The 57,469-nt window shown below is 64.5% G+C and carries 44 protein-coding genes, 4 tRNA genes and 4 pseudogenes (1 of these 52 cut by a window edge); 18 read left to right on the top strand and 34 right to left on the bottom strand.

Annotated features, from left to right (window positions below; all coding sequences use genetic code 11):
* The 6 genes from tig to ACK1VC_RS12200 form a co-directional block, all read right to left on the bottom strand.
* Window positions 1–465 carry the start of a trigger factor gene (tig, locus tag ACK1VC_RS12225; protein ID WP_016485884.1) on the bottom strand. The gene continues 849 nt to the left of window position 1, outside the view, so 465 of the gene's 1,314 nt are visible here — the first part of the coding sequence; the start codon lies at window positions 463–465; its stop codon lies off the left edge, out of view.
* Window positions 466–713: 248 nt separating this feature from the next.
* Window positions 714–1,013, bottom strand: a complete 300-nt coding sequence (locus tag ACK1VC_RS12220; protein ID WP_016485883.1) for a DUF6388 family protein — start codon at window positions 1,011–1,013, stop codon at window positions 714–716.
* A gap of 211 nt (window positions 1,014–1,224) precedes the next feature.
* A tRNA-His gene (locus ACK1VC_RS12215) sits at window positions 1,225–1,300 on the bottom strand.
* 44 nt (window positions 1,301–1,344) lie between these two features.
* Window positions 1,345–1,429: transfer RNA gene (locus ACK1VC_RS12210), tRNA-Leu, on the bottom strand.
* 52 nt (window positions 1,430–1,481) lie between these two features.
* Window positions 1,482–1,557, bottom strand: a tRNA-His gene (locus ACK1VC_RS12205).
* A 42-nt stretch (window positions 1,558–1,599) separates the two neighbouring features.
* Window positions 1,600–1,676: transfer RNA gene (locus tag ACK1VC_RS12200), tRNA-Arg, on the bottom strand.
* 270 nt (window positions 1,677–1,946) lie between these two features.
* Here ACK1VC_RS12200 and folD point away from each other — a divergent pair.
* Window positions 1,947–2,801, top strand: a complete 855-nt coding sequence (gene folD, locus ACK1VC_RS12195; protein ID WP_016485882.1) for a bifunctional methylenetetrahydrofolate dehydrogenase/methenyltetrahydrofolate cyclohydrolase FolD — start codon at window positions 1,947–1,949, stop codon at window positions 2,799–2,801.
* 114 nt (window positions 2,802–2,915) lie between these two features.
* On the opposite strand, the gene ACK1VC_RS12190 is transcribed toward folD, so the two are convergent.
* From ACK1VC_RS12190 to ACK1VC_RS12180, 3 genes and pseudogenes are all read right to left on the bottom strand, one after another.
* A complete protein-coding gene (locus ACK1VC_RS12190; protein ID WP_449117964.1) occupies window positions 2,916–4,604 on the bottom strand; it encodes a putative bifunctional diguanylate cyclase/phosphodiesterase in 1,689 nt (562 codons plus the stop codon).
* Between the two features lie 13 nt (window positions 4,605–4,617).
* A pseudogene (locus tag ACK1VC_RS12185) lies at window positions 4,618–5,103 on the bottom strand (methyl-accepting chemotaxis protein); the annotation flags it as partial.
* Between the two features lie 798 nt (window positions 5,104–5,901).
* Window positions 5,902–6,183: pseudogene (locus tag ACK1VC_RS12180) on the bottom strand (PAS domain-containing protein); the annotation flags it as partial.
* A gap of 458 nt (window positions 6,184–6,641) precedes the next feature.
* Here ACK1VC_RS12180 and ACK1VC_RS12175 point away from each other — a divergent pair.
* The 4 genes from ACK1VC_RS12175 to ACK1VC_RS12160 all read left to right on the top strand — a co-directional run bounded on the left by ACK1VC_RS12175 (window position 6,642) and on the right by ACK1VC_RS12160 (window position 10,573).
* Window positions 6,642–7,955: a C4-dicarboxylate transporter DctA gene (locus tag ACK1VC_RS12175; RefSeq protein WP_016485879.1), complete on the top strand. Its 1,314-nt coding sequence runs from the start codon at window positions 6,642–6,644 to the stop codon at window positions 7,953–7,955.
* A gap of 44 nt (window positions 7,956–7,999) precedes the next feature.
* A complete protein-coding gene (locus ACK1VC_RS12170) occupies window positions 8,000–8,704 on the top strand; it encodes a FadR/GntR family transcriptional regulator (protein ID WP_016485878.1) in 705 nt (234 codons plus the stop codon).
* Between the two features lie 16 nt (window positions 8,705–8,720).
* Window positions 8,721–9,389, top strand: a complete 669-nt coding sequence (locus ACK1VC_RS12165) for a GntR family transcriptional regulator (protein ID WP_016485877.1) — start codon at window positions 8,721–8,723, stop codon at window positions 9,387–9,389.
* Window positions 9,390–9,511: 122 nt separating this feature from the next.
* A complete protein-coding gene (locus tag ACK1VC_RS12160) occupies window positions 9,512–10,573 on the top strand; it encodes a hypothetical protein (protein WP_060518990.1) in 1,062 nt (353 codons plus the stop codon).
* A 15-nt stretch (window positions 10,574–10,588) separates the two neighbouring features.
* Here the strand turns inward: ACK1VC_RS12160 and ACK1VC_RS12155 are convergent, their stop codons facing one another.
* Window positions 10,589–11,017, bottom strand: coding sequence for a PACE efflux transporter (locus ACK1VC_RS12155; RefSeq protein ID WP_016485875.1), 429 nt, complete (start codon window positions 11,015–11,017; stop codon window positions 10,589–10,591).
* Window positions 11,018–11,117: 100 nt separating this feature from the next.
* Between ACK1VC_RS12155 and ACK1VC_RS12150 the strand changes: the two genes are divergently transcribed.
* From ACK1VC_RS12150 to ACK1VC_RS12140, 3 genes and pseudogenes are all read left to right on the top strand, one after another.
* Window positions 11,118–11,996 carry a LysR family transcriptional regulator gene (locus tag ACK1VC_RS12150; protein ID WP_016485874.1) on the top strand — a complete coding sequence of 293 codons (879 nt, stop codon included), beginning with the start codon at window positions 11,118–11,120 and terminating at the stop codon, window positions 11,994–11,996.
* Between the two features lie 97 nt (window positions 11,997–12,093).
* Window positions 12,094–13,170, top strand: a pseudogene (mcpA, locus tag ACK1VC_RS12145) (methyl-accepting chemotaxis protein McpA); the annotation flags it as partial.
* A 114-nt stretch (window positions 13,171–13,284) separates the two neighbouring features.
* Complete coding sequence (locus ACK1VC_RS12140; RefSeq protein WP_449117968.1) at window positions 13,285–14,025, top strand: methyl-accepting chemotaxis protein; 741 nt, start codon at window positions 13,285–13,287, stop codon at window positions 14,023–14,025.
* Between the two features lie 84 nt (window positions 14,026–14,109).
* Here the strand turns inward: ACK1VC_RS12140 and ACK1VC_RS12135 are convergent, their stop codons facing one another.
* Window positions 14,110–14,487 (bottom strand): RidA family protein, encoded by a 378-nt coding sequence (locus tag ACK1VC_RS12135; RefSeq protein WP_016485872.1) that lies wholly within the window; start codon window positions 14,485–14,487, stop codon window positions 14,110–14,112.
* Window positions 14,488–14,784: 297 nt separating this feature from the next.
* Between ACK1VC_RS12135 and ACK1VC_RS12130 the strand changes: the two genes are divergently transcribed.
* Window positions 14,785–15,570 (top strand): sulfite exporter TauE/SafE family protein, encoded by a 786-nt coding sequence (locus tag ACK1VC_RS12130; RefSeq protein ID WP_016485871.1) that lies wholly within the window; start codon window positions 14,785–14,787, stop codon window positions 15,568–15,570.
* Window positions 15,571–15,573: 3 nt separating this feature from the next.
* On the opposite strand, the gene ACK1VC_RS12125 is transcribed toward ACK1VC_RS12130, so the two are convergent.
* From ACK1VC_RS12125 to ACK1VC_RS12105, 5 genes are all read right to left on the bottom strand, one after another.
* Window positions 15,574–16,113, bottom strand: a complete 540-nt coding sequence (locus tag ACK1VC_RS12125; RefSeq protein WP_016485870.1) for a histidine phosphatase family protein — start codon at window positions 16,111–16,113, stop codon at window positions 15,574–15,576.
* Between the two features lie 111 nt (window positions 16,114–16,224).
* Entirely contained in the window at window positions 16,225–16,563 is a 339-nt protein-coding gene (locus ACK1VC_RS12120) for a DUF3325 domain-containing protein (RefSeq protein ID WP_016485869.1), read from the bottom strand.
* Window positions 16,560–18,080 carry a PepSY-associated TM helix domain-containing protein gene (locus ACK1VC_RS12115; protein ID WP_191087464.1) on the bottom strand — a complete coding sequence of 507 codons (1,521 nt, stop codon included), beginning with the start codon at window positions 18,078–18,080 and terminating at the stop codon, window positions 16,560–16,562. The genes ACK1VC_RS12120 and ACK1VC_RS12115 overlap by 4 nt, the downstream gene beginning before the upstream one ends.
* The gene (locus ACK1VC_RS12110; protein ID WP_060518994.1) at window positions 18,077–18,364 is read right to left on the bottom strand and encodes a hypothetical protein; all 288 of its coding nucleotides are present in this window, start codon (window positions 18,362–18,364) and stop codon (window positions 18,077–18,079) included. The genes ACK1VC_RS12115 and ACK1VC_RS12110 overlap by 4 nt, the downstream gene beginning before the upstream one ends.
* A 157-nt stretch (window positions 18,365–18,521) precedes the next feature.
* Complete coding sequence (locus ACK1VC_RS12105; protein WP_191087463.1) at window positions 18,522–20,762, bottom strand: TonB-dependent siderophore receptor; 2,241 nt, start codon at window positions 20,760–20,762, stop codon at window positions 18,522–18,524.
* A gap of 289 nt (window positions 20,763–21,051) precedes the next feature.
* On the opposite strand from ACK1VC_RS12105, the gene ACK1VC_RS12100 reads away from it, so the two are divergent.
* Entirely contained in the window at window positions 21,052–22,335 is a 1,284-nt protein-coding gene (locus tag ACK1VC_RS12100; protein WP_016485865.1) for an arsenic transporter, read from the top strand.
* A 72-nt stretch (window positions 22,336–22,407) separates the two neighbouring features.
* Here ACK1VC_RS12100 and ACK1VC_RS12095 read toward each other — a convergent pair whose 3' ends face one another.
* The 7 genes from ACK1VC_RS12095 to ACK1VC_RS12065 all read right to left on the bottom strand — a co-directional run bounded on the left by ACK1VC_RS12095 (window position 22,408) and on the right by ACK1VC_RS12065 (window position 32,834).
* A complete protein-coding gene (locus tag ACK1VC_RS12095) occupies window positions 22,408–23,484 on the bottom strand; it encodes a BKACE family enzyme (protein ID WP_016485864.1) in 1,077 nt (358 codons plus the stop codon).
* Between the two features lie 62 nt (window positions 23,485–23,546).
* The gene (locus ACK1VC_RS12090) at window positions 23,547–25,187 is read right to left on the bottom strand and encodes a fatty acid--CoA ligase (protein WP_060518998.1); all 1,641 of its coding nucleotides are present in this window, start codon (window positions 25,185–25,187) and stop codon (window positions 23,547–23,549) included.
* 43 nt (window positions 25,188–25,230) lie between these two features.
* Entirely contained in the window at window positions 25,231–27,756 is a 2,526-nt protein-coding gene (locus ACK1VC_RS12085) for an efflux RND transporter permease subunit (protein ID WP_449117963.1), read from the bottom strand.
* Between the two features lie 30 nt (window positions 27,757–27,786).
* Window positions 27,787–28,863, bottom strand: coding sequence for a WD40/YVTN/BNR-like repeat-containing protein (locus ACK1VC_RS12080; protein ID WP_060519002.1), 1,077 nt, complete (start codon window positions 28,861–28,863; stop codon window positions 27,787–27,789).
* A gap of 64 nt (window positions 28,864–28,927) precedes the next feature.
* Window positions 28,928–30,286: a DUF1329 domain-containing protein gene (locus ACK1VC_RS12075; protein WP_070086481.1), complete on the bottom strand. Its 1,359-nt coding sequence runs from the start codon at window positions 30,284–30,286 to the stop codon at window positions 28,928–28,930.
* Window positions 30,287–30,319: 33 nt separating this feature from the next.
* On the bottom strand, window positions 30,320–32,185 hold the full coding sequence (locus tag ACK1VC_RS12070; RefSeq protein ID WP_191087461.1) for a DUF1302 domain-containing protein: 1,866 nt from the start codon (window positions 32,183–32,185) through the stop codon (window positions 30,320–30,322).
* 82 nt (window positions 32,186–32,267) lie between these two features.
* Window positions 32,268–32,834 (bottom strand): RBBP9/YdeN family alpha/beta hydrolase, encoded by a 567-nt coding sequence (locus ACK1VC_RS12065; RefSeq protein WP_449117962.1) that lies wholly within the window; start codon window positions 32,832–32,834, stop codon window positions 32,268–32,270.
* A 244-nt stretch (window positions 32,835–33,078) separates the two neighbouring features.
* On the opposite strand from ACK1VC_RS12065, the gene ACK1VC_RS12060 reads away from it, so the two are divergent.
* On the top strand, window positions 33,079–34,134 hold the full coding sequence (locus tag ACK1VC_RS12060; RefSeq protein ID WP_016485857.1) for an AraC family transcriptional regulator: 1,056 nt from the start codon (window positions 33,079–33,081) through the stop codon (window positions 34,132–34,134).
* A gap of 18 nt (window positions 34,135–34,152) precedes the next feature.
* Here ACK1VC_RS12060 and ACK1VC_RS12055 read toward each other — a convergent pair whose 3' ends face one another.
* The 10 genes and pseudogenes from ACK1VC_RS12055 to ACK1VC_RS12010 form a co-directional block, all read right to left on the bottom strand.
* Entirely contained in the window at window positions 34,153–35,163 is a 1,011-nt protein-coding gene (locus ACK1VC_RS12055) for a YeiH family protein (protein WP_016485856.1), read from the bottom strand.
* Window positions 35,160–35,822, bottom strand: coding sequence for a DsbA family oxidoreductase (locus ACK1VC_RS12050; RefSeq protein ID WP_016485855.1), 663 nt, complete (start codon window positions 35,820–35,822; stop codon window positions 35,160–35,162). Before ACK1VC_RS12050 ends, ACK1VC_RS12055 begins: the two co-directional genes overlap by 4 nt.
* Window positions 35,819–37,154: pseudogene (locus ACK1VC_RS12045) on the bottom strand (MFS transporter). The gene ACK1VC_RS12050 and the pseudogene ACK1VC_RS12045 overlap by 4 nt, the downstream one beginning before the upstream one ends.
* 97 nt (window positions 37,155–37,251) lie before the next feature.
* A complete protein-coding gene (locus tag ACK1VC_RS12040) occupies window positions 37,252–38,100 on the bottom strand; it encodes a TauD/TfdA dioxygenase family protein (protein ID WP_023049159.1) in 849 nt (282 codons plus the stop codon).
* 13 nt (window positions 38,101–38,113) lie between these two features.
* Window positions 38,114–39,094: a quinone oxidoreductase family protein gene (locus ACK1VC_RS12035; protein WP_016485852.1), complete on the bottom strand. Its 981-nt coding sequence runs from the start codon at window positions 39,092–39,094 to the stop codon at window positions 38,114–38,116.
* 157 nt (window positions 39,095–39,251) lie between these two features.
* Complete coding sequence (locus ACK1VC_RS12030; protein WP_191087459.1) at window positions 39,252–40,034, bottom strand: SDR family NAD(P)-dependent oxidoreductase; 783 nt, start codon at window positions 40,032–40,034, stop codon at window positions 39,252–39,254.
* On the bottom strand, window positions 40,031–41,209 hold the full coding sequence (locus ACK1VC_RS12025) for an acyl-CoA dehydrogenase family protein (protein ID WP_191087458.1): 1,179 nt from the start codon (window positions 41,207–41,209) through the stop codon (window positions 40,031–40,033). The genes ACK1VC_RS12030 and ACK1VC_RS12025 overlap by 4 nt, the downstream gene beginning before the upstream one ends.
* A gap of 29 nt (window positions 41,210–41,238) precedes the next feature.
* Window positions 41,239–41,958 (bottom strand): histidine phosphatase family protein, encoded by a 720-nt coding sequence (locus ACK1VC_RS12020; protein ID WP_016485849.1) that lies wholly within the window; start codon window positions 41,956–41,958, stop codon window positions 41,239–41,241.
* The gene (locus ACK1VC_RS12015; protein WP_016485848.1) at window positions 41,951–42,313 is read right to left on the bottom strand and encodes a DUF6285 domain-containing protein; all 363 of its coding nucleotides are present in this window, start codon (window positions 42,311–42,313) and stop codon (window positions 41,951–41,953) included. Before ACK1VC_RS12015 ends, ACK1VC_RS12020 begins: the two co-directional genes overlap by 8 nt.
* Entirely contained in the window at window positions 42,310–43,359 is a 1,050-nt protein-coding gene (locus ACK1VC_RS12010) for a phosphotransferase family protein (protein ID WP_060519016.1), read from the bottom strand. The genes ACK1VC_RS12015 and ACK1VC_RS12010 overlap by 4 nt, the downstream gene beginning before the upstream one ends.
* A gap of 275 nt (window positions 43,360–43,634) precedes the next feature.
* On the opposite strand from ACK1VC_RS12010, the gene ACK1VC_RS12005 reads away from it, so the two are divergent.
* The 7 genes from ACK1VC_RS12005 to ACK1VC_RS11975 all read left to right on the top strand — a co-directional run bounded on the left by ACK1VC_RS12005 (window position 43,635) and on the right by ACK1VC_RS11975 (window position 55,423).
* Window positions 43,635–46,292 carry a LuxR C-terminal-related transcriptional regulator gene (locus ACK1VC_RS12005; RefSeq protein WP_449117961.1) on the top strand — a complete coding sequence of 886 codons (2,658 nt, stop codon included), beginning with the start codon at window positions 43,635–43,637 and terminating at the stop codon, window positions 46,290–46,292.
* A 111-nt stretch (window positions 46,293–46,403) separates the two neighbouring features.
* Window positions 46,404–48,191 carry an acyl-CoA dehydrogenase C-terminal domain-containing protein gene (locus tag ACK1VC_RS12000; protein ID WP_449117960.1) on the top strand — a complete coding sequence of 596 codons (1,788 nt, stop codon included), beginning with the start codon at window positions 46,404–46,406 and terminating at the stop codon, window positions 48,189–48,191.
* A gap of 172 nt (window positions 48,192–48,363) precedes the next feature.
* The gene (locus tag ACK1VC_RS11995) at window positions 48,364–50,466 is read left to right on the top strand and encodes a 3-hydroxyacyl-CoA dehydrogenase NAD-binding domain-containing protein (protein ID WP_191087456.1); all 2,103 of its coding nucleotides are present in this window, start codon (window positions 48,364–48,366) and stop codon (window positions 50,464–50,466) included.
* A 34-nt stretch (window positions 50,467–50,500) separates the two neighbouring features.
* Window positions 50,501–51,685 carry an acetyl-CoA C-acyltransferase gene (locus tag ACK1VC_RS11990; RefSeq protein ID WP_096425855.1) on the top strand — a complete coding sequence of 395 codons (1,185 nt, stop codon included), beginning with the start codon at window positions 50,501–50,503 and terminating at the stop codon, window positions 51,683–51,685.
* A gap of 15 nt (window positions 51,686–51,700) precedes the next feature.
* Window positions 51,701–52,474: an SDR family NAD(P)-dependent oxidoreductase gene (locus ACK1VC_RS11985; RefSeq protein WP_191087455.1), complete on the top strand. Its 774-nt coding sequence runs from the start codon at window positions 51,701–51,703 to the stop codon at window positions 52,472–52,474.
* A gap of 30 nt (window positions 52,475–52,504) precedes the next feature.
* On the top strand, window positions 52,505–54,145 hold the full coding sequence (gene prpR, locus ACK1VC_RS11980) for a propionate catabolism operon regulatory protein PrpR (protein ID WP_016485842.1): 1,641 nt from the start codon (window positions 52,505–52,507) through the stop codon (window positions 54,143–54,145).
* 75 nt (window positions 54,146–54,220) lie between these two features.
* Entirely contained in the window at window positions 54,221–55,423 is a 1,203-nt protein-coding gene (locus ACK1VC_RS11975) for an MFS transporter (protein WP_016485841.1), read from the top strand.
* A 10-nt stretch (window positions 55,424–55,433) separates the two neighbouring features.
* Here ACK1VC_RS11975 and ACK1VC_RS11970 read toward each other — a convergent pair whose 3' ends face one another.
* Entirely contained in the window at window positions 55,434–57,242 is a 1,809-nt protein-coding gene (locus ACK1VC_RS11970) for an ABC transporter ATP-binding protein/permease (protein WP_016485840.1), read from the bottom strand.
* Between the last annotated feature and the right edge of the window lie 227 nt (window positions 57,243–57,469).

Below are 57,469 nucleotides of genomic sequence, written 5' to 3'. Positions count from 1 at the left end.
CTCGACAGCCTCGAAACGGGTGTTCTGCTTGCGCAGCACTTCCAGCATGTTGTCCAGGTCGGCGTCAGCCACTTCGGCGCTCAGGCGCTCGACGCTGATCGACTCGAGGCCGGCAACGGTGAACTCAGGGAACACTTCGAAGATGGCGACGAATTCCAGGTCCTTGCCCTTTTCGAAGGACTTCGGCTCTACAGCAGGGGCGCCGGCCGGGTTCAGCTTCTGCTCGACGATGGCTTCGTAGAAGGATGCCTGGACCAGGTCACCGAAAGCCTCTTGACGGGCGTCAGCTTCGAAACGCTGACGGATCACGTTCATCGGCACTTTACCAGGACGGAAGCCCGCAATCTTGGCGCGCTTGGCAGTCTGCTGCAGACGCTTGTTGACTTCGTTCTCGACGCGCTCGGCCGGAACGGCGATGGTCATGCGGCGCTCGAGAGCGGAAGTGTTTTCAACAGAAACTTGCATGGATATTCCTCGTTGCACAGACGTTAGCCGGCGTTAGCCCGACTCCAGAATCAAGGGCAAGCATTCTAGTGAGTCGCGCAGCAGAAGTCACCCCACTCGGGACGACGGGAAACCACGCCGGTCGATTAACTTTCATGGCCCGCACGGCATACCGCCAGGCCTGCTTCCAATAGGGGCCGCACGGCGCCCGTAGCGCCCTGTAGCCGAAATACCTTGTCAAACAACTGCCAGTGGCGAAATCGCTGCCTTTATTCAGGTTCGATTTCGTTGAACTGGCAATATTCTTCCCACTCCATCCCCAGCGCCTCGGCCACCTCGCGGTGCGTCTCCAGGCGCATGGCCTGCAGCTGCTCCGGGGTTTCGGCAATCAATTGCAGCGCCAATTCCCAGGGCTGAACGCCCTGCTCCTCGGCCGCGTCCTCGAACGCCCACTCGATTTGCTGGGCCTGCTCGCGCGCATCCAGCTCGCGGATCTCCTCGAGCAACTGCGGGTTGGCCTCTGCGAAGCGCTGTAGCGCCAGGGCCTGACGGGATTCTTTTGCGATCATTCGGCTGTTCCTCTGCCGGCCAAAAGACCGGTGTTTCAACCGGCTGAAATCTAACAGCTTTTATTGGGATGCCACTAGAGGATTGCAAGGGGGGCGGATGTGAATTGGCGGTGAGGGCGTTCGCCACGACATTTTCAGCGCATGGAAGGCACGCACAGCGCCAAAACAAAAAGGCGCCCGATCTCACGATCAAGGCGCCTTTTCTGAAATATGGGGTGGACGATGGGAATCGAACCCACGACAACTGGAATCACAATCCAGCGCTCTACCAACTGAGCTACGCCCACCATATTGCGGTCTTGCGATGTTGCGGTACAGCTTTACAGAAGCATGGTGCGGACGAAGAGACTCGAACTCTTACAGCTTGCGCCGCTGGAACCTAAATCCAGTGTGTCTACCAATTTCACCACGTCCGCGTAACGCTTAAAACAAAGGCGCCAGAAGCTATCGAGGCGCCTTTGAAGAATATGGGGTGGACGATGGGAATCGAACCCACGACAACTGGAATCACAATCCAGCGCTCTACCAACTGAGCTACGCCCACCATATTGCATTACAACTTTACTTGCTTGCCCAAGCTGCCTAATGGCGCACCCGGCAGGACTCGAACCTGCGACCATCCGCTTAGAAGGCGGATGCTCTATCCAGCTGAGCTACGGGCGCTTAAGCTTGAAGCCTAACCGAACAAGTCATTAACAGGTAACTGCTAAACCACTCATTCTGCCCGACTTAGCCAACCAGTGCTAGGCTGTGCCCGACAAGTGCGGCGAATCTTATAGGCGACCCCGAAAGTCGTCAACACCTTTTTCAAAAAATTTTAAATTATTTAAGGGGTTAGGGGATTTGCCCGACCACCCGCCTTTGCCCTTGGCGCGTGTCGTGCGAGAATACGCGTTCTTTATTGTTTCCTTCTCGATGGTTAATCACGCGTCTATGACTGCACACCTAATCGATGGCAAGGCGATCGCCGCCAGCCTGCGCAAGCAGATCGCTCAACGTGTCGTGGAGCGTCGCCAGCAAGGCCTGCGTACGCCGGGCCTGGCAGTGATCCTGGTCGGCACCGACCCCGCCTCGCAAGTCTATGTCTCGCACAAGCGCAAGGACTGCGAAGAGGTCGGTTTCATTTCGCAGGCATTCGACCTGCCCAGCGACACTTCGCAGCAGGCCCTGACCGAGCTGATCGATCGCCTCAACGACGACCCGGCCGTAGATGGCATCCTGCTGCAACTGCCGCTGCCGGAGCACCTGGACGCCTCGCTGCTGCTCGAGCGCATTCGCCCGGACAAGGACGTGGACGGCTTCCACCCGTACAACGTAGGCCGCCTGGCCCAACGCATCCCGCTGCTGCGCCCATGCACACCGAAAGGCATCATGACCCTGCTGGAAAGCACTGGTCAGGACCTGTACGGCATGGATGCGGTCATCGTCGGCGCCTCCAACATCGTGGGTCGCCCGATGGCCATGGAGCTGCTGCTGGCCGGCTGCACCGTGACCGTCTGCCACCGCTTCACCAAGGACCTGGCCGGCCATGTCGGGCGTGCCGACCTGGTGGTTGTGGCTGCCGGCAAGCCGGGCCTGGTCAAGGGGGAGTGGGTCAAGGAAGGCGCCATCGTCATTGACGTGGGCATCAACCGCCAGGAAGACGGCAAGCTGGTGGGCGACGTGGTCTACGAGACCGCCCTGCCGCGCGCTGGCTGGATCACCCCGGTGCCGGGTGGCGTCGGGCCGATGACCCGGGCCTGCCTGCTGGAAAACACGCTGTATGCGGCGGAAGAGCTGCATAAGTAACAGTACGTGATGTGAAAACGGCACCTCTGGCAGGTGCCGTTTTTTTGCCCATAAGCAATGCGCTGGCAGCACGCTGGCAGGCCTGAGTCTTTACCACCCTCCGCGGGTGGCCGCTCAGGGCTGGCGCCACTGCACCGGCTGCCGGTAGGCCTGCGCCCAGGCTTGCACTTCGCCGGCCGGCATCGGCCTGGCAATGCAATAACCTTGCGCCAGCTCGCAGCCCAGGCCCATCAGCACCCTGCCGTGCTCCACACTCTCCAGCCCTTCGGCTACCACCTCGCGACCGAAGGCTCGCGCCAGGCCGATGACGGCGGCGGTCAGCGCAAGGTCGTCCTGGTCGTGCAGGATGTCGCGCACGAACGACTGATCGATCTTGATCGTCTGGGTGGGCAAGCGTTTCAGGTAACTCAACGACGAATAGCCGGTGCCGAAATCGTCCAGCGAAAAGCGCACGCCCAGTGCACGACAGGCATCCAGGCAGCGGCTGACGTGCTGCAGGTTGTCGATGGCCACTGACTCGACGATTTCCAGGTCAAGCCGGGACGGGTTCACCTCCGGGTACTCTGCCAACAGCTGCTGCAGCCGCTCGGTAAAGTCACTGCGCTGTAAATGCCGCGCCGCAATATTCACACTCAATGACCAAGGCTGCCCCTGCCGCCCCCAGGCCTGCAACTGACTCAGCGCCTGGCCGATCACCCACTCGCCGATTTCAACGATCAGGTCGGTCTGCTCAACCCAAGGCAAAAAGTCGCCGGGCGGCACCACGCCCCGGCCAGGCCGCTGCCAGCGCAGCAAGCCCTCGAAGCCCAGCACCTGACCACTGCGCAGGTTCACCTTGGGCTGGTAATACAGGCACAGCTCGCGGTCGGTCAGTGCCCGTCGCACCCGCGCCACCGTCTGGTGGGTAGCCTTGAGCTCCTGCTCCTGCGATACGTCGAACAGGTGATAGCGGTTGCGCCCGCGCTGCTTGGCCAGATACATGGCCTGGTCGGCGTGGCGTACCAGCGTATCGGCATCTTCGTCATCCTGCGGGTACAGGGTCACGCCAATACTGGCGCTAAGCGACAGCGTGTGTTCACGTACCACACAGGGCGCCGCCAATGCCCGCAACACCCGCCTCAGGGCTGCATGCAGCTGGCGCTCATCATCAACATGGCGCAGGATCAGCACAAACTCGTCACCCGACAACCGGGCCACGGCATCACCCCCTCGCAGGATACCCTTCAAGCGCTGCGCCACTTCTACCAGCAGCAGGTCGCCCACGGCATGCCCGTAACCGTCGTTGACCGCCTTGAAGCCATCCAGGTCGAGCATGCACACCGCCAGCGAGATGTCTTCGCGGCGTGAGTAGGCCAAGGCCTGGTTCAGCAGGTCGGAGAGGTAGGCACGGTTGGGCAGGCCCGTCAGCACATCGTGACCCACCCGCCACTGCAAGGTATGCAGCAACTGGCGCTTCTCGGTGACGTCAAAGCGGATCGACCCATACTTGCGCACCTGGCCAGTCAGCGGATCGACCAGTGGCACCATGGTGCTGTCGACCCAATACAGCGAACCGTCCCTGGACCGGTTGCAGATCTCCCCCTTCCACACCCGCCCGGCGGCGAGGGCGCGCCACATGCCGACAAAGAACGCCGGCTCGTGCAGGCCGGAGTTGAGGATGCGGTGGTTGGCGCCCAGCAACTCCTCGCGGCTGTAGCCCGAGATGCTGCAGAACTGCTGGTTGACGTAGGTGATGTTCCCACGCAGGTCGGTTTCGGAAAAGATCGCGGCCGCATCTACGGCCGCGCGATAGTTATCATCCATAAAGCATCCTGCCTTAGCGGTTGAAGCGCTCCACCAGGGCGCGCAATCCGGCGCACACCTGTTCCAGTTCGGCGCCGCGCGAGGCGGCGGCGTTGGCGCTGTGAGCGCTATGCTGGGCAATTCCGGCTACGCCGTTGATCTGCCGCGAAACGTCTTCTGCCACCGCCGACTGCTGCTGCGAGGCGGTCGCCATCTGCTGGCTCATGTCACTGATACGCTGCACCGCGTCACGAATGCCATGCAATGCCTGCCGGGCTTCCTGGACCTGAGCAACACCTTGCTCGGCGCCAATGATGCCTTGGCTGGCAATGGCCACGGCCTCCTCGGCGCCAGTGCGCAAGGTGTCGATGATGGCCTGGATGTGCAGTGTTGACTGGCGAGTCTTGTCAGCCAGTGCACGTACCTCGTCGGCAACCACGGCGAAACCACGGCCTTGTTCGCCTGCACGCGCAGCTTCAATGGCTGCGTTGAGGGCCAGCAGGTTGGTCTGTTCGGCAATACCGCGGATCATCCCGGCAGCTTCGGCGATGGCACCGGTCTGACCGGCCAGGTGGCTGACCGCCTGGTTGATCTGGGTTACGGTGCTGGCCAAGGTGCGAATCGCCGCGCCACTGGCATCGGCCACCTGGCTACCCTGTTCGGCCAACTGGTGCGCAGTGCGGGCTTCGGCAGCAGTCAAGTGCACGTGGTTGGCCACTTCACCGATGGAGGCCGCCATCTGGTTCATCGCTGTGGCACTCAGATCGGTTTCTGCGCGCTGCTTCAGCGACGCCGCCTCAGTGCTGCGTGACAACTGCCCGGCATCGTGGGCCGCCACGGCCATTTGCCCGGCCAGGTCGCTCAACCGCGTCAACGCGGTTTTCAGGCGCGCTTCTTCGCTGATCAGCATCAGTTGCAGTTGCCCGGCAGCGCCAGGCAGGTCGCTGTAGGTCAAGGCCGCGACCGGGTCGGCGAACGTACCTTCGGCACCCTCGACCACCTGTTGCATCCGGCGTCCGATGGCGTTGTGCGCCCACAGCCCGTAGGCCAGGAACAACCCCACGGTCAGCCCCTGCCCCACCAGGCCAGGCCACAGCTGGTTGGCGCCCAGCGCCAGCAGCCCACCGGCCAGTGGCAAGGCCAAGGCCTGCACCAGCATGCTCAGCCGGCGCGGTACCGACAGTGCCGCCTGGCCGGCACGCATCCGCGCATACAGGGCCTCGGCGCGTGCCACCTGCTCACGCGTGGGGCACACCCTTACCGACTCATAGCCCACCACCCGCCCACCTTCGAGGATCGGCGTGACATAGGCGTTGACCCAGTAGTAGTCGCCGTTGCGGCAGCGATTCTTGACGATACCCATCCAGCTCTTGCCAGCCTTCAGGTAGCGCCACATCAGTTCGTACACCGCCGGCGGCATGTCCGGGTGGCGCACCAGGTTGTGCGGGCTGCCGATCAGTTCAGCGTCGCTGTAGCCGCTGATGGCGGCGAATTCGGGGTTGCAATAGGTGATCAGGCTGGCGGTATCGGTAGCGGAAATGAGCCGCTGATCAGAGGGAAAACGTTGCTCGACCGGGGTTACCGGCAAGTTGAGACGCACAGTGAGACTCCATTCATGGGGGGTGCCAGGCGGCTGCTACCGAGCGTTTTGCGGGATAAATAATCCCGCAAACACCTGCTTGGTGACTGCCCAGTCAGGCGCGGATTCTACGAGCCCCAACACATAAAGCAAATAAACCTTACGGATCATGGCGTTATCTATTATTCAAGGCTCTCGGCTGGGCTTGGCAAGCTGATTGCAAAGCCCTTGAGGCGCTGGTCAAGCCCTGCACAATTTCGTACGCGCCACCTGCATGGCGCGCACCGAACTAGAGCCTGGCAAGCCAGAGTGCCCCATAACTGGTCAGACCGGTAAGGCCAAAAACCCTTGCAATGTCGGATTTTTCGCGCTTTTATGGCTTCGCGCTGAACAAACCGGTAAGACCACAATAATTAAGTCCTGCGCTCTTTCGCCCCGTGCGGCTACCGAAGCAAGGACACCGATCAGAGACTCCCCCCATGCTCAAATGGTGCTCGCGTTCGATATTCCTGCAAGTCGTGCTCGGCCTTGCCCTCGGCATCGCCTGCGGTCTCAGTTTTCCCGACCTTTCCCTGCAACTCAAACCCCTCGGCGACGGGTTCATCAAGCTGATCAAGATGCTCATCGGCCTGATCGTGTTCTGTGTGGTGGTGAGCGGCATCTCGGGCGCGGGCGACCTGAAAAAGGTCGGACGCATCGGCCTGAAGTCGGTGATCTACTTTGAAGTGCTGACCACTCTGGCGCTGGTGATCGGTCTGGTGTTCGCTTTCAGCAGTGGCATCGGCAGCGGTGCCAACATCCACCTGGACCAGTTATCCAGCGCCGATGCCAATGGCCTGGCCGAGCGCGGCCAGCACATCCATGGCGCCACGGCGTTCTTCATGGACCTGATCCCCACCTCCGTGGTAGGTGCCTTCGCCGACAACAACATTCTTCAGGTACTGCTGTTCTCGGTGCTGTTCGGTAGTGCACTGAACCTGGTAGGTGACTCGGCCGCCGGTATCTCGCGGCTGATCAACGAGCTGAGCCATGTGATCTTCCGCATCATGGGCATGATCGTACGCCTGGCCCCCATCGGCGTATTCGGCGCCATCGCCTTTACCACCAGCAAGTACGGCCTGGAATCGCTGCAACACCTGGGCGGCTTGGTGGCATTGTTCTACCTGACCTGCGCCGGCTTCGTGCTGATTGTGCTGGGTACGGTGATGCGCCTGTCGGGGCTGAAACTGCTGCCGTTGATCAAGTACCTGCGAGAGGAGCTGACCATCGTCCTTGGTACCGCGTCTTCCGACGCTGTGCTGCCCCAGATCATGCGCAAGCTGGAGCACCTGGGCATTGGCAGTTCCACGGTCGGCCTGGTGATCCCGACCGGCTACTCGTTCAACCTCGACGGTTTCTCCATCTACCTGACCTTGGCCATCGTGTTCATCGCCAACGCGACCGGCACGCCGCTGGAAATGACCGACCTGCTGACCATCCTGCTGGTGTCGCTGGTGACTTCCAAGGGGGCTCATGGCATCCCAGGCTCGGCACTGGTGATCCTCGCCGCCACCCTGACTGCCGTGCCGGCAATCCCGGTGGTAGGCCTGGTGCTGGTGCTGGCGGTGGACTGGTTCATGGGCATCGGCCGGGCGCTGACCAACCTGATTGGCAACTGCGTGGCCACCGTGGCCATCGCCCGCTGGGAAAAGGATATTGACCTGGAACGCGCGCAGAACGTGCTCGACGGCAAGCTCGGCTTTACCCCAACCCCGCGCAAACAGCCCAATACGCACCATCAACAGGAATTTTGACCGAAAGTGGCCGGCGATGACGCCGGCCCTTGCAGGAGCGAACCGTGATCAGCTCATCGACCGTCGTCAACTCAGTGGTGGAAAAACTGCGCCAGGCCCTGGCCCGGGGCCAATGGCGCACCGGCGACATGCTGCCGGGCCAGCGCGAGCTGGCCGAACAGCTGGGCATCAGCCGGCCCAGCCTGCGCGAAGCGGTGACCGTACTGGAAACCTTGGGCCTGGTGCGCTCGCTGCCGGGCAAGGGCGTCCTGGTGCTGGATGCCGACGCCGTCACTCAGGAACAGGGCATGGACACCGGTGCTGCGGCCAGCCTGGCCGATGTGCTGGAGCTGCGCTACACCCTCGAGCCTTTCATCGTCGGGCTGGTGGCGCAGTCGGCCAATAGCCAGGACGTCGGCCAGTTGCGCCTCACCTTGATGGACATGCGTGAAGCGCTGGAGGCCGATGACAGCGAAGCCGGGGTAAAAGCCTACATCGCTTTCCATGAGGCGCTGTTCACCCTGACCACCAACCCGATCTTCCAGAGCGTGGTGCAACAGACCGGTAATGCCTTGAAGCAAAGTGCCGACATGCTGCGCAATTCGCCCGAACACCTGGCAGCACGGCTCAAGGAAAACGAAGCCGTGGTACGCGCCATTCGCGAACGCAACAGTGCCCAGGCCAGCGCCCAAATGCGCCAGCACATTCTGGCCGAAGGCCAACGCATGGGCATCCCGCTGAACATCCCGGACGAACACCCGCGCCCATGACCCCAGGAGAGCGACCATGAATGCCGCCCCCCACCTGCCAGCCCTGCTGGCTGCTGGCGAAACCCGTCTGTCGGCCGAGCAAATCTACCCTCGGCTGTTCGACGCCATTCTCGAACAGCGCCTGCCACCGGGCGCCCTGTTGCCCGAGCAGGCGCTGGGCCATGCCTTTGGCGTCAGCCGCACCGTGATACGCCGTGTGCTTGGGCGCCTGTCCGACCAGCAGGTGGTGGTGCAGCGGCCCAGCCACACCGCGCACCTGGCGGCGCCCGACCCGGACCAGGCGCGCCAGGTACTCAGTGCCAGACGCCTGGCCGAAACCACGCTGATCACCTTGGCCGCCCAACGCGCTCGGCCGGCGCAGGTGCGCCAGCTGCGGCAACTGGTGGAACGCGAACGCCAGCACCATGAAAGCGGCGAACGGTGCGCGGCAATCCGCCTAGGCGGCGAGTTTCACCTCAAACTGGCGCAGGTGGCAGCCAATGCGCCACTGGCGCGGTTTCTCAACGGCCTGGTTCCAATGACCTCGCTAATCATTGCCCGCTACGAATCGCCGTGCTGCGACCACTGCGCCTGGCAAGAACATGCGGCGATCATCGATGCCGTGGAGCAAGGCGATGCCGAGGCGGCGCTTGGGCTGATGCACAAGCACCTGGACCGCCTGGAACAAAAGCTCGACCTGAACTAGCCGCTCATGCTGACGCGGTCCCTGTAGGACCGCGATGACCGGGCGATGGGCTGCACAGCAACCCCACTCACCCGGCCCTATACTGCGAGAACCACCCCAGCCTCTACCAGGGAGGCGGCCGCGTGAGTTCTCGAATCCTTCTGTTGCTGTGCCTTCTGCTGGCCCTCACCGGTTGCGCGGGCAAGCGCCCAACAGCCCCGCCGCCCCCTGCGGTGCTCACCCCGGCCACCTGGCAACGCATCGATCAGGAATTGATCGACGCCTCGGTCGGCGCAGCCGGCTCGGCCAATGACTATGCACGGCGCTCCATGCGGGTGTGGCGGGAACAGGTACAACAGCGCACCGAAAGTGACTTCATCCCCTGGTTCACCGGCTACTGGACCCAACAGTGGCTGACCCTCAAGGTGGCCTGGTACAAACTCGACAGTGGCACAGGCCGGGAGCCGGCAGAAAAGCGCCTGGCCCTGTACCTGCAGGAGCAATACCACGTGCGGGTGATCGAGCCGGTGGCCGAACAGATCAACCCCGAGGGCATCCGTGACCGGGCCTGCGAGCTGTACCTGCAACTGTTCGGCCAGCAACTGCCAGCCATCATCAGCCGCTACAACGCGCCGCCCGAGCAGCTCAGCCAGCGCCTCAACCGCATCCCCGCCATCGCCCTGGGGCCACCGGATGCCCGCAATGCCAGCCTGTATCAACTGCTACGGGCCAAGCCGCTGGACCAGCAGCCGGCCTGGCAAGCCATGCGCCAGCACCTTCATCAACTGGCCAGCAAGGGCCCCGGGAGAACCGATGTCGGGCTTAATTCGGTGGCCACCCAGGCGAGCGACAAGCTCGGCGCTACCCTGGCCCCACGCGGCATCGCCAGCGCCGTCGCATCAGCAGTCGGCAAAGTGGCAGGAGCGATGATTTCAATCGCCGCGGCCGGCTACGGCATGATGACCCATGACCGCGAACAGCCGCAGATGGTCGAGCAGTTGCGGGTGATCCTGAACGTGGCACTGAACCAGGAATGGCAGGAGTTGATGGAGAACCGCCAGAGCGGGGCAATGGCGGGGGTGTATTACCTGTCGGGGCAGGTTGAGGACAGCTTGCTCGCCAGCGCACCACGGCCAGTTGAACAACCGGTGGAACAGCAGGTAAAGCAGCAGCAAGAACCTTTGATCATCCGCCTGCCGCCTTAGTGGGTACAGGCTGGATCAAGCAGCAGCCATGGCAGAACGTGGCAGCCCAAAGACCCGGTCGAACGCCCAGTTGTAGGCGAAGGTGTAGCACGGCACCAGAATGATGAACGCCATATCGACCAGCAACGCCTCCATCAGCGTCATGTCCAGCCACCAGGCAATCAGCGGGATCAGGTACACCACCAAGGTCAGCTGGAAACCGATGGCATGCGCCACTCGGCGCGCCACGCTGCGCCCGCGCCTGGCCTGGCGGCTCTCCCAGTACTCGAACAGGGTGTTGTAAATCAGGTTCCAGAGCATGGCGATGGTGGTGATCATGACCGCCAGTGGCCCGGTATGCGACGCCTGGGTGTCCGACAGGTAGGCCAGGCCGAGGGTCGACATGCACAGCCCGATCAGCTCATAGAAAGTCACGTAGACCAGTTTGCGTTTTAGTCCCTGCATCGGGATTACTCCAATGACAAAAGCGATGGGGCGCGATCATGCGTCATCATGCTTGACAGCAAAAGTCAGCGGCTGTCAGATCTACTGACAGGAGGCTGCCATGAATTTTTCCAGCGACAACATCCAGCTGTTTCTTGCCGTACTCGACCGCGGCTCGTTTTCCGCCGCCGCACGCGCCCTCCAGCGGGTGCCTTCGGCCGTGAGCATGGCCATCGGCAATCTTGAGGCCGAGCTGGGCTACAGCCTGTTCGAGCGCGGCTCACGTGAGGTTCGCCCTACCGCAAAGGCTTTGGCCCTGGAGCCACACGCCAGGCTGATTGCCGAACAACTGGGGCTGCTACAAGTGCATGCCCTGGAGCTGTCCCAGGGGTTGGAAAGCAGCCTGAGCGTGGCCGTTGTGCCAGACATCGACCACCGCCCGTTGCTGGCGGCCATCGCCAGCCTGGGCGAGCGCCACCCGTTGCTGGATATCGCCCTGCTCAGCGCCCCGCAGGAAGAAGCCCTGCACTTGCTGGACAGCGGGCGGGCCGACCTCTGCGTGGCCTTTGCCGGCCTGCAGGTCGATGCCCGCCGAAGCTTCCAGCACATCGGCGTGGAGTCGCTGGTGGCCACGCTGTCGCCCACCCACCCGGCCTTGCGCGAGGGGCGCATTCACTACCTCGAAGACCTGACCCGGGTGCGTCAGATTCTGGTGCGCAGCCGCGACCTGCCGCTGGCTGACCCGCGCCCGCTGATCGGCGCCACACACTGGTCCACCGACAGCTTCGACCTGGCGTTGCAAATGGTGGAAGCCGGCCTGGGCTGGGGCGACCTGCCACTGTCGCGGGTCGCGCCGCGGCTGGCCAACGGGCGCTTGGTACGCCTGGATTTTCGCAATACCCGCAACGAGTTGCAGTTGCCGGTACACATTTTGTGGCGCAAACAACAACCGCTGCAGCAGGCCGCACGGCTGTTGATCGAACAGCTGACGAATCAGTGACTGCCGTCTGTCGAAACGCCCAGAAGAAATTACTGTAAGTGCTTCAATCTTTTACCCCTTGAGCCGATATCTCGGTCGACAGGCACCGCATCGCGTCATGAGCGTGCTGCGCCCTCCCCTCATTGGCTCAAGGTCTCGATACATGAACCTGAAATTTCGCCACAAGATCCTGCTCAGCGCCTGCGGCGTCGTGGTCCTGGCATTTGCCCTGTTCACGCTCTACAACGACTACCTGCAACGCAACACGATCCGCCAGAACATCGAAGCCTCGGTACAGCAATCCGGCGCACTGACTGCCAGCAGCGTGCAAAACTGGATGAGCGGGCGCATCCTGGTGCTGGAAAACCTGGCCCAGGATATCGGCCAGCAAGGCACCGGCGAGACCCTGGCCGGGCTGATCGAGCAGCCTTCCTACACGCGCAATTTCCTGTTCACCTACCTGGGCCAGGCCAACGGTGTGTTCACCCAGCGCCCGGATACCCAGATGCCTGCCGGTTACGACCCTCGCCAGCGCCCGTGGTACGGCGCCGCCGCCAGCGCCGGGCAGACTGTGCTGACAGCCCCCTACCAAGGCGCTGTCGGTGGCCTGATGGTGACCATCGCCACCCCGGTGAAGCGCAAGGGCAATGGTGAACTGATGGGTGTGGTCGGTGGCGACGTGACTTTGGACACGCTGGTCGAGATCATCAACTCGGTCGATTTCGGCGGCATCGGCCACGCCTTCCTGGCCGACGCCAACGGCCAGGTGATTGTCAGCCCCGACAAAGACCAGGTGATGAAGAACCTCAAGGACATCTATCCGGGCAGCAACCTGCGGGTTGCCGCCGGCATGCAGGATGTCATCCTCAACGGCCAGGACCGCATCATTTCCTTCGCCCCGGTGGCCGGCCTGCCGTCGGCACAGTGGTACATCGGCCTGTCCATCGATAAAGACAAGGCTTACGCGGCGCTCAGCCAATTCCGCACCTCGGCGATCATCGCCATGCTCATTGCCGTGGCTGCCATCGCCGGCCTGCTGGGCCTGCTGATCCCGGTGCTGATGCGCCCGCTGACCACCATGGGCCGCGCCATGCGCGACATCGCCGAAGGTGAAGGCGACCTGACCCGCCGCCTGACCGTGCAAAACAAGGACGAATTCGGCGAGCTGGCCACCTCGTTCAACCGCTTTGTCGAACGCATCCATGCCTCCATCAGCGAAGTGTCCTCGGCCACCCGCCTGGTGCATGACCTGTCGGAAAAAGTGGTCAGCGCGTCCAACGCGTCAATCAGCGGTTCTGAAGAACAGAGTATGCGCACCAACAGTGTGGCCGCGGCCATCAACGAACTGGGGGCTGCCACCCAGGAAATCGCCCGTAACGCCGCCGATGCCTCGCAGCATGCCAGCGGCGCCAGCGAGCAGGCCCACGGCGGGCGTGCAGTGGTCGAGGAAGCGATCAGCGCCATGACCGCCCTGTCCCAGCGTATCAGCGAGTCCTGCGCGCAGATTGAAACGCTTAACGCCAGCACCGACGAAATCGGCAAGATCCTCGATGTGATCAAGGGCATCTCGCAGCAGACCAACCTGCTGGCACTGAACGCCGCGATCGAGGCCGCCCGTGCCGGTGAGGCCGGCCGTGGTTTTGCCGTGGTGGCCGACGAAGTGCGCAACTTGGCACACCGCACCCAGGAATCGGCCGAAGAGATCCACCGCATGATCACCAGCCTGCAGGTAGGCTCGCGCGAAGCGGTGCACACCATGAACACCAGCCAGGTTTCGAGCGAGCAGACCGTGCAGGTGGCCAACCAGGCCGGCGAACGCCTGGCCAGCGTGACCCAGCGTATTGGCGAAATCGATGGCATGAACCAGTCGGTGGCGGCCGCCACCGAAGAGCAGACTGCCGTGGTCGAGAGCCTCAACCTGGACATCACCCAGATCAACGCCCTGAATCAGCAAGGCGTCGAGAACCTGAACGAGACACTGCTGCACTGCGATCAACTGGCTCAACAGGCTGGCCGCTTGAAGCAGCTGGTAGGCAGCTTCAGGATCTAAGCCCTGTCATAGACGGCAACAGCCACTGCCTGTTGCCGCCTCTTAGAAAACATGGGTTATTGATTTGCCAGGGACTCAGCCCGGTCAGGCTTCGCCGACAAACGCCTGCACTTCAATTTCCACATCCACCCCCAGCGCCAACGCCGAGGCCACAGTCGAACGCACTGGCAGCGCCGCGCCAAAAAACTCCTTGTAGACCTCGTTGAAACCGGCAAAGTGGCTCATGTCCGACAGCCATACCGTGGCCTTGACCACTTGATCGAAGCGCGCGCCGCAGGCCGCCAGGCTTTCGGCGATGCGCTCGCAGGCTGCGCGGGTCTGGGCCTGGATATCACCGCGCACTACTTCACCACTGGCGCTCATCGGCACCTGGCCGGAGAGGAACAGAAACCCCCCGGCCTTCACTGCACGGGAAAACGGAAACGGCAGGCTACTGGGGAAACGCTGGATGTCATTGCTCATGGGATGCTCCTTTCGAGGTTGCTGGAAACGGGCCGGGGAAGGTGGAGGCGCTGCGCCGGCAAGGTGACAGGCCGACCCTCGCCATGCCGCACTGATCGGCTCCGGTCCAAGCCAGGATTATCGCCCGCGAACGGGCGCCAGTTCGACGATTTTATCTGCAACCCCGGGCAAGCGTTCGCCCGGGGGCCTGAACACATGCCGGTTATAACCTAATAACGAACAAGTCTATTTGGCTATAAAAAAATCTATATGCTGGCTGCATCCGATAACGGGCAAAGATGGGCAGTCGAGTAGCGTATGGATGTAGGTTCTTTCGGTTTCACCATTGCGGGCCTGGTCGTGGGTTTCATCGTCGGCATGACCGGCGTCGGTGGCGGCTCGCTGATGACCCCGATCCTGTTGTGGTTTGGCATCAACCCGGCTACGGCCGTTGGTACGGACCTGCTCTATGCAGCCATCACCAAGGCCAGTGGCGTCTGGGTGCATGCGCGCCACAAGAACATCGACTGGAAGATCACCGGGCTGCTCAGCCTGGGCAGCGTGCCCGCCGCAGCACTGACCCTGTGGTTCCTCAGCACCCTGCACACCGACACCTCGGCGCTCAACGCCATCATCAAGCAAGGCCTGGCAGTGGTGCTGATCCTGACCGCGCTGGCCATTCTGTTCAAATCGCGTCTGCAGGCCTTTGCCAGCCGCCATGCCAGTGACCACTATCACCTCAGCGACCGCAGCCTGAACACCCTCACCGTAGTCACCGGCGTGGTGCTGGGGGTTATGGTCACCCTCACCTCCATCGGTGCTGGCGCCCTGGGCACCGTGGCGCTGTTCCTGCTGTACCCGTTTCTGGTCACCCGCCGCCTGGTCGGTACGGAAATCGCTCACGCGGTGCCGCTCACCCTGGTAGCAGGCCTGGGCCACGCGGGCATGGGCAACATGGACTGGTCGCTGTTGGGCTACCTGCTGCTGGGCTCGCTGCCGGGCATCTACCTGGGCAGCCACCTCACCGGACGGATCTCGGACCGCGTACTGCGCCCGTGCCTGGCGGCGATGCTGCTGCTGATCGGCTACAAGCTGGCGTTCTGACCCTCAGCCCAGGCGCAGGCGCCACTGCCCGGTAAAGCTCAACTCGAGGCGCGAAAGCGGCGGCACGTCGACACGCTGGCTAGCCTGCATCGGGCACCCCAACACCTGTACCAACACGGCGCGCATCACCATCGGGTGAGTCACTGCCAGCCACTCACCCGGCGTGTCGAAGGCCGCCAGCCAAGCGGCCACCCGCTGGCATACTCTCGCGAAAGATTCCCCCCCATGCACCGCACTGGCCGGGTCCTGCAGCCACTGCGCCAACGCCTGCGGTTGTTCGGTTTGCAACTGCTTCAGCGGCAAACCCTGCCAACGCCCCAGGTCGCAATCGGCCAATGCCGGCTCGATCTGCACCGGCCCCGACCACCACGCCGCCGTCTCGCAGGCTCGCCGTTCTGGCGCAGTCAGCATTTGCACGCCGGGCACGATGGCGTCGGGCTCTTGGGTCAACGGCAAGATGGCGTCATCTGCACGGTGCAGGCGCCCGGTCTTCTGGGCCTGGGTCAGGGCATGGCAGATCAGGGTCAGGCGGACGGCTTTCACCGGGGCTCTCTCGCAGCAGGCAGGGGCCCATGGTTTAGCATGCTGCGAGGCGTTTGGCTGCAACAATGTCGCCGCCCGCACAAACGCATATCCCTTGTAGGCGCGCTCAGTTCATAGATAGGTAACCACCTGCGCCAAACCCCACACCGGCAGCGCCCCCACCAATCCCACCGCCAGCCGTGGCCAGTACGGCAGTAACATCACCAGCACCAACCCCGCCAGCGACAACACGCCGAACCAGGCCACCGGCCCCATGGCCCAGCCCCAGGCCTGGGCGCACAGCGTCAGGCTCGCCAGCAACGCCAACCAACCGGCACTGCGCAGGCTGATACTCCAAACGCGCGGGCAGGTGCGATTCCACACCTGTTTGTAATGCCGCTCCAGCCCCTGGCACAGCCCGAGCATACCGGCATAAGCGAACAGCACTGCGCCTGCAATCCACATCATCATGCCTCGGCCTCCTGTTGCCGGCCTGCCCGGGCCTTGCGCTGCACCGGTTGTACTTGCCGCACCCGCCAGGCCACCAGCCCAATCAACACGCCCAGCACCAACGCAAAGGCCGCTACGCCCAGGCGCATGGCGTCTTCGAGGCCGCCAAACGCACCCAGGCCGATGCACAGCAATGCCGTCAGCAACAGTTGCTCGGCCCATGCACGGCGTGCCGGCCTGACACCCGCATGCAACAGCGCCAGCAGCCATACACCAAAGAACGCACGTACTTCCCAGCTCTCCCGCTGTAGCAGTTCCACCGGCAACAAGCGGCTGGCCCACAGCAGCCCGACGCATGCCAGTAGCAAACCGCTGATGAAGCCCACGTTGCACACCTCGGCCACCCGGTACCAGCGCCGCGCCGAAGCATCGGCAGTGGCACTGACATACTTGCGCCCGCGCTTTACGCAGAACAGCACCAGGCCGCTGGCGATCATCAGGCAGCTGACCAGCCCGCACACGAAGTACAACCAACGCATCGGGTAGCCGCCAAATTGGGCAAAGTGCAACCCGACCATGACCCGCTGGGTCAAAGGCACCGCGCGCCACTCAGCTACGTCGCTGAGCAGTTGCCCGCTGACGCCATCGAAGACCATGGCCTGCCCCTTGGCCAGGGCAATCCGGTTACCCAGCTCTGGGCGGATTTCAACGCGCGCCGCCGCCGTGTTCGGGTTGCGGATGTTCAAGCCGCCGATCGGCCCCAACCGCGCCTCGGCCTGGGCCAACAGCGGGGCTACATCCACCAGCGCGGCCGGCTGCCTGGCCAGGCCACGGGGCTGTTCCACGCGGGCATTGCCTTGGGCCTGGAAGTAGGCGCGTGCGTCGCCGGCAAAGAGCGCATCGACCCCGGCGGGGATGTAGATGAGCATGAAGATCACCAGGCCGGTGTAGGTGATCATCAGGTGGAACGGCAGCAACAGCACCGCGCTGGCGTTGTGGAAATCCAGCCACGAGCGCTGGCCCTTGTTCGGCCGGAAAGTAAAGAACTCCTTGAAGATCTTCTTGTGGATGACGATGCCGGTCACCAGTGCCGCAAGCATCACCAGCGCCAGCGCACCGACCACGAAAATACCCCAGTTGCGTGGCAGGTCGAGGGTGAAGTGGAAGCGGAAGAAGAAGTTGCCGCCGACACTGTCACGCACCTCGATGGCCTCGCCGGTGCGCGGGTCGAGCTGCACGCCACCGCCGTGGCGGCGCTCGCCCGTAGACACGCGCAAGCCAGGCGCGCGTTCGCTCGGCAGGCTGATGCCCCAGTTGCCTGCTTTTGGTTCATGGGCCTGCAGGTAGTCGATAGCGCGCCGGGCAGCGTCGGCCTGGGGCACCTGGGTGGCCGGGATTTCCGGCTGCATCCAGTGGTTGAGCTCCTTGTCGAACACCGCCAGGGTGCCGGTGACAAAGATGGCGAACAGCAGCCAGCCGAAGATCAGCCCGGCCCAGGTGTGCAGCCAGGCCATCGATTGGGTGAAGGTGTTCTTCATGCCAGCCGCTCCATTACCTGCGACCAGAAGCCGATCAGGGCAAGGGGCACGGCCAGTGCCAGCGGCGCCCAGGCGCGCAAAGCATCTCGGCAGGCGAAGGCCCAGAGGATGGCAACGGTGTAAAAAATGAACGCCGGCAGGGTCGCGACGATGACCGCATCGGCGGCAGATAGCGGCAGGATGCGGGCCAGGCAGGCACTGGCGGCGTAGCTGAGGGCGTAGCCGCCGAGCAACGCGGCGGCGCTGCGAGAGAGTAGTTGTAGCCAGGCAGGGGCTTTGATCATCGGAGGGTTCCTTGAGGTCCGGTGATGAGGCCAGGGCTGTGCGCAGCCCAATCGCCGGCAAGCCAGCTCCCACAAGCCCCGCACAGCATCCGAGGGCTGTGCGGTACCTGCTGGAGCGGCCTTGTGTCGCGATCGGGCCGCGAAGCGGCCCCCGCTGTCAGAAGTTGATATTCAGCGCAGCAAACACCGCCCTGCCCGGCTGGTTATACGTGTTGGCCCCCGAACTGCTGGCGTTGCCGCCACGCAGGATCTGCTTGTCGAACACGTTGTTCACGCCCACCCGCACGTCGTAGTTGGCGTTGAACTTGTACCCGGCGCTCACATCCACCAGGCCATAGGCCTCGACGTCCTGCTGCGCGGCCTTGTCGTAGTCTTGCTGGGTGCGGTAGTTGTAGGTCGGCGATTTCTGCTTGCCAAAGTAGGTGCCCGCCACCTGGAACGACAGCTGCTCGGTGGCGCGCCAGTCCAGGGTGGTGTTGACGGTATATTCCGGGATCACCGACAGCGGTTCGCCAGTCTCGCGATTGTCGTTGTCGAGCATCCAGGTCAGGTTGGTGTTCCAGTCCAGGGTCGGCGTCAGCTCGATGAAGACGTTGCCTTCGATCCCTTCCACCCGCGCCTTGCCGGCGTTTTCCCACTGGGTCACGCGGCGGCCGCTGTTGATGGCATAGAGCACATCGGTACCGCCGATGATCTTGTTCTTGTAGTCATTGCGGAAGTAGGTGGCGCTGGTACGCCAGGTGCCGCGGTCGTACAGCAGGCCAATCTCCTTGTTGACGCTGATTTCCGGCTTTAGGTCGGCGTTACCCTGCAGGTAGCAACCACCGGAGTTGGTCTGCCCCACACTGCAACCTTGGCCGCGGCTGTAGAGCAGGTAATTGGGGTTGGACTGGTACAGGTTCGGCACCTTGTAGGCGCGAGCAATGCCGCCTTTGACCGACAGCGCCTCGGTGAGCTTGTGCGACAGGTTCAGGCTGGGGCTGAAGTTGTCGCCAAACATCTCGTGATGGTCAAAACGCAAGCCAGGCGTCACCGTCGTGTCGCCGATGACGATATTGTCCTCGACGAACAACGCGTAGCTTCTGGCGGTCATCTTCGATTCGCTGCGGTCGAAACCGCTGATCGCGTCATTGCCCGACCCACTCGGGTCGAAGCTCTGCGGACGGAACGAGCCTTGGTCGTTGAGCGACTCGTACAGGTACTCGCCCCCCAGGGTCAGCACATGCTCGGTGCTGCCCAGGGCGAACGGCAAGTTGACCTCACTGTTCAAGCGCGTGTTACGCAACCGCGACATCGCCGCGCCACTGTCGTTGATCGCCCCTTCCGGGCCACCGGCCAAACCCTCGTTGAGGCGCCAGTTGCGCACGTATTCGTAGGCCAGTGTGGTCTTGCTGGTACCCCAGGTGAAGTCGCCCAGGTGGGTCAGGTCGTAGGTGCTGCGCTGCATGACGTTGGTTTCGTGGCCATACAGGCTGGAAATCAGTGCGACGTCGCTGCCGCCGTTGCTGTTCATGGTGTCGCCCGCGTAGATATTGCCTTGGCGGCTGTAGCCGGCACTGGCTTCGAAGCGGTGCTCGTCGTTCAACTTCCAGCTGAGCAGGCCGTTGAGGTCCTTGTTGCGCACCCCCTCGCGCCCGGCAACCAGTGCGCTGTTGGCGTGGCTGGCGTTGATATCGAGGTCGTCAGCGTCAGTCTTGGCCAAGCCGCCGAACAGCCGGAAACCAAGGTTATCGGTGAGGCCGCCACCGAGGTTGAAGTTGGCGCGGCGGCTGGCACCCTCGGCACCGTCTTCCGGCAACTGGGTGAACAGGCTGACGCTGCCCTTGAGCTCGTCGGTAGGGCGTTTGGTGATGATATTCACCACCCCGCCCATGGCGCCGGAGCCGTAGCGAGCGGCGGCTGGGCCACGCAAGATCTCGATACGCTCGACGGCCTCGGCGGGCACCCAGTTGGTTTCACCCCGGGTATCACGGTCACCGTTCCAGCCATAACGCACAGCGTTGCGGGCGCTGGAGGGCTTGCCGTCGATGAGGATCAGGGTGTTTTCCGGGCCCATGCCGCGCAGGTCGATCTGGCGGTTGTTGCCGCGCGCGCCGCTGGCGCTGTTGCCGGTCAGGTTGACGCCGGGCTCGCGGCGGATGATATCGGACAGGTCATTGGACGGCGGGTGGCGCTTGATGTCGTTGGCGGTGATGATCGACGAACCCAAGGCCTGACGCGCCTCGCGCTCGGCGGTGATCAGGGTGTCCTGAATCACCAGCGCGTTGTCGGCAACCGGCACTTCCAGCACCTCACCCGTACGCTGCTCTTCAGCCTGGGCCGCGGTGGCCACCATGGCCGGTGACGCCAGCGCCACGAACGCCAGGGCCAGGCTGTTGGGTGAAGTTCTGCACTGCATGGGTACATCTCCTGCGATTCATGAGCGAAACGGCACATCCCTGTCGCAAACCGGGAGCCCTCGCCCACCGGCCTCGCAAACACAGTCTGGTGGCCAACAGGGGTGGTAAATATAGGGAATTGCAAATGAGAGTAAATCGTATTTACGAAGTTTACATGTTTGTAACCGAACTTTGCTGAAGCGCGCGGTAGAGCGCCGTATTCCCGCTCACACAGAATCCTGGCCATGCTGCAGTAATTGGCTGCTGCACTGGCTACACTGGCCTTCCTCTAACCCGAGCCATCTGTTCATGCTCCCAGCCACGCTGATTTTCCTGTTCACCCTGACCCTGGTCATCTGGCAACCCAAAGGCCTCGGCGTCGGCTGGAGTGCCACCTTCGGTGCGCTTCTGGCCCTGCTGTGCGGCGTGGTGTCACTGCACGATATCCCCACCGTCTGGGCAATCATCTGGAACGCCACCGCCACCTTCATCGCCCTGATCGTCATCAGCCTGTTGCTGGACGAAGCCGGTTTCTTCGCCTGGACGGCGCTGCATGTGGCGCGTTGGGCCCGAGGCGACGGGCGTCGCCTGTTTGCCTTCATGGTGCTGCTGGGGGCAGCGGTATCCGCGTTGTTCGCCAACGATGGCGCAGCCCTGATCCTCACCCCCATCGTCATGTCGATGCTGCTGGCGCTGCGCTTTTCCCCCACGGCAACCCTGGCCTTCGTGATGGGCGCCGGTTTTATCGCCGACACCGCCAGCCTGCCGCTGGTGGTATCGAACCTGGTCAACATCGTGTCGGCGGACTACTTCGGGCTCGGCTTCAACGCCTACGCCGCCGTGATGGTGCCGGTGAACCTGGTGGCGGTCGCGGCCACGCTGCTGGTGCTGTGGCTGTATTTTCGCCGCGACATCCCGCTGCGGTACGCCACCGACGACCTGCAAGTGCCTGCCCTGGCAGTGCGCGATCGCGCCACGTTCCGTGCGGGTTGGGTGGTACTGGTGGTGTTGCTGGCCGCGCTGTTCGTGCTGGAGCCGCTGGGCATCCCGGTCAGCGCCGTGGCCTCGGCCTGCGCCGCCGTGCTGTTTGCCGTGGCCGCCCGCGGCCACGTGATTTCAACCCGCCGCGTGCTGCGCGAAGCACCGTGGCAGATCGTGGTGTTCTCACTGGGGATGTACCTGGTGGTGTACGGGCTGCGCAATGCCGGCCTGACCGACGCCCTTGCCGGGGTACTGGACTGGCTCGCCGGGCATGGGCTGTGGGCGGCTACGCTGGGCACCGGGCTGATTGCAGCGCTGCTTTCGTCACTGATGAACAACCTGCCCAGTGTGCTGATCGGCGCCTTGTCGATCCATGCCAGCGAAGCTCAGGGCGTGGTGCGCGAGGCGATGATCTACGCCAATGTCATCGGCTGCGACCTGGGGCCGAAGATCACCCCGATCGGCAGCCTGGCCACGTTGCTGTGGCTGCATGTGCTGGCGCGCAAAGGGGTGGTGATCGGCTGGGGGTATTACTTCAAGGTCGGCGTACTGCTGACCGTGCCGGTGCTGCTGGTGACCTTGGCGGCCCTGGCACTTTGGTTGAGTGTTTGAGGTTGCCGAGCAGCTGGCTCCAATCCCTGGAGCACAGCTTCAGCCAGCGCAAAACCTCTCGTCAACCAATGCTCAGTTGCCGTCAGCGGTTTCAGCCGTCTTGCGCAAGAAGCCCTGCTGGCCACCGTTGCGGTTTGGCGCGAACCCATTGGCCTGCAGGCTTTCTTCGACGGTGTCGTAGAACACGCCGATCTTGCTGATTTCGCGGGCTTGCCTGGCGGTGGCGATCGGCCGACCGAACTCGCGCGACATGCGCACCAGCTGCTCGATCTGCTGCACCGTGGACATCTTCTCGGTCTGCGCCTGGTTCCACAGGTTGTCCTCGATGCCGCAGCGCACGTGCAGGCCCATGGCGATGCCCATCATGTTGATCGGCAGCACGTTGCGCATCGAGCTTTCCACGGTGAGCACGGCGCCGTCCGGCACGGCCCGCACGATGTTGGCGAGGCTGTAGATGTTCGGCACGTCCATGCCGCCGCCGATGGCCACCCAGTTCATCACCAGCGGGCCTTTGTAGATGCCACGGCGCATCAGGCGCTCGACCGACTCGAAACTGTTCAGGTTGTAGCACTGGAAGGCACTCTGGATACCCGCGGCGCTAAGGCGGCGCACGTGCTCTTCGACCCAGCCGGGCTGCGCGGGCACGGTCATTTCCTTGTAGGCCTCGTACACCGCCGGGTCTTCCATCGAAGTCCCGCGCACATCCTGATAGCCCCAGTGCTCGACCACGTTCATCTGCGAGGTGTTGACCGTCACCGTGACCTGATCGGGCTTGGGATCGAGCTCGGCCAGCATGTGGCGAGTATCGTCGCTCAGCCACTTGGCCGCAGCGCCTTCGGTCTCGGGGGCAAAGCTGATCGAGCCCCCCACCTGGATGATCATTTCCGGTACCGCTTCACGCACACCGGCAATCAACTCGTTGAACTTGGACAGGCGCTTGGAGCCCTTGCCATCCAGCTCGCGCACATGCAGGTGGAGCACCGTGGCACCGGCGTTGTAGCAATCCACGGCCTTCTGTACCTGCTCGGCCATGGTCACCGGGATGTCCTCGGGGAAGTCGGACGGCACCCAGGAAGGCGCATAGGGCGCTGCGGTGATGATCAACGGCTGCTGGTTCTCGGTGAACAGGTGGCCATCAAGGAAGTTCATGGGGTGTTCCTTATATTGGGATTGTTGGAAAGGTGTCGGTACAGACCGACGGCTATTGGGTTTCAGCAATGCATCTCGCGGATCAGCTTCTTGTTGATCTTGCCGACACTGGTCTTGGGGATGTCCGCCACGAAGTGCACCTGGCGCGGAATCGCCCACTTGTTGATCTGGCCACTGTCGACAAACTGCTTCAGGTGCGCTTCGAGCCCTACCTGATCGAGGCTGTCACCCGGCATGCACACCACCAGCGCAATCGGCCGCTCGCCCCAGTGCTCGTCGGGAATGCCCACCACCGCCACGGCATTGACCGCAGCGTGCTGGCTGATCAGGTTCTCCAGCGCCAGCGAGCTGATCCACTCACCCCCGGTCTTGATCACGTCCTTGATGCGGTCCTTGATCTCCAGCACCCCGTGGCGGTCGATCGAGCCCATGTCGCCGGTGTGCAGCCAACCGTCCTGCCACAGTTCGGCACCCTTTTCCGGCTCGTGCAGGTACCCCTGGGTCAGCCACGGCGAACGCACCACGATCTCGCCCAGCGACTCACCGTCGTGGGCCACCTCGACGCCCGCCGCATCAACGATGCGCAGGTCGACCATCGCCACCGGGGCGCCGGTCTTGATCCGCTGAGCCACCTGTTCGCACATGGGCAAGGCTAGGTCTTCGTCGTGCAGGTGGGTCAGGGTCAGCAGCGGGCAGGTTTCCGACATGCCGTAACCGCTGAAGATCAGCATGCCGCGCTCGCTGGCCTGACGCGCCAGGCCGTGGGTAAGCGCGCTGCCGCCGAGCAGGATCTTCCAGCGGCTGAAATCGGTGTGCCGGCCTTGCTCGCTGTCGAGCATCATCTGCAGCAAGGTGGGTACGCAGTGGGAGAACGTCACCCCCTCATCGCGGTACAGGCGCACCAGCTTGTCCGGCTCGTAGCGGCCCGGATACACCTGCTTGATGCCCAGCATCGTGGCCGTGTAGGGCACGCCCCAGGCGTGCACATGGAACATCGGGGTGATCGGCATGTACACGTCGCTGGATCGCAGCAACGGCTGGCCGTCGTAGGCGGCGAAGGTGCCTAACTGGTTCAGGGTGTGCAGCACCAGCTGGCGGTGCGAGAAGTACACCCCCTTGGGGTTGCCGGTGGTGCCGGTGGTGTAGAACAGCGTGGCCACCGACTGCTCGTCGAAGTCCTCGAACTCGGCCTCGGGGCTGGCTGCATCCAGCAGCGCTTCGTACTCGCCGAGCACCGGCAGCGACGTGGCCGCAGCCTCCCGGTCCGTCAGTTGCAGGTAGCCTTTGACCTTGCCCAACTGGCCGTGCAGCTGCTCCAGCAGCGGCACGAAGTCGTCATGCACCAGCACCAGGTCATCCCCGGCGTGGTTCATGGTGTAGGCCACCTGCTCCGGCGACAGGCGAATGTTCACTGTGTGCAGCACCGCGCCAATCATCGGCACGGCGAAGAAGCATTCCAGCGAACGGTGGCTGTCCCAGTCCAGCAGCGCGACGGTGTCACCGGCCTGCACGCCGGCCGCGCGCAGCACGTTGGCCAGGCGCCGCACCCGCTGCTCGAGCTCGCGGTAGGTGTAGCGCAGCGTGTCGGCGTAGACGATCTGCTGGTCCGGCTGGTGTTGCACACCCGACATCAGCAGGCGTTTGATCAGCAAGGGGTAGGCATAGGCGCCGGCTGCCGGCGGCATTATTTTTGTCTTGGCCATGACGTTGGTTCCAGTTTCCATGTTCGAATCGACTAAGAGCTGACTACGCCTGCACCCGCGCTTGCGCGCGTGGTACCTGGGCACTGTCACGGGGCTGTGGTGCGGCTTCGCAATGCGCGGGGGCCGCCGCGACAAAGCGCTTGTCCGGCAGCAGGAAGTGCGACAGGGCCGGGATCAGCAGCAGTGCGCCGAGCATGTTCCAGAGGAACATGAAGGTCAGCAGGATGCCCATGTCGGCCTGGAACTTGATTGGCGACCACGCCCAGGCGACCACGCCGGCAGCCAGGGTGATACCCACCAGCCCGACCACCCGGCCGGTGAAGGCCACGGCGTTCTGGTACGCCTCGCCCAGGGTGCGGCCCTGCCGCTGGTAGTGCAGCTGCACACTGAGCAGGTACAGCGCGTAGTCCACGCCGATGCCGACGCCCAGGGCGATCACCGGCAAGGTGGCCACTTTCACGCCAATGCCCATGGCCACCATCAGCGCTTCGCACAGCACTGAAGTCAGCACCAGAGGCAGCAGCGCCACCAAGGTCGCGCGCCAGCTGCGGAAGGTGATCAGGAAGAACAGCGTGACCGCCAGGTAGACGAACAGCAGCATGGTGCGGTTGGCTTCGCGCACCACGATGTTGGTGGCAGCTTCGATACCGGCGCTGCCGGCGGCCAGCAGAAACTGCCGGTCGGGGCTGCTGTTTTCGCGGGCGAAGCGGTCGGCGATGGCCACCACGTCGTCCAGGGTCTGGGCCTTGTGGTCCTTGAGGTAGGCGATCACCGGCATCATCGAGCAATCGGTGTTGAACAGCTCCGGTGCGTTGACCGAAGCCTGCTGGGCGGCGTAGTTGAGCATGTCCTGGTTGCGCTGCAGGCTGCTCATCTTCGGGTTGCCTTCGAAGGCGCCTGCGGTGATCTGGCGCACGGCGTTGACCAGCGACACTGTGGTCTGCACCCCGGGGTACTGCTGCAACTGCCAGGCCAGGCGGTCGGCGAGGATCAGCGTCTTGTAGCTCAGGCAGCCTTCCGGCGGGGTCTTGATCATCACCGCGAACAGGTCGCTGGACAGCGCGTAGTGGCTGGTGATGTAGGCGTTGTCGCGGTTGTAGCGCGAATCGGCGCGCAGCTCCGGCGCGCCGCTGTCGAGGTCGCCGATCTTCAGCTGCAGGCTCACCCAGAAACCGCCCAGGCCCAGCAACGTGGCTACCAGCAACGCGCCGGTGGCCCACTTGCGCGTGGTAAAGCGGTCGAGGGCGTCCCACAACTTGCCAAAGCCCCGGTGCTCGGCGGCGCGCTGGTCGATACGCAAGGCACGCTCCGACGCCTTGCGGCCAACGCCAACGTAAGACAGCGACACTGGAATCAACAGCAACGAGGTGAAGATCAATACCGCCACGCCGATGCTGGCGGTGATCGCCAGGTCCTTGATCACCGGAATGTCGATCAGCATCAGCACGGCAAAGCCCACGGCGTCCGCCAGCAGCCCCGTAACCCCGGCCACGAACAGGCGGCGGAAGGTATAGCGCGCCGCCACCAGCTTGTGGGTGCCACGGCCGACGTCCTGCATGATGCCGTTCATCTTCTGCGCCGCGTGCGACACGCCGATGGCGAAGATCAGGAACGGCACCAGGATCGAGTACGGGTCGATGGCATAGCCGAGCCAACCGACAATGCCCAACTGCCACACCACCGCCGCCAGGGAGCAGAACACCACCAAGAGGGTACTGCGCACGCAGCGGGTGTACAGGAAGATAATCACCAGCGAGGTGACCACCGCCAGGGCGAAGAACATCATCACCTGGATCAGGCCGTCGATCAGGTCGCCCATCAGCTTGGCAAACCCGATGACCCGCACCTTGTACTTGCCCTCGCCTTCCTTGCCAGACGCGCGCGCCTTGCTGTCGTCGCCGAATTCGTACGTGTCGCGCAACTGCTGTTCGAGCATCTGCGAGAACTGCCGGTAGTCGATACCGCGCCCGGTAGCCAGGTCGTGGTCGAGCAGCGGCACCACCAGCATGCTGGACTTGAAGTCGCTCGCCACCAGGCTGCCGACAATACCGGCACGGTTGATGTTCTGGCGCAGCTGCTCGATGTCGGCCGGTTTGCCCTGGTAGTCATCGGGCATCACCGCGCCACCCTGGAAGCCCTCCTCCGTGACCTCGGTCCAGCGCACGCCTGGGCTCCACAACGACTTCATCCAGGCACGATCGACGCCCTGGGCAAGGAACAGCTCGTCGTTGATCTTTTTCAGCACGTCCAGGTATTCGGGGTCGAAGATATCGCCCTGGGTGTTCTCCACCACCACCCGCACCGAGTTGCCCAGGCCGCGCAGCGACTTGCGGTTGTCCAGGTAGTTCTGGATGTAGGGCTGGCTCTGCGGGATCATTTTCTCGAAGCTGGGCCGCAGTTCCAGGCGAGTGACAGCCACATAGCCGAGCACCAGCGTGGCCAGCACCATGAACAGCATGAACAGCGGGCGATAGTTGAAGATCATGCGTTCGAGCAGGTTGCCGGAACGTGGATCGAAATCCCGCAGGTCGCGGATCACCGGCATGGTGTCTTGCTTGATGTTGGCCATCACGAGGCTCTCTTGGAATACTTGTGGGTCTTAGCGGGCTGGCAGCACGCGCACGCCGCGCTCACCTACCAGCACGGTGCCGTTGCCGTGGGTCTGCAGGGCAGCCGCCACAGGTGCCAGCGGCACCTGCGGTTGCAGGGCGAAGCTCTGACCGCCGTCGTGGCTGCGCAGCACATGCCCGGCCTGGCTGAACAGCCAGTAGTCACCCTGGCTGTCGAGGCTGGCGGCGGTGATGCTCTGGCCCAGCCCGGTGTCCACCTTGGTCCAGCTCTGGCCGCCGTCGAGGCTGCGCGCCACGTGGCCACGCAGGCCGTAGGCAAGCACTTCGCCGGGCTTGCCGAGAATGCCGAACCAGGTGCCCTGGTAAGGGCCAGGCAGGGCGACGAAGCGCTGCTGCCGGGCATTCCACTTAAGCAGCAGGCCCTGTTCGCCGGCCACGTAAAGGTCATCGCCGACCGCCCGGATGGCATTGAGGTGCAGGCCTTGCGGGTTGTCGGTGCGGTCCTGCATCGGCACCCAGCTTTCGCCACCGTCGTCGGTGCGCAGGATCAGGTTGAACACGCCCACCACATAGCCGTGCCGGGTGTCGGTGAACCACACACCCAGAAACGGCTTGTCGGCACCCTCCTGCTCCAGGCGCTGGCCTTCGGCGGCGAACTGCGGCCATTGCGCATCGTCGGGGTGGGCCTGTGCCAAGGCCTGGTAATGGGCCGTGACCAGTGCACCGATCTTCCGGCCATCGAGCTGCACGGCCCAGTTCACACCGCCATCACGACTGTGCAGCACCACGCCATCGTTGCCTGCCGCCCACCCTTCCTGGGGGGTTGGGAACGCCAGGGCATTGAGGTCGGCGCTGACTGGCACGCTGGCCTGGCGCCAGTCCTGGCCCTGATTGTCGGAATACACGATGTGCCCACGGGGCCCCACCGCGACCAGCCGCTCGCCGGCCCGCACCACATCGCGCAGGGCGCTGTGCACCGCTAGCGCGCTAGGCTCGGCCGGCAGGTCCAGCACATCGACATAGGCCGCCTGGGCCACACCGCAGCTGCCGCCCAGGGCGAGCGTGATTGCCAACGCCCACGGCGCATACTTGTTCAAAGAAGCCATGCCACATCCTCTGCAAAACCTGACGGCGGCCACTTGCGGGCCGCCGCCAGACGGGTCATCGGGGTCAGCGAATGCCGGCGCCGGCCAGGGCTTCCGGTGACCACTGCGCCTTGGACAGAGGGGCGATGTACTCGATACCGCCGTGCGGGCCGATCAGGCCGTTGACGTTGTAGGTGCCACCGACCAGGTCGTAGACCACGTGCGGGTTGTTGTTGGGAATCTGCACGTCGTAGCTCTGGGTGAAGAAGCTGAACGAGCCGCGATACAGCTGGCCACGGGCGTCGTACTGGTCAGAAGCCAGTGCAAACCAGCTGTCCTCGTCAAGGTAGAAGCGGCGCTTGGCATAGATGTGGCGGGCATTGCCCTTGAGGGTGCCTTCCACTACCCAGACACGGTGCTTTTCCCAGCGCACCTGGTCGGGCGAGAGGTGGTTCGGCGTGGTCAGGGCCTTCGGGTCGTGGATGTAGGTGAGCTTGTAGGTGTTGTACGGCACGTACATTTCTTTCTTGCCGAGCAGTTGCCAGTCGTATCGGTCCAGCGCACCGTTGAACACGTACACGTCGTCGAAGGTACCGGAGCCTGCGGTGCCTGGGTTGGGTGTGTCGTAGGCCAGGTTCGGCGCCAGCTTCACCCGGCGCTGCCCTGGCAGGTACTGCCAGGCGCGGCGCTCTTGTACCAGCGGGTTGGCGGCGTCCTTGAGCATCATCGACTCACCGGCGCGGCGCGCCGGGCCTTCGAAGTACAGCTTGGTCTGGAAGTAGATGTCCTTGGGTTCGATGACTTTGTTCATGTCTTCGTAGATCGGGTAGGCGTTGTACGCCAGGCCCGTGGTGGCCAGGGCCGCGACACCGGCGGAGTCGACGTTCCAGGAGTCATACTTGGCCTTCTGTGCCACACCCTGGTAGCGCAGCAGGTGGTTCCACATGGCCTCGGCGCCCGACTGCGGGATCGGGAACGGCACGCCGGGCAGCACATTTTCGATGGCCATGCCGTCCTGCAGGGACTTGGCATTGGCGGCATTTTTCAGGGTGTTGTCGAGCAGCACCTTGGGCAACGCCGCAGTGCGGTGGCTCGGGTACACATCGATGTGGAAGCTCGGGAAGCGCTTGGCCAGCTCTACGGTGGTAGCGGTCAGCGAATCCTTGTACTGGTCGACGTTCTTGCCGTCGATCACCAGCAGCGGTTTCTCCGAGGCGAAGGGGTCCGGGCGCAGGGTATCGCCCTGCTTGAAGCTGGCAGGCGGGGTGTTCAGGCCACCCTGGTAGGCCGGGATCGCGCCGTCGGCACTGGCGGCCTTGTCGGCGCCGACCATGGTCAGGTCCTTGCCCAGCCGGGCGACGTCCTGGGCCGGGGCGGCCGCATGGGCACTACCGGCAATAACGACCGCAAGCGAGGCCGACAGCAGGCTATTGAGATACTTCATCGCGTTTCTCCGCTTGTTGTTGTACTAGGAGCTTCAGAAGGTGGTCTTGAACGAGGCCGTGACCATGCCGCGATCTTTCAGCAGCGGTGCAAGCCCAGCCTGCGAAGTGATCTGCCCGGGGATACACTGGTAGCGCCCGTTGGTGCCCGGGGTGTTGTTGTCGGTGCCGGTTTCGCAGGTATCGAACTTGCCGAAGGAGTCGACGTACTTCAGGTCGAACTTGTACTTCTGGTAGACGTCGGCGGCGATCCCGATCGAGTAGCTGCCGGCGTCTTCGTTACCGCCCAGCTGCACGGCCGAGTTGCCCTTGAGGCCAACGTTGTAGGACAGCGGCAGTGTGATATCGACTCCTGGCAGCGCCTGGAACCAGGTCGGGGTGAAGTTGACTGCCAGGGTGTAGGCGTTGGTGGTGACCTTGTCGACGCCTTCGTAGCTGGCGTCGCCCTTGAAGGTTTGCTCGCCCTTGTCGACGCTGACCAGATGGGTCATGGCGCCTTCCACGGCCAGCGACGAAGCGTTCCACAACGGCGTGGCGCCGAACGACACCAAGCCGTTGAGTACCACATGCAAGGTCTTGCCGCGGGCCAGCCCGGTTTCACCGTGGCCTGGCACTTCGCCGATCAGGTTGGTGCCGCCGGCGGTGCCGGTCAGGGCACCGTACAGCGGCCCGTTGATCGTGGTGAAGTTGCTGATCAGCGGCATGTTTTCGCGGTAGTTGACGTCCAGCCCCACGCTCACCGGACCGACGCTCTTGGCCAGGCTGATGCCGTAGATATCGATATCGTCGGCATAGGCCGTCATGTAGCTAGTGCCTTCCAGGCTGCCCGTGTGCAGGTTGGGGGCATTGATCAGCACCGCGGGGGTCGGGTCGGAGGTATTGCGGTAGTAGAAGCCCAGGGTGCCGTCGAGCCATTCCGGGCTCCACTTGGCCATTACACCGAAGTCGCCGCTGTTGTGCGGGCGGATGTCATGCCCGCGGGGTGCGCCATAGAAGGCACCGGCACCGCCGACTGCGTTGGGCACCGGCAGCCAGAAAATGTCGGCACCGTCGCCAAGCATGTCGTAGGCGCCCATGTAGGTGCCCCCTTCAGGCAGGCGCGAGTTTTCGAATTCGAGAAAGTACTGGGCCGCCAGGGTCAGTTCCGGGTTGATCGTGTAGCTCAGCGACAGCTGCTTGCGCGGCAGGAACAGTTCCTTGGTTTCGGTGCCGGGCACGTTGTACAGCTTGGCCAGGTCCAGTGCCGACTGGCCATAGTTGATGCCGTTGGCGGCGTTGAACAAGGTCTCGCCCCAGTACAGCGAGTGCCAGCCGAGCTTGCCGCTCACCATTGACTCGTCACCGATTTCGGTGCTGTAGAACACAAAGGCATCGAGGAATTCGCCAGACGGGCCGTTGTAGTACCGGTCGCTGTAATTGCTCAGGCCATGGCGCCTGGACGGGCCGCCCTGCAGCACAGTGCCAGCCGGCAGGCCACCGGCCGGGCGCGCCAGCACCAGGTTGCCGGCATTGCCCGCCTGGCCGGGAAACGGGTTGGAATTGGAGCCCACGTCGCCATAAGCGTGGTCGTACCAGCTCGCAGCACTGACACGCATGCCCATGTTGCCCTGGTACACCACGTCCAGTTCGGTCAGCAGGTCGACCCGCTGGGTCACCGCGCTGCCGACGCTGAAGTTCTTGTCACCGTCGTTGAGGTTGGCGGTGCGGGCGACCTTGGCGTTCTGGCCCTCGACGCGCTGGCCGTAGCTGAGCTTGGCGGTGTTGTCGAAGCGCACGTTCCAGTCAGGGTCGGCGAGGTCAAGCTGAAATGCCTGGGCAGCCGGCGCGCCGGCGACCAGCACCAGCGTGGCCAACAGATTGCGGCGGTGAAGGCAGAAGAGAACGTTCTTATTGTTGTTCATGCGGTATCTCTGCTTGGGATGTGCAAGGTGCCAGCAACGATCGGGCGCCGGCCTGACCCTGAGTGCGCGTGCCCCGGGCGGTTTAGCGATCGAGTTGCTGGATCAAGGCCTCGGCGTGTGGCCATGGGCCGAAGCCCGAGGCTGGGTTGAGGTGGCCAACGGCGCCGAGATCGACCAGCTCGCTGCCCCACTCGTCGGCCATGCGGGCGACGGCTTCGAAGCTCGCCAGGTGGTCGTTGCTGCTGCCCGCGACCAGGCTGGGGAATGGCAGCCGGCCGCTTCGCAGGGGTGCCCAGCCGTTGGCGCGCAGGCTGTCGGGGGTGGGATAATTGGCCGGCCAATCGGTATCCAGGTCCGGTGGGGCGGCCAGCAAGGCGCCCTTGATCGGGCGTTGGTAGCGGGCGGCCCAGTGCGCCACCATCAGCACACCGGCGCTGTGCGCGACCAGGATCACCGGGCCGTCAATGCTGGCCAGTTCGCGCTCGATCGCTTCGACGCGGGCGCTGCAACTGAGCTTGTCGGTTTCCAGCGGTGGTACCGAGCGCACCTTGCCCAGGCGCGCTTGCAGCAGGGTTTGCCAATGTTCGGGTACATGGTCGCGCAAGCCAGGCACGATCAGCACGGTTGCGGCGGTTTGCAGTTTTTCCACGTCAGGGCCCTTGCTCTGGTCAACTCGGTCGATTGCCGACTGCTTGAAGCCAGAGTAAAGAGTCGCCCTGCCAGCCGCTTTACATTGCGCGTCACGAACTTTTCAGTTGATGACACGGCTGCCGTGCCGCCCGGCCCCGGGCTCCGCTGCTCGGAAATGGCTTTGCATCTGACGACACAACCGCTATAAAAGACCACCCGCCAGCGCAGCGGAAGCTCATCAAGATCACGTGGAAAACAATAAAATGACCGTGCTCGCCCGTGCTGCAACCCTCACCAATTACCTGGAAGTTTCACGCCATCTGGGCCTCAACGGCCATGGCCTGCTGGCTCAGGCCGGCCTCAGTGCATCGCTGCTGGAAACCCCCGATCAACGCATCCCGGTGGCCGCTGCCATCAACGTGCTGGAGGAGTCGGCGCGGCTGAGCGGCTGCGAAGCCTTCGGCCTGCGCATGGCCGAACTCCGCCAGTTGTCGGACTTTGGCCAGGTCAGCCTGCTGATCAGCCATCAGCACTCGCTGCGCGACGCCCTGCAGGTGATCGTGCAGTACCGCCACCTGCTCAACAACGCACTGGCCATCCACATCGAGGAAATCGGCAAGACGGTGATCATCCGCCAGGAGGTCATCACTGACCAGCCGATGCACAGCCGCCAGGCTATCGAGCTGGCCATCGGCGTGATGCACCGCTTCTGCTCGGCGCTACTGGGCTCGCACTGGCACCCGATCAGCGCCAACTTCACCCACGCCGCCCCCGCTGACCTGGCCATCCACCGGCGCATCTTCGGCTGCAAACTGGAGTTCAACACCGACTTCAATGGCATCGTCTGCTCGGCATCCGACCTGGACACCGCCAACCCCCAGGCCAACGAAGGCATGGCGCGGCTGGCGCAACGTTATGTGGGGTTGCTGCAGGACGAAAACCTGCCATCACTGACGCTGGAAGTGCGCAAGGCGATCTTCCTGCTGATGCCCATGGGCCGCGCCACCATCGAGCACATCGCCCAGACCCAGGGCATGAACGTGCGCACCTTGCAGCGGCGCCTGGAAGAAGAAGGCGCGACCTTCAGCGAGCTGGTCAACGGCGTACGCCGCGACCTGGTGGTGCGCTACCTGGAAAGCCCTGGCTATTCGCTGGGGCGCATCGCCGACATGCTCGGTTATTCCATGCACAGCTCGTTCACCCGCTGGTTCATCAACCAGTTCGGCCAGCCGCCAGCCACCTGGCGTGCGCAGCATGAGCCGCACACACAAACCAGACGCAACCGCAGCGCCGCCCAGGCGACCACCAGCGCACGCTGACGGCCCTGGGCCTCTGGGCTACAGGCCGACGTGCATCAGGCCCAGCACCAGCAGCACCAGGAACACCGTCTCGCCCACCATCAGCAAAATCGGCTTGATGCCTACGGCGGCCAGCTCCTTGAGCTGGGTTTTCATGCCCAGGGCTGCGATCGATACCACCAGGCACCCACGCGACAGTTCGTTGATACTGCCCTGCACCGCCAGCGGCACCCAGCCGGTGCTGTTGACGCAGGCAAGGATCATGAAGCCGACCGCGAACCATGGCAGCAACGGCGGGCGCTTGCCGGTACTGTCGATACCCTGGCGACGCGCGATCATGGCCGCGACGACGATCACCGGCACCAGCATGGCCACGCGCATCAGCTTGACCACCGTGGCGGTATCACCGGTTTCGGTGGACATGCTGTAGCCGGCCCCCACCACCTGCGCCACATCATGGATGGTGGCGCCGAGGAACACGCCGGCGGCTTGCGGCGACAGGCCCAGGGCATTGGCGATCATCGGGTAGAGGATCATCGCCAGGGTCGACAGCGCCGACACGCCGATCACCGTGAACAGCGTCGCCCGTTCCTTCTGCGGGTGGCTGGGCAGCGCAGCAGCCAGCGCCAGCGCCGCCGAAGCACCGCAGATCGCCGTGGCGCCGCCTGTCAGCATGCCGAACAGGCGCTGGAAGCCCATGGCCTTGGCCGCCACCATCGACACGCCGATGGTCACCACCACCAGGATCACCACCAGCGCCACCGCCTTCCAGCCAAGGCCAGCCATCTGCTCCAGGGTGATGCGCATCCCCAGCAGCGCGACGCCCAGGCGCAGCACGCTGCGCGCGGTAAACTCGATGCCGGCCTTGCACTTGCCGTCCGCGCTCAGAAAGTTCAGCGCCAGCCCCAGCAACAGGGCGAACAGCATCACCGGCGCGCCGTAGTGTTCGGCCAGGAAACTCGCCGCACCCGCGGCGATCAGGCTGACGATCAGGCCCGGGGCCAGGTCGCGCACCCGGTTGTTGACCCAGGCAAACGCCAGCGTGCTCATGCCTCTCTCTCCGCCAGGCCCGACACCGCCAGATGCATGGCCTCCAGCAAGGCCTCGGCCGGCTGCGCACCAACCACTTGCAGCCGGTCATCGAAAACGAAGCACGGCACGCCACGGCCGGCGATGTCGGCGCCGGCACTGACGAACGGCAGGCCATCGCCACGCACGCTGCCGGCCAGGGCCTCGGGGGCAAAGCCGCACTGCTCGGCGATGCACAACAGCGTAGCGCGGTCGCCCAGGTCTTCACCCTGCTTGAAATACGCAGCCAGTAACCGCTCCAGCAGTGCCTCTACCTGTGCTTCATTGCCCAGCTCACTGGCGTGAAGCAACAAGCGATGGGCGTCGGCGGTATTGGGCATGCGCTCGATGCGGCTGAATTCGATCTGCTCGCCGACGGCGCTGGCCGCTTCGCGCACCTGGGCCTGACGTTGCCGCACGGCCTGATCGCTGCCCAGGCGTCGCCGGTAAAACTCGGCGAACGGCTGGCCGTCAAATGGCAGCTCAGGCAACAGTTGCACGCCCTGCCAGGCCAGGTTGACCTCGACCTCTGGCTGCGCTGCCTTGAACTGCACCAGGGCGGCTTGCAATTGCCGGCGGCCTATCAAGCACCACGGGCAGATAAAATCGAAGTACACATCAATCGACAACAAACGCTTCACGAACGGGCCTCCAGTTCTGGCTGAACAGGTGCCTGGGCGGTTTCACCGAGCTGCAGGCGCGCCATGTCCAGGTGATAGTGACGCTTGGCATAAATGAACACCGCTGCTGCGCCGATGCTGATCAACGGCACCAGCTGGAATGCCGACTGCAAGCCGATCAGGTCAGACACCTTGCCGGTGATCAGCGGGCCGGTGGCCAACCCGAGCAGGTTGTTGCACAAGGTCAGCGTGGCAAACGCGGTGCCGTAGCACCGTGTAGTGGGTGAGGTTGGCGACCATGGCGCTGGACGGGCCATTGGTGCCGGCGGCGATCATCATGCCCAGGCAAATCAGCACCAGTTGCGGCATGCCCGGCGGCAAGGCAAAGGCCACTGACAGCAGCACACAACTGCCCAGGCAGTAGGCGATGGCCAGGCTGATTTTGTGGTCCGGGCGCTTGCGCCCCATGCGGTCGCAAAGCATGCCGCACAGCACGATGCCCACCCCGCTGCACAGCACGATAATCGCAGCCACGGCGCCGGCGCGGTCAGTGCTCATGGCGTAGTAGCGGTTCAGGTAGCTGGGGAACCACACGATCACCGTGCCACCGACGAACAACTGCAAACCGCTGCCGACATAGGCGCTGATGACCGAGCGGCTTGAATACAGGGTACGCAGTGGCCGCATTGCCTTGAGCGCAGCCTTGTCGGGCGTTGCCGCCAGGCCTTTGGGGGCAATGCGCGCCTCGCGCACGATGAGCGGATACAGCAGCGCCAGCGCCAAACCAAAGAAGGCCATGCCGGCGAATGCCCAGCGCCACCCCAGGTGCTGGGCCATCACACCGCCCAGGCCCATGCCCAGTACCGAACCGAACATGCCACCGGCCATGAACGAGCCGGCCAGGGTGGCGCGCATCTCACGCGGGAACACCGCCACCACCACGGCAATACCGACGCTGCCGTAGGCCGCCTCGCCGACACCAACCAGAAAGCGTGCGATGAACATCTGCTGGTAGTTTTCCGCCAGGGCGCAACCCAAGGTCGCCAGGCTCCACATCACGGCCATGAACGTCAGGCTCTTGATCCGGCCAATGCGGTCGGCCAGCAACGACAGGGGGAAGGTCAGCAAACCGACCATCAGCGCGACGATGCCGCTGAGCAGCCCCAGCTGGCTGTCGCTGAGCTGCCATTCCTGCTTGAGCAGCGGGAATACGGCGTTGAGCACTTGCCGCGACATGTAGTCGGAAATCAGCAGGCCGAAGGTCAGGGCGAAAACGATCCAGGCGTAGCGCCGTGGAATGCCGAGCGAAGTATCAGTGCCTGGTTCTGCCGCACTGGCGTGATAGGTGGCCATGCTGCCTCCTCGGATATCTGAGTTTTATTGTTGTTATTGCTTACAGGCTATCGCGTAGCGATTGGGGCCGCATTGCGGCCCCAACGTGTCTGGCGGGTCAGAAAGTCGCATCCCCCATGATCCCGGCGCGCTCCATCTTGCGGTGGCAGGCGGGGTAATCCATGACGGCGTAATGCTGGGTACTGCGGTTGTCCCAGATGGCAATGCTGTTGGGCTTCCAGCGCCAGCGCACCTGGTACTCGGGGATGTAGGCCTGGCTGATCAGGTAGCGCAGCAATTCGCCCGCGCCGGGGTTGGCGTCCTGGCCGAAACGCACGCGCTCGGGGGTGTGGTAGTTGCTGAAATGGGTGGCGAAGGCGTTGACGAACAGCACCTTCTCGCCGGTTTCCGGGTGGGTACGCACCACCGGATGCTCGGCATCGGGAAAGAGGGCCTTGAGGGCAAGGCGCTTTTCGATCGGCATGGCGGCGCCGAAGCTGGCCTCGATGCTGTGCCGGGCACGCAGGCCCTCGATGCGCGACTTGATCTCGGTAGGCAGGTTGTCGTAGGCCAGCACCATGTTGGTCCACAGGGTGTCGCCGCCCACCGCAGGGCTTTCCACGCAGCGCAGCACGCACCCCATCGGCGGTGCTTCACGCCAGGTGGCATCGGTGTGCCAGGCATTTTCATAGCGGTCTACCGGCGTTTCCGGCGATTTGTAGATCCGCACCAGGCCGGGGTGGTCCGGGTCGCTGCCGACCACGGGGTGGTCCTCCAGCTCGCCAAAGCGGCGGGCGAACGCCACGTGGTCGGCGCGGCTGATGTCCTGGTCGCGCAGGAACAGCACCCGGTGCTTGAGCAACTGGGCACGGACCTCTGCAAACAGGCCGTCATCATGAATCGCATCGGCCAGCCTGACGCCAAGCAGTTCAGCACCGATGGCGCAGGTCAATTGTTCGACTTGCATGGCAGTGCCCTCCTCAGATGACGAAGATCGACGAACCGGTGGTCTTGCGCGACTCCAGATCACGGTGCGCCTGAACTGCGTCCTGCAAGGCGTAGTGCTGGTTGATCTCGATCTTGATGCGGCCACTGGCCACATGGCCGAACAGCTCGCCTGCCAGGGCGGCTTTCTCAGCCGGGTCGGCGATATAGTCGGCCAGTGCCGGGCGGGTCAGGAACAACGAGCCCTTCATCGCCAGGATCTGCGGGTCGAACGGTTCGATGGTGCCAGAAGCGGTGCCCACGCAGACCATCAGGCCACGGCGCTTGAGCGAGTCCAGCGAGCCCATGAAGGTAGTGCGCCCGACGCTGTCGAACACCACGTTGACGCCAACCCCATCGGTCAGCTCGCGCACGCGCTTGGCCACGTCTTCGTGGCTGTAGTTGATGGTGTGGTCGCAACCATGGGCACGCGCCAATTCGGCCTTGGCGTCGGTGGACACGGTACCGATCACGGTCAGCCCCAGCAGCTTGGCCCACTGCGAGACGATCAAGCCGACACCACCCGCAGCGGCGTGCAGCAGGATGCTGTCACCCGGTTTGAAGTCGTACAGGCGACGCATCAGGTACGAGGCCGTGAGGCCGCGCATGGTCATGGCCGCGGCCGTTTCGAACGCGATGGTTTCCGGCAGCTTGATCAGCGGCGCGGCAGGGATCAGGCGCTCGGTGCTGTAGGCGCCGAGGGTATTCATGAAGCCGGTGTAGGTCACCCGGTCGCCGACCGCTACGTCGCTGACACCCTCGCCCACCGCCTGGACCACGCCGGACGCTTCCACGCCCATGCCGTTGGCCAGCGGGATCGGGTAGGTGCCGTTGCGGAAATAGGTGTCGGCGTAGTTCAAGCCGACCGCCACGTGCCGCAGGCGCACCTGCCCAGGGCCCGGTTCGCCGACTTCGACGTCTTCGTAGCGCAGGACCTCAGGCCCTCCGGTTTCGTAGAAACGTACCGCTTTGGCCATGCCAATCTCCCTTCTTGTAGTTTTTGTTGAACAGCAACATGCGTCTTGAAGGGCAATTTAGGCCGTTGCGCAATACGCCGCTTATCATCGGACGACAACGGTTTTTCAGTTCATGACAGCGCCCCCGGTTTCAGTGCCGGGGCGCGGCTGGCATGGCTCAGAACGCCGAAATACCGCCATCCACGGCGATCGCCTGGCCGGTCATGTAGCTGTTTTCACGGGCGCACAGCATCAGCATGGCCGCCACGATTTCGTCGGGGGTACCCAGGCGCTTCATCGGCGAGCCCTGGGCGAGAAACGCCTGTTCCTCGCCCACATCGCTCCCGGTAACCATGGGCGTGGCGCTGTAGAACGGGCACAGCGCATTGACGCGGATGCCTCGGCGGGCGTATTCGACCGCTGCGGTTCGGGTCAGCCCGACCACCGCATGCTTGGCCGCCGCATAGGCGGCCAGCTTGGGCGCCGCATAGGCGGCCAGCTTGGGCGCACCGCCGAGCCCGGCCATGGAGGCGATGTTGAGGATCACCCCGCCGCCTTGCGGCAACATCTGGCGCAGTTGTTGTTGCATGCAGAAGAAGACGCCCTTGGTGTTGACCGCGTGGCTGCGGTCCAGCTCTTCTTCGGTGGTGTCGACGAAGCGCTTCATCGGCGTAAGTATCCCGGCGTTGTTCACCCCCACATCGAGGCGGCCGAAGGTGGCCATGGCCGCGTCCACCAGCGCCTTGACCTGCACCTCACGGGTCACGTCGCACGGCACCGCCAGCACTGTGGCGCCGGCCTCGCGCACGGTGCCGGCCACCCGCTCCAGGCCCGTCACGTTGCGGTCGCCGAGCACCAGGTGGGCGCCCAACCCGGCCAGGCGCTCGGCCAACAATGCGCCAAAACCGCTGGCGGCGCCGGTGATCATCACCACCTGGTTGCGATAGCTGTCCAGGTTCATCCGGCCACCCCCGGCGCGGTACGGGCGAGGATCTTCTTCGCCAGGCTCATGCGGTGCACTTCGTTGGGGCCGTCATAGATGCGGAAACTGCGCGCATCGCGGAAAATCCGCTCGACGATCGACTCGCCGGTAACGCCCTGCCCGCCGAGCACCTGCACACAACGGTCGATCACCCGCCAGATGGCCTCGGAGCTGAGCACCTTGGCCATGCTCGACTCGAAGTTGCCGCGCTTGCCCTGGTCCAGTACCCAGGCGCAGTGCCAGATCGACAGGCGCGTGGTGTGCAGGTCCATATCGTTGTCGGCGAGCATGAAGCCTACGCCCTGATGCTCGCCCAGCGGCTTGCCGAACGATACCCGGTGGTTGGCGTAGCGGCAGGCTTCGTCATGGGCACGACGGGCCTGGCCGAGCCAGCGCATGCAATGAGTCAGGCGCGCCGGGGCCAGGCGCACCTGGGCGTAACGGAAACCTTTGCCCACTTCGCCCAGCACATCGCTGGCGGGAATGCGCAGGTTGTCGAAGCGCAGCACCGCATGGCCGCCGGCGAAACAGCTGTCGAGCGAGTCCATCATGCGCTCGAGGATGAAACCGGGGCGGTCGGTGTCGGTGAGGAACATGGTCGCGCTGCCGTCTTCCATGCGCGCCATGATGATTGCCACTTGCGCGCCTTCGGCACCGGTGATGAACCACTTCTGGCCGTTGATGATGTAGTCGTCGCCGTCGCGTACGGCCTGGGTGGTGAGCATCGAAGGATCGGAGCCGGCGCCCGGGCTTGGCTCGGTCATGGCGAAGCAGGAGCGGATCCGGCCCTGCACCAGCGGCTTGAGCCAGCGGTCTTTTTGCGCAGGCGTTGCCACTTGTTCCATCAGGTGTATGTTGCCTTCGTCGGGGGCATGGATGTTCAGGGCTACCGGCCCAAGCGGCGAATAGCCGGCCTCTTCAAAGATGATCGCCTTCTCGATGTGGCTCAGTCCCAGCCCGCCCATCTCACGCGAGGCATGCGGAGTCAGCAGGCCGTGTTCACGGGCGCGCTCGATCAGCACCTGGCGCAGCTCGGGCGACGGACCGTGGGGGGTCTGGCGCCGGTCGCGCTCCAGGGGGATGACGACGTCAGCGACGAACTGCCGTACTTTGGCTTGCAGGGCAGTCAACTCGGCAGACAGGGCGAAATGCATGGCGGTATTCCTTAGCAGGGTCATCAGGGTCAGGCGAGCAGGCGACGTGGGTCGATGGAGGCGTGCACATGCTCCATGACGGTCTGGTCGATCGTTGCCTTGGCAGGGTCGTAGGCTGAGTAGTTGAGGGTGCGGATGTAGGCACGCAGCGCCTGCGGGCCCGCCATGTCGATGTCGACGATGTTCAGGCAGGCCGGGTCTTGCTCGAAGGCAGCCAAGGCACCAAGGCCGGCGCCGCAGGCCCAGGCCAGAAGAATGCGGTTGACCGCATCGTGGCTGACCAGCAGCAGCGCGTTCCAGTCAGGTGCTTCCAGCAACTGCTGGAAGCTGCCCAGCACGCGTTGCTGGAACGCGGCCCAAGGCTCACCGCGCAAAAAGGCTGCGTCGGGGTGATCGGCGAGCTGGTAGGCCTGGGCCACTTCACGGTGCAGGTATTCACGGGGGATTTCCCGCAAGCGGCCGGCACGGATCTCACGAAACCCGGCGTGCTCTTCCACAGGCTGGACGCGGCCGCCCAGGAGCTGGTCGAGGGTTTGCCGGGTGCGCGGGTAGTCTGAGCACACGGCGCGGTCGAATGGCGTGTGCGCCAGCACCTGCCCCAGCGCCTGGGCCTGGGCTACGCCATTGGCCGACAACGCCACGCTGCGCGGGTCGAGGGGACGGCCGCTGGTGTCGAAGTAGTCGACATGGCCATGGCGGACCAGGTAGCAGCGGCGGCGGCGCACCGGCTGGGCAGGCTGTTCAGTCATGGGCCAATACCTTGGGGTTGGTGATGCTCAGTTGTGCACGATTGATGGTGCGCAGTGCCGCCAGCAGGTGGGCGCGGGGCTCGCCGGCCTGGTCGAAGGCACCCAAGCGAATACGCTGGGCGAGTTCGCTGCGGGCTTGCTCGAGCGAGGCCTGGCCTTGCACCAACCCGGCCATGGCCTGGCGTTCGATGTCGGCACAGGCCGCACCCTGGGCAGCCTCGCGGCTGGCGATCAGCAAGGCGCTGGCCACCATCCGCGCCTCGTAGTGCAAGTGTGCCGGCAATGCGGGCAACAACTGTCTGAGCAGGGCGTCACGCGCCGTCAGCAGCAAGTCCTGGGCATCGGGCGGGTTCATGCGCGGCCTCCTTGGGTGAGCAACAGCAGTTCCTGTTCGAGCTCGCTGACCATGCGCCCGGTCAGCGCCAGTTCCAGCGAGCGTTGCTGGCCTGAGGCATGGCGTTCGGCCTGCTGCAGGGCGATCACCGCCCAGCGCAGGTGGGCCATGACCTGCCAGAAACGCAGCGTTTCGCTGTCCAGGTCGAGTGGCGAGACGCTGCGGTAGCCGGCGAGCAGGTCGTCCAGGCGGCCGATGCCGCCCGCCGCCAGGTCCGGCCGGGCAAACCGCCAGCAGCGTGCGGTGAACCAGCCCAGGTCTTCGCGGGGGTCGCCCCAACCGGCAAATTCCCAGTCCAGCACGCCGCAGAGCTCACCTTCCTCGACCATGTAGTTGCCTGTGCGGTAGTCGCGGTGGATCAGGCAAGTGGCAAGGGGGGCAGGCTTGTTCAGCTCGCACCAGCGCAGGCCCCATTCGATGATCGGGTGGCTACCCGGCAAGGCATCGAGGAACAGGCGGTACTGGTCGACGCTGGCCTGCACGGCATCGGCCACCGGTGCAGGCAGGAACGCCAGCGCCGCTTGCGGCGGGCGCAGCTGGTGCAAGCGTGCGAGGTTGGCCCCAAGCGCCCGGCACAGCCCCGGGTCGCCCTCGGGGGCGCCTTGGCTGCTGGTCAAGTGGTGGCCGCCAGCGTGGCCGGCCAGGGCCTGCATGATGAAGAAATCGCGCCCGATCACTTGTGGCATCTGGCACAGCCACAGTGGCTCGGGCACCTTCACACCCACTTGGTGAGCGGCGCTGAGCACGGCGAACTCCTGCGCGCGGCTCATGCTGGCGGCCACGGCGGAAGCCGCATCGGTACGCAGTACCCAACGTTGCGGCACACCGGCAACCTCGGCCTTGATCAACCAGTTCTCCTGGATGGCGCCACCCGACAATCGCTCGCTATGGGTAATGCGCACCGGCTGGCCGTGAAGGCGCTCCTGTAAATAGGCAGACAGCACCTCATGGGCGTCTGCGACGTCGATGCGAGCACTGGATTGCTGCGCTAAATGACTGCTTGGCATGGTCGGTCCAACTCACTGTTCACGAGTGCCGTGGCTCTAAGCAAGATGGTTGCCAGCTTCCTATGAATTAAATATTCGCTTAAAAATCAATAAGTTGTATCTAATCTTTCAGCGCACTCAACGCCATTCAAATCAGACTTGAACAGCGCCATTGCACAGCTGAAACCGCCGTTCAATTCTGCACAGCAAGCCACTGCCCTCCCCCAGCAGAATTTCCCCGCGCCGGGCGTGCGCTCGGCTAGGATGTCTGGCCAAACCGATGGAACCTGCTAGCCATGCATCTTCCCGCGCTCAAACCGAACCAGCTTCGCCCGCCCGCCGAGCCGACCAGGGGGGTGGTGCGAGCGCGGCTGCTCGACCAGTTGGCCAACGCCCTGGACGAAGGCAGCGTCGTGCTCCTGCAAGCACCGCTGGGCTATGGCAAGAGCACACTGCTTGGCCAGTTCACCCGCAGCCTGGCCGGGCCTTGGGCATGGCTGCGCCTGACCCGCGCCGAGAACCAGCCACCGGCCCTGCTGCTGCACCTGCACGCTGCGCTGCAACTGCCTGCGCAACAACGCGATACACCGCAGGCCGAGCACCTGTGGAGCCTGATTCTGGCCGACCTGGAGGCGCGCCAGGCGCCGCTGACGCTGCTGCTCGACGACCTGCACCTGCTCAACGCCGCGCCCGCCTGGCAGTACCTGGACACGCTGCTGCATGACCCGCCGCCTGCGCTGCGCCTGGTCGCCGCCAGCGAAGGACCGCCCCCGCTGCCGCTGGCCCACTTGCGCCGCGAGGGTCGGTTGATTGTGCTGGGCGCCCGTGACCTGGCCCTGGACAGCGAAGAGACGCGCCAGTTGGCACAGGCCCGGGACGTCAACCTGGGCAGCGATGCGCTGTACCAGCTGCGCGCCGGCAGCGAAGGCTGGCTTAGCGGTGTGCTGTTCTGGTTCGAGGCCTACCGCGAGGCGCTGCACAGCACCGGCCAGGCCCCTGCTGACCTGCGCCCGATCACCCGCCAGGCCTATGCCCATGCCCGGCAGTTTCTCGAAGAAGAACGGCTGCAGCGCTTGCCCGTGCCGTTGCGGATATTTCTGGAACACACCGCCGTGGCCCAGGTGTTTGATGCAGGCCTTGCCAGCGAACTGGCCGCCGATGCCGATGTGCCCGCCGCGCTGCGCCAGCTGCAGCGCCTGGACCTGATCATCGAAGTCCCCCAGGGCAGCCACGCCGAGTACCGCTACCACCCAGCCCTGCGCAACAGCCTCTACCAACGCCTGGAACAACGCGACCCCCAACGCCTGCGCCAGCTGCACCGCCAGGCTGCCAGCTGGCTGCTGGCCCAGCGCCGCTACACCGAGGCGATCTACCAGTTCGGCCGGGCACGCGACCTGGATGCCGTGCTCAACATCGTCGACCGGCACGGTTTCGAGCTGCTGCGCGAGGGCAAGGTCAACACCCTGGTCGATGTGCTCGACGAGGTCGCTGGCCACGCTGGCAACGACAGCTTCACCTTGGCGGTGACCGAGGCCTCCACGGTGATGGTCACCAACGATATCGCCCAGGCCTGCCAGTGCCTGCACCAGCTACACGCCTTGCAGCGCCGCCAGGCAGTGCCGCGCCACCCCGAGCGGGTGCAGCAGACGGTAATGTTCTTGCGCAGCCGCCTGGCCTACCTGGGCGGCAACCTGGGGCACGCCCTGGCCCTCGCGGCGCGGGCACTGCAGCGGTTTCCCCAGCACAACGCAGCGCGCTCGGTGCTGTATTTCGACCGCGCCAACTGCCTGGCGGCGCTCGGCCAACTGGAGCAGGCCCACACCGAAGGCAGCCGCGCCCTACGCGAGCTGCAGGGCTTTGGCCTGAGCGGCTACACCAACCTGCTGCAACTGTTGCTGGCGCAGATCGAACTGGCCCAGGGTGCCAACGATGCTGCCTGGGCGCGCCTGCAAGGCATGGCCGAGCTGCCTGCCGCCGGCAGTTCGGGGCGCTTCTATGAACTGTTCCGCCACCTGGGCAAAGGCCTGGCACTGCTGCAAGCCAACCGCCTGGCCCAGGCACGCCAAGCCCTGGCCCAGGCCGAGGTGCTGGCACTGGGCTTCCCCCACAGCGCTGCGCTGCCCTGGGTGTTTCACCACCAGGCATGCCTGCACTGGGCGCTGGGCGAGACCGGCCAGGCCAGGGCACGCTGGGCAGAGGTACGCCGGCTGGCCCGCCAAAACCGTTTGCTTACCCTCTACCGCCAGGCCGGCGCCTGGCTCGCGCGCCTGGCCTTGCGCGACAATGACCAGGACTACCTGCCCGACTGGCTCGACCAATGGCACTGGTGCCGGCGCCAATATGGCGAGCAACTCTTACCGGAAGAGTGGCTTGCCTATGCCTGGGTGCAACGCCACCTCGGCCAGCGCGACAAGGCCTGGCAGATCCAGCAGAGCTTGCAGGCTCAAGCGCAGGCCCAAGGCAACCGCCGCCTGCTGGTCGACGCACTGCTGCTCCACGCTGCCCTGCTACAGGACCGTGGTGCCCGCGACGACGCCCTGCTCAGCCTCGAACAGGCGCTGCAACTGGCCTGCACCTACGGCTTCGGCCAACTGCTGCAGTATGAAGGTGACGTCTGCCTGGAGGCCCTGCGCCAACTGCTGCTGCCCCAGGTGCGCCAACGCCTGGGCCTGCAGGCCCCAGCGCCCTTGCGCGAGCACCTGAATGCCCTGTTCCGGCCATTGCTGGCAAACAAGGAAAACGTGGAAAGCGCCCTGATCGTGCCGCTCTCGCGCCGTGAGCTGGAAGTGTTGCAGCGCATGGCCCGCGGGCAGAGCAACGGGCAGATCGCCGAGGCGATGTTCATCAGCCTTAGCACGGTCAAGACCCACATCAACAACCTGTTCCGCAAGCTCGACGTGGCCGACCGCGACAGCGCCCTGTGTTCGGCGCGCGAACTGCAACTGCTGGGCTGACCTCCACCTGGCCCTCGCCGCGATTCCACCCGCCATTCCACCCGGGGGGTGGACGCGGTGTCCGGGCCTGCCTGTTACAACATGCCGAGTCCACCCAGCCAGGAGTTCGGCATGCCCAGCTACACCGCCCCATTGCGCGATATCACCTTTGTTGCCCAGGAGCTGCTCGGCCTGAGCCGCCACTACCAACAACTGACTGGCTGTGAAGCCCCGGACGCGGCTACCTTCGCCGCCATCGTCGAAGAAGGTGCCAAATTCGCCGAACAGCAGCTGGCCCCGCTCAACGCCGTGGGCGACCAGCACGGCTGCCAGTGGCAGGACGGCAAGGTCACCACCCCGCCCGGCTTTGCCGATGCCTACAAACGCTTCGCCGACAACGGCTGGCTGGGCCTGGACAAGAACCCGGCCTTCGGTGGCCAGGGCCTGCCGCCGTCGCTGGGGTTCGTCAACTACGAGATGGTGTGCAGCGTCAACCACGCCTGGGGCATGTACGGCAACCTCGCCGGAGGCGCCATCAGCACCCTCAGCGAGCACGCTGACGAAGCCCTGCAGCAGCGCTTGCTGCCACCGATGATCGCCGGCCGCTGGGGCGGCACCATGTGCCTGACCGAAGCCCACTGTGGTTCGGACCTCGGCCTGCTGCGTACCAGCGCCAAGCCTCAAACCGACGGCACCTACCAGGTCAGCGGCAGCAAGATGTTCATCTCCGCCGGTGAGCACGACATGACCGAAAATATTATCCACCTGGTGCTGGCGCGCATCGAAGGCGCGCCGGCGGGGGTCAAAGGCATTTCGCTGTTCGCCGTGCCGAAGATCCAGGTCGATGCCCAAGGCCAGCTTGGCGCGCCCAACGGTGTGAGCTGCGGCTCCATCGAACACAAGATGGGCATCCACGGCAACGCTACCTGCGTGCTCAACTTCGACAGCGCCACAGGCTACCTGCTGGGCGAGGCCAACCGTGGCCTGAACGCCATGTTCACCTACATCAACGAGTCGCGCCTGGCGGTGTCCCAGCAGGCCCAGGCTCACGCCGAAGCGTCGTTCCAGGGTGCCTTGGCCTATGCCCGGGACCGCGTGCAGATGCGCGCCACACCCCGCCTGCGCAGTGACCAGCCAGCCGACCCGATCATCGGCCATGCCGATGTACGGCGCATGCTGCTGACCCAAAAAGCCTTTGCCGAAGGTGGCCGCATGCTTGCCTACACCTGCGCCAAGGGCGTCGACCAGTTGCACCACGGCGCCAGCGCCGGCGTGGGGGGGGCGGCGGCACGCCGCCTCGCGCTGCTCACGCCGATTGCCAAAGGCTTCCTCACCGAAACCGGCAACGAGGCCGCGCAACTGGGTATTCAGGTATTCGGTGGCCACGGCTACATCCGCGAGTGGGGCATGGAGCAGATTGCACGCGACGTGCGCATCACCGCGATCTACGAAGGTACCAACACCATCCAGGGCCTCGACCTGCTGACCCGCAAGGTGCTCGCCGATGGTGGCGAAGCCCTGGGCGAACTGCTCAGTGAAATCGAAGACTTCACCCAGAGCACAAGTGCCCCGACCCACCTGGCCCAGGCCCTGCTCAAGCAAGTGATTGCCTGGCGCGAAGTCAGTGCCTGGCTGAGTGACGCCAGCGCAGGCGATGCCAACCTGATCGGCGCCAGCGCCTACGACTACCTGATGCTCAGCGGTTACACCCTGCTCGGCTACCTCTGGCTGCGCGCTGCGTGTGTGGCCGAACGGGCACTGGCTGCCGGCAGCAACGAGGCGGCCTTCTACCAAGGCAAGCGCGAGACCGCGCGCTTCTACCTGCCACGCCTGCTGCCACGCGCCAACCTGCACGAAACGCTGATTCGCACCGGTAGCAACAACCTGATGGACATCAGCGAGGCCGCATTCGCCCGCTGATACCAGCGCGCCGGTCAAAACCCCGGCAAGCGGCGCTTTACCCTGTGGGAGCGGGCTTGCCCGCGAAGAAAACACCGCGGTGCATGGCACCGGCTTCGCCGGTGTTCGCGGGCGAGCCCGCTCCCACCGGGTCGGGCGTGCGCCCACGGCCCACTAACAGGAAGGTTACCCCATGCAACTCATCGACTATCGCCGCGAAAACCAACTGGCCCTGATCGGCCTGCGCCACGCGCCGGTCAACGCCCTTGGCCATGACTTGCGCCAGGCACTGATGCAGGCCTGCAGCCGGGCCGCTGCTGACCCCGAAGTGCAGGCCATTATCCTGCACGGTGAGCAACTGCCGTTCAGTGCCGGTGCCGACATCAGCGAGTTCGGCAGCCCACGCACCTGGGAGGCGCCGGCACTGCCCGAACTCCTCGATGCCCTGACCCGCATCGAAAAACCCCTGATTGCCGCCATCGACGGGGTGGCCCTGGGCGGCGGCCTGGAACTGGCCCTGGCTTGCAGCCATCGTCTGGCTACCGCCACCGCACGCCTGGGGCTTCCCGAAGTCCGCCTGGGCCTGCTGCCCGGTGCTGGCGGCACCCAGCGCCTGCCGCGCCTTATCGGCGTGGCCCCGGCGTTGGAGATGATGCTCAGCGGCGACCTGATCGATGGCCGCCAGGGCCTTGCCCTGGGTCTGATCGATCGCCTGGTCGAAAGCCGGCAGGACTTACTCGAAGCAGCCTGCACTTTGGCTCGCGAGCAACTGGCCCAACCGGCCCTGCCAAGCGCCCCTGCAACACCTTTGGCCGACGGCCTGGAAAGCGACTTCTTCGCCAGCCGCGAGGCACAGCTGATCGCCCGCAAGCCCGGCCAGACTGCGCCCCTGCGCGTGCTCGCCGCGGTCCGCGCCGCCTGCGAGATGCCCCTGGCCGAGGGCCTGGCCCGCGAGCAGGTACTGTTCCGCGAAGCCCTGCAAGACCCACAGGCCACCGCCCTGCGCCACCAGTTCTTCGCCGAGCGCGAGGCGCTGCGCGTACCCGGCATCGACGCCAGCACGGCGCTGCGCAGCATTGACCGGGTGGCGGTGATCGGCGCCGGCACCATGGGCGCCGGCATCGCCATGAACTTTATCAACGCCGGTATCCCGGTACGCCTGCTGGAGCTCAAGCCCGAAGCGCTGGACCGGGGCCTGGCGCAGATCCGCAAGACCTACGAAGGCAGCATCAAGCGCGGCAAGCTTGGCGCCGAGCAGCTCGATCAACGTATGAACCTGCTGCAAGGCACCCTCGACTACGCCGACCTGGCCGACGCCGACCTGGTGATCGAGGCGGTGTTCGAGGACCTGTCGATCAAGCAGCAGGTGTTCCGCACCCTGGACCGGGTGTGCAAGGCGGGCGCGATTCTCGCCAGCAACACCTCGACCCTTGACGTCGACCGCATCGCCGCCTGTACCCGCCGACCGCAGGACGTGGTCGGCCTGCATTTCTTCAGCCCGGCGAACGTCATGCGCCTGCTCGAAGTGGTGCGCGGCCGGCTGACGGCGCCCGACGTGCTGGCCACCACGTTGCAGGTCGCCAAGCGCATCGGCAAATTGCCGGTGGTCTCGGGCGTGTGCTTTGGCTTCATCGGCAACCGCATGCTCGAACCCTATGCCCGCGAAGCCCACCGCCTGGTGCTTGAAGGCGCCTCGCCAGCCCAGGTGGACAAGGTCCTCACCGGCCTGGGCCTGGCCATGGGCGTGTTCGCCATGTACGACCTGGCCGGCATTGATGTCGGCTACCTGGTGCGCCAGGCACGGCGCAGTGAAATCGCCCACGACCCGAGCTACTTCCGCCTGGCCGACGAACTCTACAGCCTGGGCCGCTACGGCCAGAAGAGCGGGCGCGGGTTCTACCGCTACGAAGGCCGCGAACGCATCGAAGACCCGGAAGTGGAGCAGATTGCGGTGCAACTGGCGGCCAGGCTGGGCATCACCCGGCGCACCATCAGCGACGCCGAAATCCACGACCGCTGCCTGTTCATGCTGATCAACGAGGGCCTGCAGGTGCTCGATGAAGGCATTGCCCTGCGCAGTGGCGACATCGACCTGGTGTGGACCAACGGCTACGGCTTCCCGGCCTGGCGTGGGGGCCCACTGCACTATGCCCGCGAGCTCGGCCTGGACAACGTGCTGGCGGGCATCGAGCAACAGCGCGAAGCGCTCGGCGCCTATGGCCACATGTGGCTACAGCCAGCCCCGTTGCTGCGGCGCCTGGCTTCCAGTGCGAAGTTGCGCACGGCCAGCCTATGAGCCGTTCTCCCCTGTTCATCAAGGAACCCCGGACATGAAAGAAGCCGTCATTCTCTCCACCGCCCGTACCCCGATCGGCAAGGCCTTTCGCGGCGCGCTGAACAACACCCGCTCGCCGAGCCTGGCCGCGCAGGCCATCCAGGCGGCGGTGGTCCGCGCCAGCATCGCCGGTGATGAAATCGAAGACCTGGTAATGGGTACCGCGATGCCCTCCGGCACCGCTGGCTGGAACCTGGGCCGCATGAGCGCGCTGGCTGCCGGCCTGCCGGTGTCGGTCAGCGGCCAGACCCTGGACCGCCAGTGCGCCTCCGGGCTGATGGCAATCGCCACCGCCGCCAAACAGATCATGGTCGATGGCATGCAGGTGACCGTCGGCGCCGGCCAGGAAAACATCAGCGCGGTACAGGCGCGTAACCTGGAATGGGCATTGGCCGAGCAGGACAGCCGCGTGATTCAACGTGTCCCACATGCCTACATGCCGATGCTGCAGACTGCCGAGCACGTGGCCAAGCGCTATGGCATCAGCCGCGACGCCCAGGACGCCTACGCCCTACAGTCACAGCTGCGCACCGCCGCCGCCCAGCGCAACGGGTTGTTCGAGACCGAAATCGTGCCCGTGACAGCGCAGCAGTTGATCAAAGACAAGCAGACCGGCGAGGTCAGTTACCGCGAGGTGACCCTGACGCAGGACGAAGGCAACCGCCCGCAGACACGCCTGGAGGACCTGACCGGCTTGAAACCCGTGCTCGAAGGCGGCTGCATCACCGCCGGCAATGCCAGCCAGCTGTCCGACGGTGCCAGCGCCTGCGTACTGATGAACGCGCGCCTGGCCGAGCAGCGCAACCTTGAGCCGCTGGGCCTTTACCGGGGCATCGCGGTGGCCGGCCTGGCCCCGGAAGAGATGGGCATTGGCCCGGTATACGCCGTGCCGCGCCTGCTCAAGCAGCATGGGCTGAAGGTGGGCGACATCGGCCTGTGGGAACTCAACGAAGCGTTCGCCTGCCAGGTGCTGTATTGCCGCGACAAGCTGGGTATCGACCCCGCGCGGCTGAACGTCAACGGCGGCGCCATCGCCATCGGCCATCCCTATGGCATGAGCGGTGCGCGGATGGTCGGGCATGCCTTGCTCGAAGGCAAACGGCGCGGGGAGCGGTTCGTGGTTGTGACCATGTGCGTGGGCGGTGGCATGGGTGCCGCCGGCCTGTTCGAAGTACTTTGACCAAGGGCCGACAGCATGCTTGCAAACACATTTTCCTTGACTGGCAAGACCGTGCTGGTCACCGGGGCCTCCAGCGGCCTGGGCGCGCATTTCGCACGCCTGGCCCAGGCTGCTGGCGCCCGGGTGGTGCTGGCAGCGCGCAGGGTCGAGCGCCTGCAGGCGCTGGCCGAAGCACTGCAGGCCAACGGCGGTGAAGCACTTGCCGTGGCACTGGACGTGACCCGCCGCGACAGCGTCGAGCAGGCCTTCGACCAAGCCGAGGCACGCTTTGGCGTGGTCGACGTGATCATCAACAATGCCGGTATCGGCGACCCCGGGCGCTTTCTCGATATGAGGGAGCAGGACTGGCAACGCATGCTCTCGACCAACCTCGACGGTGTGTTTCATGTTGCCCAGTGCGCAGCCCAGCGCCTGGTCAAGGCCGGGCAGCCAGGCAGCATCGTCAACATCGCCTCGATCCTCGGCCTGCGGGTCGGCAGCGGCCTGAGCCACTACTGCACGGCCAAGGCCGCCGTGGTGCAACTGACCAAGGCCATGGCACTGGAGCTGGCCCGCTACCGGATCCGCGTCAATGCCATTGCCCCAGGCTACTTCAGGACCGAGATGAACGAAGACTACTTCGACAGCGAGGACGGTCAGGGTTACATCAAAAACCACGTGCCGATGCGCCGCCTGGGGCAACTGCACGAACTGGACGGCCCTTTGCTGTTGCTGGCCAGTGATGCCGGCGCATTCATGACCGGCAGCATCGTGGCCGTGGATGGCGGGCACCTGGTAAACCCTCTGTAATGCCCCAATTGCTGTAGACAAGGAGCCTGTATGCCCGTCACCGCTTACCTGCCCCGCGTGGTTGCGCTGGTTACCCACCTGCATCGCCCCGCCGCTCCCAGCCGCATGGCGCAACTGATCGAGCAAGTAAGCGCCGACTACCGGCAACAAGCCCGTATAGAGGTCATCGAAACCAGCCTGGCCGACCTGCTGCCACTGGCGCGCAAGCTGGAAAGCCACCAGCAGGCAGACGTCATTCTGTGTTCCGGGGCTGCCGCCGATTACTTGCGACATCACCTGATTACCTCGGTGCGAACCCTGCACCTGGGCGAGTTCGACCTGATCCGTGCCCTGGTGCAGGCCCGCGACCGGGCCAGCCGGGTGGGTATCCTCAGTTTCGCCCAGCCGTACCCGGAACTGGCGGCGATGCAGGCGCTGTTCACCCTGCAGATTCGCGAACACACCTACACCAGCCTGGAGCAGGCCCGGGATCAGGTCGAACGCTTGGTCGCGGATGGCTTCGAGGTGATCATCGGCTCGCCAACGGTATGCCAGTTGGCCGACGCCGCGGGTGCCCAAGGCGTGCTGGCGCTGGATGCCGAAAGCCTGCGCCATACATTCGACAGCCTGGTGACCCTGAGTGCCAAGGCTGGTGAGCCCCCCACACACCGCCTGCCACGGCGCGGCCGTGAACAGCCCGATGCGCGCCCGTTCAAGGCGCGCCATCGCTTCGAGCAACTGCTCGGTGACGCGCCGGCATTTCGCGCCATCCTGAGCCTGGCTCAGCGCTACGCACAGGCCGACGCCACGGTGCTGATCACCGGCGAGAGTGGTACCGGCAAGGAGTTGCTGGCGCAAAGCATGCACCACGCCAGCCCGCGCCAACAGGGGCCGTTCGTGGCGATCAACTGTGCGGCGCTGCCCGAGTCGCTGCTTGAAAGTGAACTGTTCGGCTACGAGGACGGTGCCTTCACCGGTTCGCGCAAAGGCGGCAAGCCCGGCCTGATCGAGCTGGCGCACACCGGCACCTTGTTCCTCGACGAAATAGGTGACATGCCGGTGGCCCTGCAAACCCGCCTGCTGCGGGTGCTGCAGGAGCGCGAGGTGCTGCGTTTGGGCGCCTGCCAGCCGAAGGCAGTGGATATCCGGGTGATTGCCGCCACCCATTGCGACCTGCCCGCGCGCATCGCCGACCAGCGCTTTCGCCAGGACCTGTATTACCGCCTGAATATCCTGCGCCTGGCCGTACCGCCGCTACGCGAGCGGATCGCAGACATCGTGCCGCTGTTCAATGCCCTGCTTGCGCGCCACTGCCGAGCCAGGGGCTTGCCGCCTTCAAGTGACGAGCACGTGCAGCACATTCTGCCATTGATGCTGCGCCACCCTTGGCCGGGCAACATGCGTGAGCTGGAGAACATCGCTGAGCGCGCGGCCTTGTGCCTGAGTCCGCAGGGCCACGATGACAAGGTCGACTTGGCCACGTTGTTCCCGGAGTTCTTCGAGGCCGGCGCGGCTGCAGCGGCGAAGCTGCCCCATGCCGCCACCGACAACCTGCGTAGCCTGGGCAAAGCAGCCGAAACGGCCCATGCGCGTCAGGTGCTGGCTTGCTGCGACGGCGACATGGACGAGGCCGCGCGGCGCCTGGGGGTCAGCCGCAGCACCGTCTGGCGGCGGGTGCGCAGCTTGGCCTGACCGGTCGTGGTTCCGGTTTGCATCCTGCGCGTGGGCTCCTACAGTTTGAACGTAGCAACGCTGACGAGACCCCAGATGCGCAGCAATGAAGAAAGCGGCGCCGTTAATGCCAGCCGAACCTTGCCAAAGATCCCGCGCAGTGTCTGGGCGCTGGGCTTCGTGTCGATGTTCATGGACATTTCCTCGGAGATGATCCACGCTCTGCTGCCACTGTACATGGTCACCGTGCTCGGCACTTCGGTGGTTGCTGTGGGCGTTATCGAAGGTATCGCCGAGGCAACCGCCTCGATCACCAAAGTGTTTTCCGGCGCGCTCAGCGACCGGCTGGGCAAGCGCAAGCTGCTGACCGTGCTCGGCTACGGCTTGGGCGCGCTGACCAAGCCAGTATTCCCCATGGCCTCCGGGCTGGAGTGGCTGATCGCAGCACGTTTCGTCGACCGGGTCGGCAAAGGCATACGTGGGGCGCCGCGTGATGCGTTGGTGGCTGATGTCACGCCCCCCGAGTTGCGTGGTGCCGCCTTTGGCCTGCGTCAGGCGCTGGATACGGTTGGCGCTTTCCTCGGGCCATTGCTGGCGATCGTGCTGATGTGGCTGACCGCGAGCCACTTCCAGAGGGTGTTCTGGGTGTCGGTGATCCCGGCGTTGGTGGCGGTGTACATCCTCATCGCCTTCGTGCACGAACCTGAAACGCCTGCCACGACACCGCCCGTGCGCGCACCGCTGGCGGTGCACGAACGGGTACGCCTGGGCCCGGCCTACTGGCGGCTGATCGGCCTGGCCACCTTGTTCACCCTTGCCCGCTTCAGCGAGGCCTTCCTGCTACTGCGCGCCCAGGACATGGGCCTGGCGCCAATGTGGGCGCCTGCGGTGCTGGTGCTGATGGCGCTGGCCTACTCGGTGTCGGCCTACCCTGCCGGGGTAATGTCGGACCGTCTGGGGCGCCGCGGCGTGCTGATGACGGGGCTGGGGCTGCTGATCGCCGCCGACCTGTTGCTGGCCCTGCTGTCTGGCTGGGCGGGGCTGGCCTTGGGGGTTGCCGCCTGGGGCCTGCACCTGGGCTTCACCCAAGGCATCTTCGCGGCCATGATCGCCGACAGCGCACCGGCCAACCTGCGCGGGACCGCCTTCGGCCTGTTCAACCTGCTGACCGGGGTGGCACTGCTGACGGCCAGCGTGGTGGCAGGGTTGTTGTGGGATGGTGCGGGGTTCCAGGCAACCTTCCTGGTCGGCGCAGGGCTTGCCAGCACCACCCTGGTGGGGGTGATGCTGTTACGTTGAGCATACCGGACTAGGCCAACGCCGGCTCCTGCTTGAGCAACGACCAGCCCCCGTGCCCATCCACCTCCAGCCGGTGAGTATGGAACCCCGCCAGTGTGCTGCGATGGCCAACACTGACCAGCAGCGCACCCGGCATTTCCGTGCGCAGCAGCGAATACAGGGCGTGCTCGAGCCCTTCGTCCATCGCCGAAGTGGACTCATCGAGGAACACTACCTGAGGCCGGTTGAACAGCACCCGTGCGAACGCCAGGCGCTGCTGCTCGCCCACCGAGAGAATATGCGACCAGTCGCAACTGACCTCCAGCCGCTCCGCCAGATGAGCCAGGTTGACCTGGCGCAAGGCCTGTTGCATACGTCCTTCGTCCTCGGGCTTGCTGGCTGCCGGGTAGGCGATGACCGCCCGCAAGTCGCCCAGCGGCAGGTAGGGGCGCTGCGACAGGAACAACGCCTGATGGCCTGGCGGGCGCCTGACCTTACCTTCAGCGTAAGGCCAAAGGCCCGCCAGGGCTCGCAGCAGGGTAGTTTTACCACTGCCCGACGGGCCCTTGATCAACAATGCCTGACCGGCGTGCAGGCTCAGGCCAAGGTCAGCGACAAGGGCATGCCCGTCTGGCCGCAGCACCTGCAGATCAATGATTTCCAGCCCATGCTGCTGAGCCTCGAGGGTGACACGCGGCAAGGCGCTCGCCTGCTGGTTGGCATCAAGAAAACCGGTCAGACGGTCGAGGGTGGCCCGGTATTGAGCGAACGCATCGTAAGATTCGCGGAAGAACGACAATGAATCCTGCACCTGGCCAAAGGCCTGGGCGGTCTGCATCACGTCACCCAACTTGATCGCACCGCTGAAGAAGCGTGGCGCCTGGAGTATAAACGGGAACACCACGGCAACCTGGCTAACACCCAGGTTGAAACCACTGAATTTCAGGTTCCGGAACACCAGCGCCCAGGCATTGACGATCAAGGCGCCAAAGCGGCCCAGTAACGTGCCACGCTCCACCGAGGCGCCTTGGTAGAAGGCAATGTTCTCGGCATTCTCGCGCAGGCGCATCAGCGCATAGCGAAAGTTGGCGGTGAGTTTTTCATTGAGGAAGTTCAGACGGATCAACGGGCGCCCCAGGCGGAAGGCAATCCAGGTGGCAACGATGACATACAGGTACACGGCAAACACCATCGCCCGGGGGACTTCCACACCAGCAACCGCCAGCGGTGCCGACAGCGACCAGAGGATCCCGGTGAAGGCCACCAGCGACACCAGTGCACTGACAGCACCCAAGGCCAGGGTGACCGAGTTGGTGACAAATGCATTGGCATCCAGTTCGATACGCTGGTCAGGGTTGTCCACCGGCTCGGCCAGAAACTGACCACGGTAGTAGGCATCGCCATGCATCCAGTCGTGGGTCAGACGCTCGGTGAGCCAGACCCGCCAACGAATGCTGAATGCCTGGGTTACATAGAAGGTGAACAGCGAACGCAGTACATGGATGGTGGCCAGTACGGCAAAGACGCCGAGCATGTACCAGAAAGCGGATTGATCCAGGCCTTGCAAGGCACTGTAGAAGCCGTTGTACCAGAACGAGAACAGTACGTTGAGGCGCACCGAGAACAGCGTCAACACCAGCAACAGCGCAAACACCAGCAGTGGTCGCCAACTGCGCCTGAAACTGAAGTAGGGCCCGGCAAGCTGCCAGAACTGGCTGCCCCAGCGCGTGCAACGTACAGCCAGTGTCGCGGCAGCGGTAAAGCAGACAAGGGTGATGAACGAAGCGATTGCCAGCCATCGCAGGCTCTCTTGCAGGGCCTGGTGCCAGTTCATGTCCATGGTGAGTATCCGTGCTGAGTATTTCCGCGAGCGTAGCATTGCCCTACGTTTCATCAGGCATAGATGACGTACATTTCATGATCCTGACCTGTTGCCACAGACCCTGCAGGAGCGGCCTTGTGTCGCGATCGGCGACTTACCACAGACCCCTGTAGGAGCAGCCTTGTGCTGCAAAGAGGCCATTGCAGCCGAAGATAATCTTTAGCCTTACCGGCCTCTTCGCAGCA

This window comes from Pseudomonas sp. XP2 (assembly GCF_053557975.1).
Note: the sequence above shows the minus strand (reverse complement) of the source record. Positions and strands in the feature narration are given on the sequence as shown.

Excerpts from the sequence above, each read along its gene's own strand:
- ACK1VC_RS12220 (WP_016485883.1), bottom strand. The coding sequence starts at position 1,013 with ATGATCGCAAAAGAATCCCGTCAGGCCCTGGCGCTACAGCGCTTCGCA.
- folD (WP_016485882.1), top strand. The coding sequence starts at position 1,947 with ATGACTGCACACCTAATCGATGGCAAGGCGATCGCCGCCAGCCTGCGC.
- ACK1VC_RS12190 (WP_449117964.1), bottom strand. The coding sequence starts at position 4,604 with ATGGATGATAACTATCGCGCGGCCGTAGATGCGGCCGCGATCTTTTCC.
- ACK1VC_RS12175 (WP_016485879.1), top strand. The coding sequence starts at position 6,642 with ATGCTCAAATGGTGCTCGCGTTCGATATTCCTGCAAGTCGTGCTCGGC.
- ACK1VC_RS12165 (WP_016485877.1), top strand. The coding sequence starts at position 8,721 with ATGAATGCCGCCCCCCACCTGCCAGCCCTGCTGGCTGCTGGCGAAACC.
- ACK1VC_RS12155 (WP_016485875.1), bottom strand. The coding sequence starts at position 11,017 with ATGCAGGGACTAAAACGCAAACTGGTCTACGTGACTTTCTATGAGCTG.
- ACK1VC_RS12150 (WP_016485874.1), top strand. The coding sequence starts at position 11,118 with ATGAATTTTTCCAGCGACAACATCCAGCTGTTTCTTGCCGTACTCGAC.
- ACK1VC_RS12140 (WP_449117968.1), top strand. The coding sequence starts at position 13,285 with ATGCGCACCAACAGTGTGGCCGCGGCCATCAACGAACTGGGGGCTGCC.
- ACK1VC_RS12135 (WP_016485872.1), bottom strand. The coding sequence starts at position 14,487 with ATGAGCAATGACATCCAGCGTTTCCCCAGTAGCCTGCCGTTTCCGTTT.
- ACK1VC_RS12130 (WP_016485871.1), top strand. The coding sequence starts at position 14,785 with ATGGATGTAGGTTCTTTCGGTTTCACCATTGCGGGCCTGGTCGTGGGT.
- ACK1VC_RS12120 (WP_016485869.1), bottom strand. The coding sequence starts at position 16,563 with ATGATGATGTGGATTGCAGGCGCAGTGCTGTTCGCTTATGCCGGTATG.
- ACK1VC_RS12115 (WP_191087464.1), bottom strand. The coding sequence starts at position 18,080 with ATGAAGAACACCTTCACCCAATCGATGGCCTGGCTGCACACCTGGGCC.
- ACK1VC_RS12110 (WP_060518994.1), bottom strand. The coding sequence starts at position 18,364 with ATGATCAAAGCCCCTGCCTGGCTACAACTACTCTCTCGCAGCGCCGCC.
- ACK1VC_RS12105 (WP_191087463.1), bottom strand. The coding sequence starts at position 20,762 with ATGCAGTGCAGAACTTCACCCAACAGCCTGGCCCTGGCGTTCGTGGCG.
- ACK1VC_RS12100 (WP_016485865.1), top strand. The coding sequence starts at position 21,052 with ATGCTCCCAGCCACGCTGATTTTCCTGTTCACCCTGACCCTGGTCATC.
- ACK1VC_RS12095 (WP_016485864.1), bottom strand. The coding sequence starts at position 23,484 with ATGAACTTCCTTGATGGCCACCTGTTCACCGAGAACCAGCAGCCGTTG.
- ACK1VC_RS12090 (WP_060518998.1), bottom strand. The coding sequence starts at position 25,187 with ATGGCCAAGACAAAAATAATGCCGCCGGCAGCCGGCGCCTATGCCTAC.
- ACK1VC_RS12085 (WP_449117963.1), bottom strand. The coding sequence starts at position 27,756 with ATGGCCAACATCAAGCAAGACACCATGCCGGTGATCCGCGACCTGCGG.
- ACK1VC_RS12080 (WP_060519002.1), bottom strand. The coding sequence starts at position 28,863 with ATGGCTTCTTTGAACAAGTATGCGCCGTGGGCGTTGGCAATCACGCTC.
- ACK1VC_RS12075 (WP_070086481.1), bottom strand. The coding sequence starts at position 30,286 with ATGAAGTATCTCAATAGCCTGCTGTCGGCCTCGCTTGCGGTCGTTATT.
- ACK1VC_RS12070 (WP_191087461.1), bottom strand. The coding sequence starts at position 32,185 with ATGAACAACAATAAGAACGTTCTCTTCTGCCTTCACCGCCGCAATCTG.
- ACK1VC_RS12060 (WP_016485857.1), top strand. The coding sequence starts at position 33,079 with ATGACCGTGCTCGCCCGTGCTGCAACCCTCACCAATTACCTGGAAGTT.
- ACK1VC_RS12055 (WP_016485856.1), bottom strand. The coding sequence starts at position 35,163 with ATGAGCACGCTGGCGTTTGCCTGGGTCAACAACCGGGTGCGCGACCTG.
- ACK1VC_RS12040 (WP_023049159.1), bottom strand. The coding sequence starts at position 38,100 with ATGCAAGTCGAACAATTGACCTGCGCCATCGGTGCTGAACTGCTTGGC.
- ACK1VC_RS12035 (WP_016485852.1), bottom strand. The coding sequence starts at position 39,094 with ATGGCCAAAGCGGTACGTTTCTACGAAACCGGAGGGCCTGAGGTCCTG.
- ACK1VC_RS12030 (WP_191087459.1), bottom strand. The coding sequence starts at position 40,034 with ATGAACCTGGACAGCTATCGCAACCAGGTGGTGATGATCACCGGCGCC.
- ACK1VC_RS12025 (WP_191087458.1), bottom strand. The coding sequence starts at position 41,209 with ATGCATTTCGCCCTGTCTGCCGAGTTGACTGCCCTGCAAGCCAAAGTA.
- ACK1VC_RS12020 (WP_016485849.1), bottom strand. The coding sequence starts at position 41,958 with ATGACTGAACAGCCTGCCCAGCCGGTGCGCCGCCGCCGCTGCTACCTG.
- ACK1VC_RS12015 (WP_016485848.1), bottom strand. The coding sequence starts at position 42,313 with ATGAACCCGCCCGATGCCCAGGACTTGCTGCTGACGGCGCGTGACGCC.
- ACK1VC_RS12010 (WP_060519016.1), bottom strand. The coding sequence starts at position 43,359 with ATGCCAAGCAGTCATTTAGCGCAGCAATCCAGTGCTCGCATCGACGTC.
- ACK1VC_RS12005 (WP_449117961.1), top strand. The coding sequence starts at position 43,635 with ATGCATCTTCCCGCGCTCAAACCGAACCAGCTTCGCCCGCCCGCCGAG.
- ACK1VC_RS12000 (WP_449117960.1), top strand. The coding sequence starts at position 46,404 with ATGCCCAGCTACACCGCCCCATTGCGCGATATCACCTTTGTTGCCCAG.
- ACK1VC_RS11995 (WP_191087456.1), top strand. The coding sequence starts at position 48,364 with ATGCAACTCATCGACTATCGCCGCGAAAACCAACTGGCCCTGATCGGC.
- ACK1VC_RS11990 (WP_096425855.1), top strand. The coding sequence starts at position 50,501 with ATGAAAGAAGCCGTCATTCTCTCCACCGCCCGTACCCCGATCGGCAAG.
- ACK1VC_RS11985 (WP_191087455.1), top strand. The coding sequence starts at position 51,701 with ATGCTTGCAAACACATTTTCCTTGACTGGCAAGACCGTGCTGGTCACC.
- prpR (WP_016485842.1), top strand. The coding sequence starts at position 52,505 with ATGCCCGTCACCGCTTACCTGCCCCGCGTGGTTGCGCTGGTTACCCAC.
- ACK1VC_RS11975 (WP_016485841.1), top strand. The coding sequence starts at position 54,221 with ATGCGCAGCAATGAAGAAAGCGGCGCCGTTAATGCCAGCCGAACCTTG.
- ACK1VC_RS11970 (WP_016485840.1), bottom strand. The coding sequence starts at position 57,242 with ATGGACATGAACTGGCACCAGGCCCTGCAAGAGAGCCTGCGATGGCTG.